At 30.4% G+C, this 57,671-nt stretch carries 64 protein-coding genes and 2 tRNA genes (2 of these 66 only partly in view); 47 read left to right on the top strand and 19 right to left on the bottom strand.

The genetic code is table 11. The features are described 5' to 3' along the window. From NOVO_03125 to NOVO_03105, 5 genes are all read left to right on the top strand, one after another. Nucleotides 1–956 carry the 3' portion of a putative Chemoreceptor glutamine deamidase CheD gene (locus tag NOVO_03125; protein AIL65014.1) on the top strand. 64 nt of this gene lie to the left of the window's left edge, so the window shows 956 of its 1,020 coding nt (coding positions 65–1,020); the start codon falls outside the window, past its left edge; it ends in the stop codon at nt 954–956. Next, nucleotides 944–1,723: a hypothetical protein gene (locus tag NOVO_03120; protein AIL65013.1), complete on the top strand. Its 780-nt coding sequence runs from the start codon at nt 944–946 to the stop codon at nt 1,721–1,723. Before NOVO_03125 ends, NOVO_03120 begins: the two co-directional genes overlap by 13 nt. Nucleotides 1,724–1,741: 18 nt before the next feature. Continuing rightward, nucleotides 1,742–2,242 carry a hypothetical protein gene (locus NOVO_03115; GenBank protein ID AIL65012.1) on the top strand — a complete coding sequence of 167 codons (501 nt, stop codon included), beginning with the start codon at nt 1,742–1,744 and terminating at the stop codon, nt 2,240–2,242. 246 nt (nt 2,243–2,488) lie between these two features. After that, nucleotides 2,489–3,538, top strand: coding sequence for a Bifunctional NMN adenylyltransferase/Nudix hydrolase (locus NOVO_03110; GenBank protein AIL65011.1), 1,050 nt, complete (start codon nt 2,489–2,491; stop codon nt 3,536–3,538). A gap of 18 nt (nt 3,539–3,556) precedes the next feature. Continuing rightward, a complete protein-coding gene (locus NOVO_03105; GenBank protein AIL65010.1) occupies nt 3,557–4,927 on the top strand; it encodes a putative nicotinate phosphoribosyltransferase in 1,371 nt (456 codons plus the stop codon). 73 nt (nt 4,928–5,000) lie between these two features. Here the strand turns inward: NOVO_03105 and NOVO_03100 are convergent, their stop codons facing one another. Continuing rightward, nucleotides 5,001–5,405 carry a hypothetical protein gene (locus NOVO_03100; GenBank protein ID AIL65009.1) on the bottom strand — a complete coding sequence of 135 codons (405 nt, stop codon included), beginning with the start codon at nt 5,403–5,405 and terminating at the stop codon, nt 5,001–5,003. Between the two features lie 149 nt (nt 5,406–5,554). Continuing rightward, on the bottom strand, nt 5,555–6,205 hold the full coding sequence (gene sodB, locus NOVO_03095) for a Superoxide dismutase [Fe] (protein ID AIL65008.1): 651 nt from the start codon (nt 6,203–6,205) through the stop codon (nt 5,555–5,557). A gap of 28 nt (nt 6,206–6,233) precedes the next feature. Here sodB and NOVO_03090 point away from each other — a divergent pair, with 28 nt between their 5' ends. Beyond that, nucleotides 6,234–7,082, top strand: coding sequence for a squalene synthase HpnD (locus NOVO_03090; protein AIL65007.1), 849 nt, complete (start codon nt 6,234–6,236; stop codon nt 7,080–7,082). 15 nt (nt 7,083–7,097) lie between these two features. Here the strand turns inward: NOVO_03090 and NOVO_03085 are convergent, their stop codons facing one another. Then, nucleotides 7,098–7,658 carry a hypothetical protein gene (locus NOVO_03085; protein ID AIL65006.1) on the bottom strand — a complete coding sequence of 187 codons (561 nt, stop codon included), beginning with the start codon at nt 7,656–7,658 and terminating at the stop codon, nt 7,098–7,100. A gap of 338 nt (nt 7,659–7,996) precedes the next feature. Next, nucleotides 7,997–10,999: a hypothetical protein gene (locus tag NOVO_03080; GenBank protein AIL65005.1), complete on the bottom strand. Its 3,003-nt coding sequence runs from the start codon at nt 10,997–10,999 to the stop codon at nt 7,997–7,999. 71 nt (nt 11,000–11,070) lie between these two features. On the opposite strand from NOVO_03080, the gene cutA reads away from it, so the two are divergent. From cutA to gltX, 6 genes are all read left to right on the top strand, one after another. Next, entirely contained in the window at nt 11,071–11,382 is a 312-nt protein-coding gene (gene cutA / locus NOVO_03075) for a Divalent-cation tolerance protein CutA (GenBank protein ID AIL65004.1), read from the top strand. A 95-nt stretch (nt 11,383–11,477) separates the two neighbouring features. Beyond that, nucleotides 11,478–11,551: transfer RNA gene (locus NOVO_03070), tRNA-Gln, on the top strand. A 114-nt stretch (nt 11,552–11,665) separates the two neighbouring features. Then, the gene (gene atpD / locus NOVO_03065) at nt 11,666–13,093 is read left to right on the top strand and encodes an ATP synthase subunit beta (GenBank protein AIL65003.1); all 1,428 of its coding nucleotides are present in this window, start codon (nt 11,666–11,668) and stop codon (nt 13,091–13,093) included. Between the two features lie 3 nt (nt 13,094–13,096). Next, the gene (atpC, locus tag NOVO_03060; protein ID AIL65002.1) at nt 13,097–13,507 is read left to right on the top strand and encodes an ATP synthase subunit epsilon; all 411 of its coding nucleotides are present in this window, start codon (nt 13,097–13,099) and stop codon (nt 13,505–13,507) included. Between the two features lie 148 nt (nt 13,508–13,655). Next, entirely contained in the window at nt 13,656–14,213 is a 558-nt protein-coding gene (locus NOVO_03055; protein AIL65001.1) for a hypothetical protein, read from the top strand. A gap of 46 nt (nt 14,214–14,259) precedes the next feature. Next, nucleotides 14,260–15,666, top strand: coding sequence for a Glutamate--tRNA ligase (gene gltX, locus NOVO_03050; GenBank protein AIL65000.1), 1,407 nt, complete (start codon nt 14,260–14,262; stop codon nt 15,664–15,666). 73 nt (nt 15,667–15,739) lie between these two features. Here the strand turns inward: gltX and thyX are convergent, their stop codons facing one another. Beyond that, nucleotides 15,740–16,669: a Thymidylate synthase thyX gene (thyX, locus tag NOVO_03045; protein AIL64999.1), complete on the bottom strand. Its 930-nt coding sequence runs from the start codon at nt 16,667–16,669 to the stop codon at nt 15,740–15,742. A 305-nt stretch (nt 16,670–16,974) separates the two neighbouring features. Between thyX and lpxD the strand changes: the two genes are divergently transcribed. From lpxD to NOVO_03010, 7 genes are all read left to right on the top strand, one after another. Continuing rightward, complete coding sequence (lpxD, locus tag NOVO_03040; protein AIL64998.1) at nt 16,975–18,066, top strand: UDP-3-O-acylglucosamine N-acyltransferase; 1,092 nt, start codon at nt 16,975–16,977, stop codon at nt 18,064–18,066. After that, complete coding sequence (gene fabZ, locus NOVO_03035; protein AIL64997.1) at nt 18,059–18,508, top strand: 3-hydroxyacyl-[acyl-carrier-protein] dehydratase FabZ; 450 nt, start codon at nt 18,059–18,061, stop codon at nt 18,506–18,508. Before lpxD ends, fabZ begins: the two co-directional genes overlap by 8 nt. Next, the gene (gene lpxA, locus NOVO_03030; GenBank protein AIL64996.1) at nt 18,505–19,302 is read left to right on the top strand and encodes an Acyl-[acyl-carrier-protein]--UDP-N- acetylglucosamine O-acyltransferase; all 798 of its coding nucleotides are present in this window, start codon (nt 18,505–18,507) and stop codon (nt 19,300–19,302) included. Before fabZ ends, lpxA begins: the two co-directional genes overlap by 4 nt. A gap of 1 nt (nt 19,303) precedes the next feature. Then, nucleotides 19,304–20,116: a hypothetical protein gene (locus NOVO_03025; protein ID AIL64995.1), complete on the top strand. Its 813-nt coding sequence runs from the start codon at nt 19,304–19,306 to the stop codon at nt 20,114–20,116. A 346-nt stretch (nt 20,117–20,462) separates the two neighbouring features. Further along, complete coding sequence (locus tag NOVO_03020) at nt 20,463–21,035, top strand: hypothetical protein (GenBank protein ID AIL64994.1); 573 nt, start codon at nt 20,463–20,465, stop codon at nt 21,033–21,035. A 152-nt stretch (nt 21,036–21,187) separates the two neighbouring features. Continuing rightward, a complete protein-coding gene (locus NOVO_03015) occupies nt 21,188–21,553 on the top strand; it encodes a hypothetical protein (protein AIL64993.1) in 366 nt (121 codons plus the stop codon). 511 nt (nt 21,554–22,064) lie between these two features. After that, nucleotides 22,065–22,259 carry a hypothetical protein gene (locus NOVO_03010; GenBank protein AIL64992.1) on the top strand — a complete coding sequence of 65 codons (195 nt, stop codon included), beginning with the start codon at nt 22,065–22,067 and terminating at the stop codon, nt 22,257–22,259. Here NOVO_03010 and mnhC1 read toward each other — a convergent pair whose 3' ends face one another. Genes mnhC1 through mlaA form a run of 7 tightly spaced genes read right to left on the bottom strand, consistent with a single transcriptional unit; the run spans nt 22,260 to nt 25,510 of the window. Further along, a complete protein-coding gene (gene mnhC1, locus NOVO_03005) occupies nt 22,260–22,598 on the bottom strand; it encodes an Mrp complex subunit C1 (protein ID AIL64991.1) in 339 nt (112 codons plus the stop codon). A gap of 3 nt (nt 22,599–22,601) precedes the next feature. Continuing rightward, nucleotides 22,602–23,021 (bottom strand): putative monovalent cation/H+ antiporter subunit B, encoded by a 420-nt coding sequence (locus NOVO_03000; protein AIL64990.1) that lies wholly within the window; start codon nt 23,019–23,021, stop codon nt 22,602–22,604. Continuing rightward, the gene (gene mnhA1, locus NOVO_02995) at nt 23,011–23,583 is read right to left on the bottom strand and encodes an Mnh complex subunit A1 (protein ID AIL64989.1); all 573 of its coding nucleotides are present in this window, start codon (nt 23,581–23,583) and stop codon (nt 23,011–23,013) included. The genes NOVO_03000 and mnhA1 overlap by 11 nt, the downstream gene beginning before the upstream one ends. Next, complete coding sequence (locus NOVO_02990) at nt 23,573–23,863, bottom strand: putative monovalent cation/H+ antiporter subunit G (GenBank protein AIL64988.1); 291 nt, start codon at nt 23,861–23,863, stop codon at nt 23,573–23,575. Before NOVO_02990 ends, mnhA1 begins: the two co-directional genes overlap by 11 nt. Before the next feature lie 2 nt (nt 23,864–23,865). Beyond that, complete coding sequence (locus tag NOVO_02985) at nt 23,866–24,135, bottom strand: putative monovalent cation/H+ antiporter subunit F (protein ID AIL64987.1); 270 nt, start codon at nt 24,133–24,135, stop codon at nt 23,866–23,868. Between the two features lie 5 nt (nt 24,136–24,140). Further along, nucleotides 24,141–24,755 (bottom strand): putative phospholipid-binding protein mlaC precursor, encoded by a 615-nt coding sequence (gene mlaC, locus NOVO_02980; GenBank protein AIL64986.1) that lies wholly within the window; start codon nt 24,753–24,755, stop codon nt 24,141–24,143. After that, entirely contained in the window at nt 24,752–25,510 is a 759-nt protein-coding gene (gene mlaA / locus NOVO_02975) for a putative phospholipid-binding lipoprotein mlaA precursor (GenBank protein AIL64985.1), read from the bottom strand. The genes mlaC and mlaA overlap by 4 nt, the downstream gene beginning before the upstream one ends. Before the next feature lie 163 nt (nt 25,511–25,673). Between mlaA and NOVO_02970 the strand changes: the two genes are divergently transcribed. Both NOVO_02970 and sugE read left to right on the top strand, forming a co-directional pair. Next, nucleotides 25,674–25,749, top strand: a tRNA-Phe gene (locus NOVO_02970). Between the two features lie 133 nt (nt 25,750–25,882). Beyond that, a complete protein-coding gene (gene sugE / locus NOVO_02965) occupies nt 25,883–26,203 on the top strand; it encodes a Quaternary ammonium compound-resistance protein sugE (protein ID AIL64984.1) in 321 nt (106 codons plus the stop codon). A gap of 86 nt (nt 26,204–26,289) precedes the next feature. On the opposite strand, the gene coq7 is transcribed toward sugE, so the two are convergent. After that, complete coding sequence (coq7, locus tag NOVO_02960; GenBank protein AIL64983.1) at nt 26,290–26,838, bottom strand: 2-nonaprenyl-3-methyl-6-methoxy-1,4-benzoquinol hydroxylase; 549 nt, start codon at nt 26,836–26,838, stop codon at nt 26,290–26,292. Then, nucleotides 26,831–27,334 carry a Disulfide bond formation protein B gene (locus NOVO_02955; protein AIL64982.1) on the bottom strand — a complete coding sequence of 168 codons (504 nt, stop codon included), beginning with the start codon at nt 27,332–27,334 and terminating at the stop codon, nt 26,831–26,833. Before NOVO_02955 ends, coq7 begins: the two co-directional genes overlap by 8 nt. Before the next feature lie 75 nt (nt 27,335–27,409). On the opposite strand from NOVO_02955, the gene lysS reads away from it, so the two are divergent. Continuing rightward, a complete protein-coding gene (gene lysS, locus NOVO_02950) occupies nt 27,410–28,969 on the top strand; it encodes a Lysine--tRNA ligase (protein AIL64981.1) in 1,560 nt (519 codons plus the stop codon). 43 nt (nt 28,970–29,012) lie between these two features. Here lysS and NOVO_02945 read toward each other — a convergent pair whose 3' ends face one another. Then, nucleotides 29,013–29,633 carry a hypothetical protein gene (locus NOVO_02945; protein AIL64980.1) on the bottom strand — a complete coding sequence of 207 codons (621 nt, stop codon included), beginning with the start codon at nt 29,631–29,633 and terminating at the stop codon, nt 29,013–29,015. Nucleotides 29,634–29,751: 118 nt separating this feature from the next. Between NOVO_02945 and rpsU the strand changes: the two genes are divergently transcribed. The 8 genes from rpsU (at nt 29,752) to ispDF (ending at nt 34,363) form a co-directional block, all read left to right on the top strand. Continuing rightward, nucleotides 29,752–29,967, top strand: a complete 216-nt coding sequence (gene rpsU / locus NOVO_02940; protein AIL64979.1) for a Ribosomal protein S21 — start codon at nt 29,752–29,754, stop codon at nt 29,965–29,967. Between the two features lie 139 nt (nt 29,968–30,106). Further along, nucleotides 30,107–30,727 carry a stringent starvation protein A gene (locus tag NOVO_02935; protein ID AIL64978.1) on the top strand — a complete coding sequence of 207 codons (621 nt, stop codon included), beginning with the start codon at nt 30,107–30,109 and terminating at the stop codon, nt 30,725–30,727. A gap of 176 nt (nt 30,728–30,903) precedes the next feature. Next, nucleotides 30,904–31,188 (top strand): Putative F0F1-ATPase subunit (ATPase_gene1), encoded by a 285-nt coding sequence (locus tag NOVO_02930; GenBank protein ID AIL64977.1) that lies wholly within the window; start codon nt 30,904–30,906, stop codon nt 31,186–31,188. Between the two features lie 2 nt (nt 31,189–31,190). Next, entirely contained in the window at nt 31,191–31,928 is a 738-nt protein-coding gene (gene atpB / locus NOVO_02925; protein ID AIL64976.1) for an ATP synthase subunit a, read from the top strand. A 27-nt stretch (nt 31,929–31,955) separates the two neighbouring features. Next, entirely contained in the window at nt 31,956–32,186 is a 231-nt protein-coding gene (locus tag NOVO_02920) for an ATP synthase subunit c (GenBank protein AIL64975.1), read from the top strand. A gap of 7 nt (nt 32,187–32,193) precedes the next feature. Next, on the top strand, nt 32,194–32,682 hold the full coding sequence (atpF_2, locus tag NOVO_02915; GenBank protein AIL64974.1) for an ATP synthase subunit b 2: 489 nt from the start codon (nt 32,194–32,196) through the stop codon (nt 32,680–32,682). Continuing rightward, a complete protein-coding gene (gene atpF, locus NOVO_02910; protein AIL64973.1) occupies nt 32,679–33,176 on the top strand; it encodes an ATP synthase subunit b precursor in 498 nt (165 codons plus the stop codon). Before atpF_2 ends, atpF begins: the two co-directional genes overlap by 4 nt. Before the next feature lie 5 nt (nt 33,177–33,181). Then, the gene (gene ispDF / locus NOVO_02905; protein AIL64972.1) at nt 33,182–34,363 is read left to right on the top strand and encodes a Bifunctional enzyme IspD/IspF; all 1,182 of its coding nucleotides are present in this window, start codon (nt 33,182–33,184) and stop codon (nt 34,361–34,363) included. Between the two features lie 366 nt (nt 34,364–34,729). On the opposite strand, the gene trpD is transcribed toward ispDF, so the two are convergent. Continuing rightward, a complete protein-coding gene (trpD, locus tag NOVO_02900; protein AIL64971.1) occupies nt 34,730–35,773 on the bottom strand; it encodes an Anthranilate synthase component II in 1,044 nt (347 codons plus the stop codon). Between the two features lie 227 nt (nt 35,774–36,000). Here trpD and atpH point away from each other — a divergent pair, with 227 nt between their 5' ends. From atpH to NOVO_02865, 7 genes are all read left to right on the top strand, one after another. Continuing rightward, the gene (gene atpH / locus NOVO_02895; protein AIL64970.1) at nt 36,001–36,564 is read left to right on the top strand and encodes an ATP synthase subunit delta; all 564 of its coding nucleotides are present in this window, start codon (nt 36,001–36,003) and stop codon (nt 36,562–36,564) included. Nucleotides 36,565–36,586: 22 nt separating this feature from the next. Beyond that, on the top strand, nt 36,587–38,116 hold the full coding sequence (atpA, locus tag NOVO_02890) for an ATP synthase subunit alpha (GenBank protein ID AIL64969.1): 1,530 nt from the start codon (nt 36,587–36,589) through the stop codon (nt 38,114–38,116). A gap of 31 nt (nt 38,117–38,147) precedes the next feature. Next, nucleotides 38,148–39,035, top strand: a complete 888-nt coding sequence (gene atpG / locus NOVO_02885) for an ATP synthase gamma subunit (protein AIL64968.1) — start codon at nt 38,148–38,150, stop codon at nt 39,033–39,035. A 333-nt stretch (nt 39,036–39,368) separates the two neighbouring features. Continuing rightward, on the top strand, nt 39,369–41,831 hold the full coding sequence (gene valS / locus NOVO_02880; GenBank protein AIL64967.1) for a Valine--tRNA ligase: 2,463 nt from the start codon (nt 39,369–39,371) through the stop codon (nt 41,829–41,831). Between the two features lie 9 nt (nt 41,832–41,840). Then, complete coding sequence (eamA, locus tag NOVO_02875; protein ID AIL64966.1) at nt 41,841–42,710, top strand: putative amino-acid metabolite efflux pump; 870 nt, start codon at nt 41,841–41,843, stop codon at nt 42,708–42,710. A 336-nt stretch (nt 42,711–43,046) separates the two neighbouring features. Next, complete coding sequence (locus tag NOVO_02870; protein ID AIL64965.1) at nt 43,047–43,439, top strand: Transposase; 393 nt, start codon at nt 43,047–43,049, stop codon at nt 43,437–43,439. 152 nt (nt 43,440–43,591) lie between these two features. After that, on the top strand, nt 43,592–43,900 hold the full coding sequence (locus tag NOVO_02865) for a hypothetical protein (protein ID AIL64964.1): 309 nt from the start codon (nt 43,592–43,594) through the stop codon (nt 43,898–43,900). A 4-nt stretch (nt 43,901–43,904) separates the two neighbouring features. Here the strand turns inward: NOVO_02865 and NOVO_02860 are convergent, their stop codons facing one another. The 3 genes from NOVO_02860 to rpmG form a co-directional block, all read right to left on the bottom strand. Continuing rightward, nucleotides 43,905–44,264: a hypothetical protein gene (locus NOVO_02860; GenBank protein ID AIL64963.1), complete on the bottom strand. Its 360-nt coding sequence runs from the start codon at nt 44,262–44,264 to the stop codon at nt 43,905–43,907. A gap of 565 nt (nt 44,265–44,829) precedes the next feature. Then, nucleotides 44,830–45,081, bottom strand: a complete 252-nt coding sequence (gene rpsP, locus NOVO_02855; GenBank protein ID AIL64962.1) for a Ribosomal protein S16 — start codon at nt 45,079–45,081, stop codon at nt 44,830–44,832. Nucleotides 45,082–45,095: 14 nt separating this feature from the next. Then, a complete protein-coding gene (rpmG, locus tag NOVO_02850) occupies nt 45,096–45,266 on the bottom strand; it encodes a Ribosomal protein L33 (protein ID AIL64961.1) in 171 nt (56 codons plus the stop codon). Between the two features lie 120 nt (nt 45,267–45,386). On the opposite strand from rpmG, the gene gtaB reads away from it, so the two are divergent. The 10 genes from gtaB to NOVO_02800 all read left to right on the top strand — a co-directional run. Further along, on the top strand, nt 45,387–46,280 hold the full coding sequence (gene gtaB, locus NOVO_02845; GenBank protein AIL64960.1) for a UTP--glucose-1-phosphate uridylyltransferase: 894 nt from the start codon (nt 45,387–45,389) through the stop codon (nt 46,278–46,280). Beyond that, nucleotides 46,273–47,562: a UDP-glucose 6-dehydrogenase ywqF gene (ywqF, locus tag NOVO_02840; GenBank protein AIL64959.1), complete on the top strand. Its 1,290-nt coding sequence runs from the start codon at nt 46,273–46,275 to the stop codon at nt 47,560–47,562. Before gtaB ends, ywqF begins: the two co-directional genes overlap by 8 nt. 283 nt (nt 47,563–47,845) lie before the next feature. Further along, nucleotides 47,846–48,238, top strand: coding sequence for a Transposase (locus NOVO_02835; GenBank protein AIL64958.1), 393 nt, complete (start codon nt 47,846–47,848; stop codon nt 48,236–48,238). Nucleotides 48,239–48,390: 152 nt separating this feature from the next. Next, nucleotides 48,391–48,699 carry a hypothetical protein gene (locus NOVO_02830; protein ID AIL64957.1) on the top strand — a complete coding sequence of 103 codons (309 nt, stop codon included), beginning with the start codon at nt 48,391–48,393 and terminating at the stop codon, nt 48,697–48,699. 165 nt (nt 48,700–48,864) lie between these two features. Next, a complete protein-coding gene (locus NOVO_02825; GenBank protein AIL64956.1) occupies nt 48,865–50,331 on the top strand; it encodes a hypothetical protein in 1,467 nt (488 codons plus the stop codon). A 114-nt stretch (nt 50,332–50,445) separates the two neighbouring features. After that, complete coding sequence (locus NOVO_02820) at nt 50,446–51,648, top strand: hypothetical protein (protein ID AIL64955.1); 1,203 nt, start codon at nt 50,446–50,448, stop codon at nt 51,646–51,648. Between the two features lie 323 nt (nt 51,649–51,971). Then, nucleotides 51,972–54,896, top strand: coding sequence for a hypothetical protein (locus tag NOVO_02815; protein ID AIL64954.1), 2,925 nt, complete (start codon nt 51,972–51,974; stop codon nt 54,894–54,896). 184 nt (nt 54,897–55,080) lie between these two features. Then, entirely contained in the window at nt 55,081–55,581 is a 501-nt protein-coding gene (nusB, locus tag NOVO_02810; protein ID AIL64953.1) for a N utilization substance protein B, read from the top strand. 33 nt (nt 55,582–55,614) lie between these two features. Beyond that, nucleotides 55,615–56,784 carry an Oxygen-independent coproporphyrinogen-III oxidase gene (gene hemN / locus NOVO_02805; protein ID AIL64952.1) on the top strand — a complete coding sequence of 390 codons (1,170 nt, stop codon included), beginning with the start codon at nt 55,615–55,617 and terminating at the stop codon, nt 56,782–56,784. A 479-nt stretch (nt 56,785–57,263) separates the two neighbouring features. Continuing rightward, nucleotides 57,264–57,671: the 5' portion of a hypothetical protein gene (locus NOVO_02800; protein ID AIL64951.1), read on the top strand. 453 nt of this gene lie beyond the right edge of the window; only the first 408 of its 861 coding nucleotides appear in the window; the start codon lies at nt 57,264–57,266; its stop codon lies off the right edge, out of view.

Below are 57,671 nucleotides of genomic sequence, written 5' to 3'. Positions count from 1 at the left end.
CAAGCTTTCCTGAATATAATGCTTATAGGGTAATAAATTATTTTGTTACGCCTGAAGCGCAAGAGTTAAATTTCCAAGGAATAGAATTATTTCGAAAAGGTAAATATAAAGATGCAAAAGAGATATTTAGTCAATCTTTTGAAGCAAATAGAGTTTATTCACAAGAAGATAATATTTTTATATCAAATTATAATACTAATATTGGACAAGTTTATTTGGCAGAAGGGGACTATGTAAATGCTGCAGAATGTTTCAATAAAAATACTAATATTTATTTACAAAATGGTTTATATGAAGAAGTAGAAAATAATTATCATTATATAGCATTTATTAATCAACACTTAGGTGTGTTGCCTACTTTTATAGAAACACAAAAAAATATGTTACAATCTAGTGGCCATGAAGAGCAGTTACAAGCTTGTTTAGCTTTGGGAGCAGCAGAAAAACTAAGTGGCAACGATATAGAGGCTATAGAACATTATTCTAAGGCTTATAGTTTAAGACAGGGACAGATAGACTATGAAGCACATAGGGTTGAGCAGCATGAAGTTGGGTTTTCGGCTGAAGAAAAAATAGGCACGGATAATATTCAGCAGTGTGTAGTTATAATTTTACGTGATCCTATTTCAAAAAAAACTGCATTGGCACATTTTGATAGATATACAGATCCAAATTCCATTTCAGAGGTAATTGCAAAATTTTCTCAAGATACGCAGCTTGATGCCTATTTAATAGGAGGACGTGATAGAGGAGGTGAAAATAAAATTATTTCCGATACCAATATTCAAAAAGTAACTCAACAATTAAAACAGTATAATAATATTAATATTAAATCTGCTGATATAGGTGATAAAGGTTCTCCTTCTGCTATAGTATTTGATCCTAAGACAGGTCATTTATCACATGCTGTTCCAGGAAAAATGATCCAACTACACCGATACGTATGGCATCTATAGGGATTTCTAATGGCATAAATGCTGAAGGCCTCTCACCACTTAATTTTGCTTTTGATTTTACCGAGTCTAAAACTATTGGCACGCGCAATTTAAGTGAAATACAGCAAGAATCTATAGTCAAGTCTTATATAAATTTTAATAGAAATCCTATGCGTGGAGCTTCAAATATGTGGCAAGCTAATATAATTGCTGAACCCCACTACAAGGCAGTGAGTGCAATGATTAGCCAAAATCCATGGTTGAAGGAAGTAATTGTAAAGGATATCAAAAATGAAGTACATTATTTAATGGAAAATAAATTGCGAGGTGTGGATTATAATGATAATAAGCGTTTAGTGTTTGAAAAGCAGCTAGCTAATATAATGGAAAGAGAATTTAAAGAAGGAAATATTAATATTAGCGATATAAAGAGCAATATTCAGAAAAACATTAACCAATACACGAGTTTTAAAACTATTGGTCAGCAAATTCTGAATCCTAAAAATTGGAAAAATCTTATAAAATCTATATTTACCGGTAAAAAACATATAAGTATTGATATTATAGGCATAAGTAGTGTGCATACTGATACAAATAATATTTCAAGTCATAGTAATGAATCTAAATTGGTCAGCGATTTAAGTGTGGATGATAAAACAAAATTGGATAGAGCTCTAAAAAATGCTAATATAGTAAAAAATGTAGATTATAAACATTATCAAAATCAACAGGAAGGATTAGATAATAAAGTGCCTCAAAAAAAGCAAACTACTATGGTGAGAGAATAATAAAAATTAGGAGGTTATATGGTTGAGGAAGAAGTTAAAGTGAATGAATATAAAGTCAAAGAACAAAAGGATGGGCACATATTAACTACGAGGAATTTAGGTGCAGATATAGCATTTACTTGTTTTTCATCTAAATTAAAAAAAGTTGCTATGGCCCGAAACATTAACGCTGCTCAAATCGAAGAATTATTTAATGAGTTAAATATTAAAAAATTATCTGATAAAAGCCTTATCAAAATACACATTATAGGAGGAGATACTTCAGAGTCTTCAAAGAAATATGTTGAGAATCTTATTAATCAATTAGATAAAATAGATAATGGTAGAGGTATAATTGATATTATAGGTAAAGACGTAAATGAGAGTAAACATCCAGATTCAATTAAAATAGATTGCTATCATGGAGGTGTGAATCCTCATAATCCAGAAATTTGGAAAGAAGGTAGGCTTACATTTGAAGAGATGGTAATATCAAAGCGACAAAACTCAAAAAATAAAGATCAATGTAATATTATATAATTTTTTTATTATAGTATAATAAAAATACTCTAGAAATGGTATTATGCATTGACTAATGATTTAATAAGAGTTATACCAATTTCCATTGAAACTTCCACGTTGTTGTACAGCGGAATTCAGATTCTATAATATACTATCGTATGCTTTACCACTTGTACTCCTAGTGGCTAATTTTAAATGAAAAACGATATTAGTCTTGATATCTAGTATCTTTTTAAAGTAATAGAGTATAGGTAAGATTTTCAAATGCATAAAATCTATTATGATTTTTTGGTGTTTATTGGTAGATTTCAGCCATTTCACAATGGTCATCGGGAAATAATATCTCGTGCTCTTAAGCTTGCAAATAATGTAATCATTCTATGTGGTTCTGCTAAGCAGCCTCGTTCTATAAGAAACCCATGGCTGGCTCAAGAACGTGAGATAATGATTAGGAGCTCTTTCTCTGATTTAGACAATCAGAGAATTTTAATATCGCCTTTAGCTGATAATCTATATAATGATGCTTTATGGATAAATGATATAAAAAACACTGTAACAAGATTAACATATAAGCATTATAATAAATTTGATAATACACCTAGGATAGGCCTTATTGGCCATTCTAAAGATCAAACTTCTTATTACTTAAATTTATTTTCTGAATGGTGTTCGGAAAATGTTGAAAATTATCATAATATTAATGCTACTTCAATTAGAGAGCAATTATTTTCATCCCCTTCAAATATCGATGATATAAAGCAATTAGTACCAGAAAGTGTCTATAATTATTTACGGTCTTTTGTTAGGTCTAAAGATTTTATTCTATTAAGAGAAGAGTATAATTTTATTAAGGAGTATAAGGAATCTTGGAGATTAGCTCCTTATGCTCCAATTTTGGTAACTGTAGATGCACTAGTTGTACACTCAAATAAAGTATTATTAGTAAAGCGTAGTTCATCTCCTGGTAAGGGATTATGGGCATTACCAGGAGGATTTGTTGAGCAGAATGAGAATTTATTTGATGCTTGTGTTAGAGAATTAATTGAAGAAACAAAAGTATCAGTAAGTTTATCTGTGCTCAAAAATTCGCTTATAACTGGTAAGGTGTTTGATGATCCTAATCGTTCTCTTCGCGTTAGAACAATGACGCATGTTTTTTATATAAAATTACAAGATAGTATGGCTTTACCCATAGTTCAAGGTAGTGATGATGCGGAGGAAGCTATTTGGAGAAAACTAGATAATATATCATCTACGGATATGGCTGAAGATCATTATTTTATAATCCAAAATCTATTAAATGAAAATAAATAAAATTGTTAGACTCAAAATATGAATATAATTTTAAATACAGATTCTTATAAATTTTCTCATTATATTCAATATCCTACTAATACAACTTATGTTTCTGCTTACATAGAAGCTAGAGGTAAGACCTTTGATCAGATTTTATTTTTTGGAGTGCAAATGTTTTTAAAAGAATATTTGTCTAAACCACTCACTCTAAGTGATATAAAAGAAGCTAAAGATATAGTACAAGCTCATGGGTTACCTTTTTATGAGGAAGGATTTCATTATATACTGGAAAAACATAATGGCTATTTACCGATAAAAATAGAAGCCTTAGCTGAAGGTGCTATTGTGCCTATGGGTAATGTATTGGTACAAGTGGAAAATACAGATCCAGCATGTTACTGGCTTACTAGCTTTATTGAAACTTCTTTATTACGAGCAGTATGGTATCCATCGTTAGTTGCAACTGTTTCTTGGCATGCAAAACAGATAATTAAGGAATTTTTAAAGAATACTAGTGATAATCAGGAAAGCTTAAGATTTAAATTACATGATTTTGGGGCACGTGGAGTAAGTTCCATGGAATCTGCTGGTCTTGGGGGAGTAGCACATTTAGTGAATTTTTATGGAACTGATACAGTTACTTCATTGTTATATGCTAAAAAATATTATGACGAGCAAATGGCAGGCTACTCTATTCCAGTTGCAGAACATTCTACTATTACTTCTTGGGGTAAAGAAAATGAAACGTTAGCATATAAAAATATGTTAGATAAATTTGGAGGAGCAGGTAGAATCGTAGCGGTGGTTAGTGATTCTTATGACATTTGGCATGCTATAGATTGTATATGGGGTGAAAATCTTAAAGAAGAAATAAAAAATAATGGAGGAACGCTAGTAATAAGACCAGATAGTGGAGATCCAGTCAAGGTAGTTACACAAGTGATTACAAAACTTATGGATAAATTTGAATATTTTACAAATACTAAGGGTTATAAAATATTACCTAATTATTTACGTGTTATACAAGGAGATGGTATTTCATTGCAAACTATAAAGTTAATTTTAGAGAATATGCAATTGAATGGATTAAGTGCAGATAATATTACTTTTGGTATGGGAGGAAACCTGCTGCAGAAAGTAAGTCGTGATATGATAGAAATGGTGATGAAAGCTTCTGCCATATTCCAGGATGGTAGATGGAAAGATGTTTATAAAGAGCCCAAAACTGATTATAGTAAGAGATCAAAGAAGGGAAGATTAGCTTTAATTCGTGAAAATGGTAGGTATCAAACTATTCGTTTGGATGAACTTGGTAATAAAGAAAATCTTTTAATGCCAATTTTTCAAAATGGTCATATACTAAAAGAATGGAATTTTCAGGAAATTAGAGTAAAAGCTGGATTTTAAGTTCTTAAAATAATTAAACGTTAATAAGTTAAGGTAAAACTTACTACTAGCATAATTATTAATAATTTATCATCTAATTTTTATTAATCCTTTTACATATTTTTATTATTATAGTTATTATAGCTATTATTATTTTGTACAATGTAACACTAAATAAGAATATACCTGCTAATTCCCACTGGGCAAATTGCCCGCAACCTTGACCTTTTTGCCTTGCCATGCTACATTCTCTATCAAATATAGGCTGCCCTATAAAAACATTATTACGTACAATAATAACATACAGGTATACCCATTCTAAGTAGAGAGTTTTAGATATTTTTAAATATTTATTATCATATGATGTATTCTTTAAGTTTATTAAATGTAAAATAAAACAAATTAAGGAAAGAGTATCAAGTGCTATTATGAATAAGGCACTACCTACATATAAATAATTTAATTGCTCAAATGTCGTTTTACTCTCCAATCTATACATCGTAATTTATATAAGTTAATATAATATTAAACTAGTAATAAAAAAGGATAATTAAAAAGTATATAGAGAGTTTATAATCGATTATTTCTTCAATTAAATTTATCTAAAGCAACATTTAATACAAAATATTGCTTTAGATTAATCAGTATTTATTTTTGAGAATTTAAAAAATTTTCTTCAACAAATTCCCAGTTGACTAATTTCTCTAAGAAAGTAGTAATGTAATCCGGTCTACGATTTTGATAATCTAGGTAATATGCATGTTCCCATACATCGCATGTAAGCAAAGCTACTTGGTTATGGATTAAAGGAAGGTCTGCGTTACCGGTTTTAGTAATTTTTAATTGATTACCTTCTAATACTAGCCATGACCAACCACTGCCAAATTGAGTAGTTCCAGCGTTTTTAAATTCTTCTTTGAATTTATCAAAGCTACCAAAGTCTTCGTTAATTTTATCAAGCAAAGTTGGTGAAGGCATGCCTCCCCCACTAGCTTTCATAGAATGCCAGTAGAAAGTATGGTTCCAGACTTGGGCAGCGTTATTAAAAATTCCAGATTTACTTGTATCTTTAGCTGTAGATAATATGATTTCTTCTAATGATTTACTACTTAGTTCAGAGTCTTTAATAAGATTATTAAGATTGGTAACATACGTATTATGATGCTTACCATGATGGAAATTTAAAGTATTAAAAGTTATATAAGGTTCAAGGGCATTGTTATTATAAGGTAAATTTGGTAAAACAAAGGGATATGTTGTTTGATTTGCATATTTATTGCTATATTTCAATGTAGTCATAATTATTCTCCTTATTAGAGGTGTATTCATGGTTAATATAAGTCTTTCCTATCCAGCTGTGCAAGTAAAAAATTTTGATAACGATCGTTATTTATGCAGTCTTTTTACTCCTTCTTCTCAAATGCGTGAGCAACTGTTTATCATATATGCTTTTAATATAGAATTAAATTTTATTAAACATAGAGTCAATGATGAAATGTTAGCTATGATTAGATTGGAGTGGTGGCGTGAAACTATTGAAGATATCTATTTAAATAAAATCAGAGAGCATCCTATAGTGAAGCCACTGGCAGAAGTAATTAATCAGCTTTCTTTAGATAAGGAAATTTTGATTAATAGAATTAACGCAGAAGAATATAGTTTAGGAATAAATAGTCTGCGTACTATGGATAATCTTTATCAATATATTGAATTTAGTAGTTTACCTATATTTAAAATATCTTTAGATATTTTAGGAAATACAAACCATAAGATTAAAAATATCATTAAAGATTTAGCAATAGTTTGGTCGATTATAGATATTATTAAATCTATAAAACCCCATATGTTGGCTAAAAATATTCTTATTCCCGAGGAAGTGATGAATAAACATGGTATTGCGCAATATATGATATTAGAGCCAATATATAAAGAAAATGTTAAAACTTTAATTGCTGAATTAGTAGAGATAGCTAGTATCCATTTAAAGCAAGTATATAGTGTTCAAAACTTAGTATCTCGTGAATTATATGCAGTATTTTTGATGGCTACTTTGAGTCAATCTTTTATAAAACGTATAAAGCATATAAAATACAATATTTTTGACTATACTCCCCAAGTGAATAGGCTAAAAACACAATTAATTTTATTAATGAGAGTATTAATAAAAGAATTTTGAATGGCAAGTGAATATTTATATGGAAGATCTTAACTGTATTTTGTTGGAAGAATTAATTTTTTTCATAAAACTATTTTTAGATTTATAAATATGATGAGTTAATATCTGTTGTGTATTCATGATAGTTGGCTTGTAGGGTGGGTAGATATTAAAATAAGATAAAGAGCGGATAGGAGTTAAGGTTTTGTTAAAGGTATCTTTTAATGCTGTATATAAAGAATTTTGTTTAAATGTTATATATAAAATTCTTTTTAATAGAGTGACTTCTGTATCCTGTAGGTAATCTATAAACATGTTAGGTTGTAATATGATTAATCGATTTAAGAGTTCATAAGATTTGTACTGTATTACAAATTTTATAATATACGTAAAACAAATATGATTAAAATCAGAATTATATTTTTGTTTTTCATTATCATATATAGCAATAGTAAGACCTCTAGGAAAAGCAAGAGCAGTATTGATTTGCATTGTAGATATAAAAGATATTAAATCAGTTATATTATTTTGCTTGACTATATTTTCTAATAAAGAGGAGTATGTTAACAATATTTGGGATAGCTTATAATGTGTCATATGAACATCCATTATCCAATATATGTTGAAAACAGTTGAACTTACATACGTCGTTTACTCTTCGCTTACCTATTTATTGGTAGGCTTTACTCTTATTTGTCTTGCATAAATAATCAACTGTTTTCACGATCACTATGAATATTTTAGCGTAAATATATTAAATATTATTTAATTTTTAAATGTATAAAATACTTGTAAGAAAAATTCACTATATTTTGATTTTCAATAGGGACATATAGCTTGTTAACTTGCTATTTGGGACGTTGTCGTTCCCTTGTCTTTGTACTAATTCAACTCATCTCTTCTAGCCCAAATAACCAGTTAATTTGCTATAGTGTTTATGGTGCTAATAAAGAAGATTTAAATTTTTCTAAGAAAGATTCAATAGAATTGATATCTAGGCTTTGTACTAAGTTAGAAATATCTATAGGGTTATTTTCTCCCATAATAAATTCAAAAGTGCTATATAATTTACTTGAAGGAGAAATATAGTTTTTGAAAGTATAATATACAGTGTCTGCATTACTTTGTTTTTGTGTGGTGGTATAACATAAAAGTAGGTGCAATAAATTTTCTTCATCTCTACTAGAAAAATTAGGGATGGATTTATCTAGCTTTGCAATTGTTAAATGCTCTAATTTTTCACAATTTCTTTGTAACCATAATATACGAGTTTTAAGGTGGTAAGCTTCATCACTATTATCATTATTTAATAAATCTAAGGCTTGTTCTAATTTCTTATTTTCAATAAATGCTTGTGCTTTAAGGTAGTTACGTTGTGTCTGTAGTAATGGAGAAATATTGGGATGATAAGTTTTGTTTAATATTTCTATGACTTTTGTAGGTTTTTTATCAAGCAAATAAATTAAGGCAAGTTTAGCTCCTACTCTTGCTCTATCTTCTCCGGTAAGCCTATAAGATACTGCATGATTAAGCAAAGCTTCAGCCTTTTCAAGTAAATCAAGTTGTACTAACATATAGGCAATATTTTGTGTAATATCATCTCCCAATTTACCAATAGGTAGTAAGTTATAAAATTCAAAAAATAACGATACTGCTTGGAAAGGAGGCATATTATTTGCAAGTCCATTTTTTTGAAATAGGGAAACAAATAATTTACTCATTTGAGATTTAATAAAGAATATATCAGGACTTCTAGGGAAAGCTTTAACTAATTCATCCCATACTCTTAATGTTTGAGCATAATTATGATTTTTTTCATATAATTCTGCTAAGTAACGTAATAGTCTATTATCTAGCTTATTACCACGCCATACATTTCTTAATTTATCTAACCTGGAAATTGCTTCATCCAAGGTCAGTTTATCTGATTCATAAAGTAATTTAGTAGTAGAAAAGGTGGCTTTTGCTCTATTTAGTCTATCACCTAAATTATTTGTTAAACTAGACCAAATTTTAAGAGCTTTTTTATCATTTCCTGACTTATGTGCATATAGTCCTGAATAAAATTGCATACTATTATAACATTTTTGTGTTTCGGGGTTAGTATTCAATTTTAAATTAGAAAAATAATCTAAAATTTGTTTAATATGATCTAACCTATTGGCAATAAAGCTTGCTCTAATATCAAGGAAAGCTAGCTTACATATTAGTGTAATAGGGTAGGTTTTTAAAAAACTATCTTTATAGTGTAGAAAATCATATAAAGGATTGGGTATGCCAAGAGATAGCATTATAGTATTTTGCCAGAATTGTATTTCATCTTGATATTCTGTAGGTATTTCTTCTAAAGGTATGTTGTCTAGGAGAATTTTAGCTTCTATTTCTTTCTGATTTAAATAAAACGCTACTGCTTGTAATAATTTGAAATTTAAATTTTGTGTAAAATCTGGATATAAATTATCAATATATTCAGTTACACCTGCGGCTTCCTTGAAAAATTTTCTTCCTAAAAACATTTGGGCCAGTTTAAAAATTGCTTTAGGTTTTTCTAAGCCTTTTGCTTTTATGATATTTTCTTGCAAAGTTTGTCGTGTGGGTATAAAGGTGCCTGGTACAAGGTTAACCCATTCAGTAAAAGGTAATAAACTATCTGTATGGTTATTGGTAGAATGTATGCCGGCAAATTCCTGTGCTTGTGGCATTTTAGTATTAACAGATAAAATTTCTATACCTTTAGCATTATTTATTAATTGTACATGATCTGAAATTAAATCTATAGCAAAGCCTTGTATTGTAGCGAGTAAAGTAAAGTCTATAAAATGGCGTGTTTGAGGTACTTTACTATCCATGCTGTAAAAAGGAATTACAAGAATTGTATTACCTGTTATAGGCTGAGTAAACTTAATAGGTTTAGCTCCATTTACAGCGGGAAAAAAGATATTTTTCATTTCTGGATTAAAGTTTTGTAATATAAGTTGAGCGTTGGCTGATGCAATTAAGGGTTGCTGATTAAATTCTAAAATCCAATTGTATTTCTCTTTATAAAAAGCAATTTTATTAGGATCTGCATTAGTTTTAATATACAGTATGGTATTATCGGGAATATCTAATTCTTGTATATCTTGAATAAAAAAATTAGAATTTGCTTTAATTGCTTCTAAGTTAATGTTAATTTTCTGGTTAAATAATATCCATAAATATCCAGATTGATAAAAAGCTGCAGACGCTACCTCATAGTCCCATGGAAAAGTAAGTTTTCCATTAGAAGAGATATTATTATTAGCAATATTCGGGGAATCTGACTTTTTATCAGAAATATTAGGATTTTGAATAAGTAATGTATCTGTGGTTTTAGCCAAAGTTTTTGTGGTTTCTAAAGTAGTATCAACAGAATTTTTGGTATCCGATTTATCTGATAATAATTGTGTTTTGGTATTAATATTTGTACGTGTAGTAGATAGTTTATTTTTAGGTTTTTCTTGAGGCTTTTCTTTAGATTTAGTTAAGGGAGTAGGTTTTGTTTGTGTTTTGGCTGTTGCTGTAGAGGTTTTATTATCTTGCTTTATTAATTCAATACCAACAGATTTATCGCCAAAAAATTTACGTATAGTATAATTGCTATTATTGAGAGCTAGAATAATAGTATTACCTTCTTTGTTCGCAGTGGCACCTATAATAAAATCTTTTGTGTTATTGAGGAGAGAAGAAAAGTTAGGTACAAAGTTCCTATTAAATTTTATATGGACAGATGAACCTTTTAAAGTAGCACTGAATCCTACTGGTTGTTTACAAAAAAATATAATACGAGAGTGTTTTGGTGAGCTATTAGCTTCTATTTTTAATTGTTCTAAAGCTTTACTTTCTTGAGAATAAAGTAATAATATAATTATTAGAAAAAAAAATCTCATTATTAATAATAAATCAAATTGAAAATACATCCTATACTAAATATAATGATACTATAACAATATACGATTATAAAGCAATCTCTATTCAATGGCAAACTATTATGTCTTGTACAATTATATATACTACATTTCAAAATAGAGATGAGGCTATTACTATAGCGAAAACATTGGTAGAAGAAAAATTAGTAGCATGTGCTAATGTTATAGATAAAGCAATATCTATATATAGATGGAATGATCAAGTTGAAGAAAGCGTAGAAACGGTGCTTGTTAGTAAAACAACAAAGGTAAAGCTAGAAGAAACTATATCAAAAATTAAGCAATTGCATAAATATGAATGTCCATGTATAGTAACCTTTGATATAACGGGTGGTGATATTGATTATATAAACTGGATAAAAAATTCAGTTTAGCTAAATATAAAAGTTGAATAATATTTATCTATAGTGTATTTATACAGTTCTAGCGCCTAATTATTTTAGAGTGCTTTCTTGTAAATACGAATTATTGGGGCGTGGCCAAGTGGTAAGGCACCGGTTTTTGGTACCGGTATCAGAGGTTCGAATCCTTTCGCCCCAGCCACTTGTATATATTTCATTATATATTTAGGGTTTTTCAAGAATAAGGCATATTATTCGTTACTTTTAAAGTACATAAAGTGTAGAATTTTAATATTGGTAGTTAAGGTAAAAAAGAATGGTGAAAAATAAAGGGAAAATTACTCAAATTATTTCAGCTATAGTAGATATACAATTTGAGCATGGAGAATTGCCTGCTATTCTTAATGCGCTAGAATGTTTATATGAAGATAGAAAATTAGTATTAGAAGTTGCGCAGCATCTCGGTGAAAATACGGTTCGGGCCATAGCACTAGACTCTACTGATGGGTTGGTTAGAGGTATAGAGGTTGTAGATACAGGTCATCCAGTTTCTGTGCCTGTTGGGCCTGAGACTTTAGGTAGAATTATGAATGTAATTGGAGCTCCTATAGATAATCGTGGAGAGATTAAAGCTAAGGATTTTGCCCCTATTCATGCTAAAGCTCCAGATTTTACAGAACAATCTACGCGCAAAGAAATATTAGTTACGGGAATTAAGGTTATAGATTTGCTTGCACCTTATGCTAAAGGTGGTAAAGTAGGCTTATTTGGTGGTGCTGGTGTAGGTAAGACAGTGTTAATTATGGAATTAATTAATAATATTGTTAAAGCGCATGGTGGTTATTCTGTTTTTGCTGGGGTTGGGGAGCGTACTCGTGAAGGAAATGACTTATACAAAGAAATGATCGAATCAGGGGTAATTAATCTTGAAAATCCTTCTGAATCTAAGGTAGCATTAGTTTATGGACAAATGAATGAGCCTCCTGGAGCTAGAGCGCGTATTGCCTTGACGGGTTTAACGTTAGCTGAATATTTTCGTGATCAAGCTGGGCAAGATGTATTGTTCTTTGTTGACAATGTATTCCGTTTTACCCAGGCTGGTTCTGAGGTTTCGGCTTTACTTGGGCGGATACCTTCTGCTGTTGGATATCAACCTACGTTAGCTACAGATATGGGTGCAATGCAAGAACGTATTACATCAACTAAAAAAGGTTCTATTACTTCTGTACAAGCTATTTATGTACCTGCCGATGACTTAACTGATCCTGCGCCTGCAACAAGTTTTACCCATCTTGATGCAACTACCGTATTGAGTAGGCGTATAGCAGAACTAGGTATATATCCTGCTGTTGATCCTTTGGATAGTACGTCTCAATTATTAGATCCTCGTGTGGTTGGAGAAAAGCATTATAAGATAGCCAGAGAGGTACAAAAAGTATTGCAAACCTATAAATCATTACAAGACATAATTGCCATATTAGGTATGGATGAATTATCGGAAGAAGATAAACTTGTTGTGGCTCGTGCTAGAAAGATTGAGAGGTTTTTATCTCAGCCTTTCCACGTAGCAGAAGTATTTACAGGTGCACCAGGTAAGTTTGTGCCCTTAGAAGAAACAATTAGTGGTTTTACGGATTTGGTAGAAGGTAAGTATGACCATTTACCTGAAGCTGCATTCTATATGGTTGGATCTATGGAAGAAGCAGTAGAGAAGGCTCGTAAAATGGCAACAGAGGCTGTATAATATATGTCAGATAAGAAGTTAAATTTAGAAATAATTACTCCTGAGGGGAAAATATTCTCACATGAAGTTGATATGGCTGTAATACCAGGAACAGAAGGGGATTTAGGAATATTGCCTGGCCATATATCTCTTATATCTACAGTGAGGCCTGGGTTGTTAATCACTTATCATGGGGATAATATAAGTAATAATATTTTTATATCAGAAGGATTTGCAGAAATATACAATGATCATTGTGTAGTATTAGTTGAAAATGCCGTGGATACAGATAAGTTAGACAAGAGTGATATAATAAATCACGTTAATGATCTAAATAAGGCTATAGCAATTAGTGAGTCTGATGAAGAGATTTTGGAGTTAAAGGCAAAGGTTTCTGTATTTCAAGCAATATTAGAAAGGGTGAATTTACATTAAAATAGCTCTAAAACAAATATTAAAACCTTATTATTTCAAGTATGGTACATATATTATAGCATATTTATATTTTGGTAATGAATAAGAATTTGTTGTAATTAAGGGTATAAATTTAATTTTAGTATATTAATAGTAATTGAGGAGTATAATGAATTTACCTCTAATGCCTAAAGCTACTGCTGTATGGCTTATTGAAAATACAGCTTTAACATTTGAGCAAATAGCTGAATTTTGTAATATGCATATTTTGGAAATTAAGACTATAGCAGATGGTGAGGTAGCACAGAATATCATAGGTTGGAATCCTATATTAGAAGGTCAATTAACGTTAGAAGAAATAAGACGTTGTGAGCAAGATGAAAATGCTCGTTTAAAATTAATAGTAAGAGATCAGTATCTAAAAGGTAGTAAAAAGAAAACACCGCGTTATATACCAGTTGCAAGGAGACAAGATAAACCGGATGCTATTGCTTGGTTTTTAAAAAATTGTCCTGAAATGCAGGATTCACAAATATGTAAATTAATTGGTACTACCAAAAGTACAATTTCGTCAATACGTAACAAAGAGCATTGGAATATTAGTAATATTAAACCTCGTGATCCTGTATTACTTGGATTATGTACTCAAATTGAATTAAATAAAGCAATTGAACATGCAAAATTGGATGCAAGTATACAAAAAGATAAACAGAATAATAACGTCTAAAGTTTTATACTTACTTTCAATGCAAAAGAGATTTTAGGGAGAATGAATGGTAGTTACTAGATTTGCTCCATCTCCTACTGGTTTTTTACATATAGGTGGGGCTAGGACTGCATTATTTAATTATCTTTTTGCCAAGCATAATAATGGTAAGTTTTTATTACGTATTGAAGATACTGATCAAGAGCGTAATTCCAAACAAGCTATAGAGGCAATACTAGAAGGATTATCGTGGCTTGGATTGTCTTGGGATGGAGATGTAATTTATCAATCTTCTCGTATTAATCGTCATTTAGAAGTAGCGCATACCCTAATTGCAGAAGGTAAAGCGTATTATTGTTATATGACACCAGAAGAATTGAGTATATTACGTGATGAAACTGCTAAATTAGGTAAGCAATTTAGGTATGATGGTCGGTGGAGAGATCGTGATCCAAGTGAAGCACCTGAAGGTATAAATCCTGCGATTAGGCTAAAGGTAGCTAAGGAAGGTAGGATCGTTATTAATGATAAGGTACAGGGACAAATCATTACTGAAAATAGTGAGCTAGACGATATGATTCTGGTTAGATCAGATGGTACTCCTACTTATATGTTTGCTGTAGTAGTGGATGATCACGATATGGGAATTACTCATATCATACGAGGTGATGATCATTTAACTAATGCATCGCGTCAAGAAGTTTTATATCAGGCTTTAGGATGGAATTCCCCCACTTTTGCGCATATTCCCCTTATACATGGTCCTGATGGTAGTAAATTATCTAAGCGTCATGGAGCATTAGGTGTAGAAGCTTATCGTGACATGGGGTATATACCAGAAGCCTTAAGAAATTATTTATTACGTCTTGGATGGAGTCATGGTAATGATGAAATTATTTCTACTCTGCAAGCAATAGAGTGGTTTAATCTAGAATCTATAGGTCAGTCTCCTGCTAGGCTTGATCTTAAAAAGTTAGATAATATTAATGCTCATTATCTAAAGAATAGTGAAAATATTAAGCTTATAGAATTTATTCAAGCATCTTTAGAAGAAAAATTAGGATATGCATTAAATTGTGACAAGATATCTACGTTAGAACTTGCTATGAATGGATTAAAAATTAGAGCAAAAAATCTTAATGAACTTGCTGATAATGCGTTTTTTTATGTTGCAGACTTGCCGCTACAGTATTCTGAAAAAGCAGCACAAATTATGACTGAAGATGCTAAAATTTTATTAAATCAATTAACAGGAATGTTACAAAATATAGATCTGTGGGCAGAAGAGAATTTGCATAATGTTATTAAAGATTACGCAAGCAATTTGAATATTAAATTAGGCGATATAGCGCAGATTATAAGAGTTGCACTAACTGGTTCTACTACATCGCCAAGTGTTTTTGAAATTATGTCTATCTTAGGTAAGGCTGCATCCTTAGAAAGGTTGCAGCTGGCTATAAAGCAAAAATTATAGTAAAAACATTCGAATTAGCGCGTTACTCTTCGCTCTATTTATCCTACATCAATGAAAACTGGGTTCACTGTGCCTAATTAAGTTCTAGTAACTGCATTAATTCATTCCATTCGCGTTTGCTCATATTACTAGTTTCTTGAGTAGGCTTTTCACCTTTTAACATTGCTTTTATAGTATTGAGGCCAGAACAAGAAACGTTTACTCCATGTACGTTATATTCCATAAATGCTTCATATGTAATAGGCACCCAATCTTTAACTAGGTTTAAGATAGCCACAGCATAGGCTCTAATTTCATATTGAGCGTGGTTATCTGCGCGTAATGATAAAAAATGTAATAAATTATATAAATCAATTTTCCAGTACCATTCTGTATAAAAATTGAGATTTAGGTTCATGCGTGCTAATTCTCGTGACAGTCCGACTTTATCTGGATCAATAATATTACCTTGTTCATCTTCATTCAGTAATTCTTGATAATGCGCATAACACATTTCTGCATCAGTTTTTAATATATTTAAAATATATTGAGTTTGTTCTGGAGTTAATTTATCATCACTTCTTCCTTGCTTATTAGTAGTAGATTGAGGAGCAATATTTTCTGGAGAGGGAAGATAAAACTCTTTTGATAAAATAGAATAGCGAGCTGAATATTCATTAACATTTGCTGTACGATGTCTAATCCATTGGCGTGCTATAAAAATAGGTAGTTTAATGTGGAATTTTATTTCGCACATTTCAAAAGGGCTGGTATGTTTATGCCTCATTAAATAACGTATAAGCCCTGTATCTTCATTGATTTTTTTAGTACCTTTTCCATAAGAAATACGAGCAGCTTGAGTTATTGCAGCATCGTTGCCCATGTAATCTATTACTCTAATAAAACCATGATCTAAGACAGGTAGAGTTTGGTATAAAATTTTTTCTAAAGATGCTGAAGTGGCACGAATTGTTGAATTTATTTCTGTTTCAAAAAGATCATGTGTTTTAGGAGCCATAGTCATATAATTTTTATTCCTTTCTTAATTATCTTCTACTAATATAGAACAAGAAGAATTTATATCCAATCAAATTTTATAGTAATGTATAAAAATTTTCGTACAAATAATGACATCAAAACAAATATTAATTAAATATAGTAGAATATATTGAAGATTCGTTATATAGTGTGCTCAATAGTAAGTTGATTTGAATCAGTACGCAGTTAGCTCAAGGCTCTCCTACTATTTGTAGGCTTCGCTTATAGCGTCTAGTCCTAAATTTACTTAATTTACTATATATAATGATGAAAAGTTAAAAAAGGAAAGCTATGGTAGATCCTATTTTTTTTGATAATTGTGGACCATTTTCGTTAGGTGAAATTGAGAGAATATCAGGAGCAAAAGTATATAATGAATCAAATAAGAAGATAGATATGGCTCAATTAATAGGTGGCGTTGCACCTTTAGAATTAGCTGATTCTACACATATTACTGTTTTAAATAATACTAAATATCTAAATATATTATCATATAGCAAAGCTGCTGCGTGTTTTATAGAAAGAAAATATATCAATCATGCTCCAAAAGATATGATATTATTATGTTCTGATAATCCATATAAATCTTATGCTCTTACCTCAGCTGCTTTTTATCCAAATCAAGTTAAGAGTTATAATAATACCTCGCCACTGTTTGAATTCAAACAGAGTGCAGATTATTATAGAGCATCTTCTGCCCAAATTGATAATACTGCAATTATAGGAATTAACACTCGTATTGAGCACGGTGTCGTAGTTGGTAGCAATGTTGTGATTGGTGATAATTGTACTATAGGTGCAAATACTGTCATTGGAAGAGGAGTAACCATTGGTAATAATTGTAGTATAGGTCCGCTTACAACTATTTTATATGCTATAATAGGTGATGATGTGATAATACATACAGGAGTTAGGATTGGTCAAGATGGTTTTGGTTTTGCAAGTGATAAGTTAGGGCATTATAAAATTCCACAATTAGGTAGGGTTATTATAGGAGATCATGTAGAAATAGGTTCTAATAGCTGTATAGATAGAGGGTCGGGTCATGATACTGTGATAGGAAATCATTGTATGATTGATAATTTAGTACAAATTGGGCATAATGTAGAGCTTGGCAAAGGGTGTGTGATAGTAGCACAAGTAGGGATAGCAGGTAGTACTAAATTAGGGGATTTTGTGCTGGTAGGAGGACAGGTAGGTATTTCTGGGCACCTTAATATAGGAGCTATGTCGCAAATAGCGGCTCAAAGTGGAGTGATTCGAGATGTAGAACAAGGGACAATAGTTGGAGGATATCCGGCAATACCTATTAAGCAATGGCATCGCCAAACAAGTATTTTAAGAAAATTAATTAAATTACAAGAGAGTAAACAAAATGCCTAATAAGATCATTAATATTGAGCAAATATTGAAAATGATACCGCATCGATATCCTTTTTTGCTTATTGATAAGGTAATTGAGTTAGTGCCAGACCAATATGCATTAGGTATAAAAAATGTTACCTTTAATGAACCACATTTTCTTGGTCATTTTCCTGAGAAACCAATTATGCCTGGAGTATTAATTATAGAAGCTATGGCCCAGACCTCAGCTGTTTTGGTAGTAGATACTTTAGGTGATGAAGCTGAAAATAAACTTGTATATTTTATGTCAATTGAAGAAGCAAGATTTCGTAAAACGGTAGTGCCAGGCGATACCATGTATATACGTGTTACAAAAGATCGTAATCGTGGAAAAGTGTGGCGATTTAATGCAGAAGCAATGGTTGAAGATTCAAAGGTTGCAGAAGCTACGTTTACAGCAATGATTATGGATAGAGAATGAGTAATAATATACATCCTACTGCGATTATTTATCCAGGTGCTGAACTTGCAAATAACGTATATGTAGGGCCTTATTCTATAGTAGGCAAGAATGTCAAATTAGGAGAAAATGTTGTACTGAAATCACATGTAGTGATAGAAGGACATACTGAGATTGGTGATAATACAGAAATTTTCCCTTTTGCGTCAATAGGACATATACCGCAGGATAAAAAATATAAAGGTGAAACATCTCGAGTTATTATAGGTTCAAATAATATTATACGTGAACATGTAACTATTAATCCTGGGACAGTAGGGGGAATAATGAAAACGGTTATTGGGAATAACTGTTTATTAATGGTGTCTTGTCATGTAGCGCATGATTGCATTATAGGTGATAATGTAATTTTGGTTAATAATGTGACGCTTGGCGGTCATGTAGTAATAGGTGATTATGCAATACTGGGGGGACTTAGTGCAGTTCACCAATTTGTAAGGATAGGTGCGCATGCTATGATTGGAGGTATGGCATCTATTGAAAGTGATGTTATACCCTATGGTATTGCATTAAACGAAAGAGCATATTTATCTGGTATAAATATTGTTGGTCTTAGAAGACGTAATTATGATAATGAAACTATCTCATCTATTCAAAATGTATATGAAGAATTATTTCTGCACAAAGATAGCAGTACATTTGCTAATAAATTGAAGATAGCAGCTGAGAAATATAAAGATAATGCTAATGTGATGGTTATGATAGATTTTCTTTTACAAAATACGGCACGTTCTATATGTAAACCAAAATTATAATATGGAAAAGATAGGTATAATAGCTGGTGGTGGTACATTGCCTAAAGAAATTTTAAGGTATTTGCAGGCTAATAATCGTAAATTTTTTGTAGTGGCGCTTAAAGGTGAGGCTGAGTTAGAATTATCTGATGAAATAGAACATACATGGCAAGATATAGGCAAAGTAGGTCAGATTTTAAATATTCTTAAAGATGCTAAGGTAAATAAAATAGTTTTAGTAGGAAAGATAAAGCGTCCGGCATTATCCATGTTTAAGCTTGATAGTGTAGGAATGAAATTGGTAGCAAGACTTGCTAAAGCTAAAATTTATGGTGATGATGCGTTGTTACGTGTAATTACTACCTTTTTAGAGGAAGAAAATTTTTCAGTTATTGCACCTAATACATTATTACCTGAATTAGTTACTCCTAAGGGTTTGGTAGGTAGTATTGCTCCAACAGATCAGGATTTAGAAGATATTGAGGTAGGTATAAATGTTTTGCGCACAATGGAAGTCTTAGATATTGGTCAAGCGGTAATAGTAGAAAATAATTTAATTTTAGGTGTAGAGGCTGTAGAAGGTACTGACGCTCTTATTCAGCGATGTAAAGATTTAAAACGTGAAGAAGGGCGCGCCGGTATATTAGTAAAGATGAAAAAATCTATTCAGGATCAGCGGGTAGACCTTCCAACTATTGGTCCAAATACAGTCCAATTAATATATGATGCTAATATGGCGGGAATAGCTTTAGAAGCGGGTAATTCATTGATTGCAAACCTTGAAGCTACAAAAATTCTTGCTAAGAGATTGGGTATATTTATTATAGGTGTTTGAAAATTTTTTACTTTTGCTGCATTACCAGATAGATTATTTGTTATACTTGTTCCCTCATACATATTCTAAGTTAGAATATAAATTCAGAAATATAATATTTAAAAAATTGGATCGATTATTTATCGATAAGCTTATTTAATTTTAATTATAGCTTTTTAATTTGTTATTTGGGATGTTGTCGTTCCTCATCTTATGTACTATTTGTACAATTCAACTCGTCTCCCATAGCCTAAACTAAGAAGTTAATTTGCTATAATAATATTAATATCAGTATAATAAGAGTTATTGTAATTTAATAATTTGTAATATATATTATTACTCACGTTTATTTTAATATGAGCTAAATATGAGATCTTTTGATAAGCGCTATAATAAGGCAGAAAATAAACCTTCATTCAAAGAACAGAACAAATATGGTGGTATAGAGCATTATAATTCCATCAATATTTGCCAACATTTAAAGAAATATAGAGATCATTCTCCTGATCGTGAGTTTTACAATATACTTAGAAGAGCTAATCAATTACTAGATAGCAACGAACAACCAAAGGATACTATTCTATTTAATGCTAGAGGGTTAAGTAATTTGCTTTACGAAATCAGCAATATCTATAAGCGTAATAGAGGTATAAAGCCAGAGTTATTTAAAATTTTGCTTGAAGAAGGTTTACTTAATAACTGGCATATTTCAGCGTGTGAACAATTATATGAATTTAATAGCCAAAATTTAGCTAATTCTCTTTATGCATTTTTATTAATGGATCGTAATACATTACGTATTCCAAATGAGTTAATTCAAGGTATAAATAATAACCTTATGAATAATGAAAATAGTACGTATCATCAATTATATACTATATATTATCAGCTTTCAGATAAACAGAAAATTTATTATCTAAGGAAACGCAAAACTTTATAATAAACTTAAATTTTAAAAAAGATCTACAAATATCGCAGTTAGAACTAAAAGTAAAAGAAGCATTATTACTTTCAGAGGAAAAAATTTATCATAATTACTGGATTAAAGAGGTTGCAACTGATGTAGATTTTTATTTACCAAAAAGAAATTTAGTGGCCCAAATAGATGGGCCGTCTCATTATTATGTAAACTCAGATCGTGAAAATGCTTCTACTCAATTGAATAGCTTTTTAATAAAAAAGCAAAATTATAATTTACTAAGATTAAATTATCTTGACATTGATAATAAAAATTTAAGAGAATTAACAGAATATATATTAAAAAACATACAAATATTCTCTACTACGCAGGAAAATATTGATGCTTCATCATCTGCGAATAAGGAAATAAAACCTGAATCTCCTTCTACTACGAGAAAGTATGAGTCTATTAATAAAAATGATGAATCACATCATTCCTGGAGCAAAAGAATAAGAAAGGAAAAAGAAATCTTAGAGAAAGGTTATGGTATTGGATAGTGCTGTCTCTTGATTACTTTTGTATTTTCACCTTTTTGAATGATGAGTTGGATACTCAGCCATATGGAGTAATATAAAATTTTCCATATTTTTTGATTAAAAAATAAAAATTTTTGAAAAAATTAAAAAAAGGTACTTCCATAGCTTAAAAATTATATATACCATGAAGAGTATCAGTAATCGTTTAAAGAATAGGCCAGATTTTGAAAGGGAAGTTATAAGGGCGGAGAAGTTAAAAAAATAATTATGACTGTAGCCAAAAATGCAGTAATAATTTAATACTTTAACACTACTCGCTAAGTAATTTCTTATAAACGAAGGTTCTAGAATCTTTAAATGTAATAAGCTGGCAAAAATATTTAGACGATTATTGATACTTTAAGTTTAAATATTAAATATAAAAAAAGAAAAAATAAGAGAATAAAGTGATAAAATACAGTAGAAAGAAATTTTAATTACATCTAGACATGGTAATAATTATCCATTATGTTCATGGATAAAGGATATAATTATGGCAATATTACCGTTATTGGTGTTTATATTTATGATTAGTACGCTTGTTGTATTAGTTATAGGTCTTATATTCATGGCGCTTGGAAATGAACTTAATGAGAAATATGGTAATAAGCTTATGACTCTTAGAGTGACATTACAAACTATAACATTATGTCTACTTGCTGTGTATTTTTTATCTCATAATACCTAATTATAAAGGTAAATCTTCTTCTTCTATGGTTTGGTAAGTTTCCTTGATTCTGATTATTAGTGCAAGTGCTACTGATAAGGTTGCTAAACCCACTACAATTGCAGTGAGCATTAGAACTTGAGGTAATGGATTAACGTATGTTTCAGGACATATATCATAGTTTAAGCATTTTAGTACAGGTATTTGACCTTCTTTAACTTTACCTATAGTCAGGAAAAACAATAATATGGAAGTTTGGATTATACCAAGTGCCATAATCTTTTTGATGAGATTAGAATTTATTACTATTCCACATATGCCAAAAACAAATAGTATTATAACAATATAATAGTAAAACATATTTTAATACCGCCTTCTAATTAAGCTCAAAAATATTAATAATATGGAGGAAAAAACAGTTATACCTATACCTAGTTCTATGAGCATAATACCTAATTTCTCACTGGCCAATTTATCGGTAATTAAGACAGAATAAGTCAAAAAATTTTTATTGAATAATATAGGTATTATACCAACTATAATGTACATTAGAATACCGCTAACAAGATAAATCTTTAAAGTAAAAGATGATATAATTTTATACATAGCTTGGTTACCAAATACCATTGTGTATAATATAAATGCTGAAGCAAAGATTATTCCTGCTTGAAATCCTCCTCCTGGAGAAAACTCTCCATTAAATTGAATATAGAGAGCGAGTAACATAATAAATGGTAATAAAAGTTTTGTAATAACTTTTAAAATTATATTATTAATTTGCATTAGTATTGTTCTTATTATTTAATATAGTTAGCACACAAATTGCAGCAGTAAATATTACTATTGTTTCTCCTAAAGTGTCATATCCTCTATAACTTGCTAAAATTGAAGTCACAATTTCCGGAATTCCAATTTCTATGCCCGAAGATTGAATATAGTGCTTAGTAATTGGGCTTTGAGAAAGTATAATATGCTCACCATAGTCAGGAAAATATAATGTTAAATATGATAATATACCAACTAACATTATACCTAAAACAATACTAAATATCAGTCTTAAAGTAAAGCCTTGGTTTTTAGGTGATGAATTATTTATGTTAATATGAGTTAAAGAGGTTAAAAGTATTATCGTACTAACACAAGCTCCAACAGATGCTTCTGTAATTGCTACATCAGGTGCGTCCAGTAATATATAAATTACTGTCATAATTAAGCTAAAAGCTGATAATATAATAATACAGGTTAGTATGTTTTTATTATAAATAATAAAAAAAGCACTAAATAGGGCAAAAACTAATAATATAATTTCAAGAGGGGTAATAATAGTAGTAATGTTAAACATCATTCTCATCTTCAGAAGATAATAAGGCTGATTTTGCTAATATATGGCAAGCAGTAGGGTTAGTAATTAATAATATTATAATAAGTAAAAATAGTTTAAAACTAAAGATAGTTAGACCATTTTGCATAATTAATCCTACTATAACTAACGGTCCTCCACAACTATCGCCTATTCCTGCTGCATGTAACCTGCTAAGAAAATCAGGAAATCTCATGCAACCAATAGTGCTTGAAAATATAAATACGCCTCCTATTAAAATAAAAATCCAGCCTATTAATGCCATAATTATTCTTTAAGCTGCTTTTGTTTAAAATATCTTAAAAATCCTATTGTTGCTATAAAATTTATAAAAGCATAAATTAAAGCAATATCTAGAAAAGTTTCTTGTACTTTAAGAGAAGCAATTAATGTAATTAATATAATGACATAGTTAGTAAGACAATTCATTGACATAATTTTATCAAATATTGAGGAGTTATTAAAAATACTAATTAACATTAAGGTTATGCTAGTTAAAATAAGTAAAGTAATTATTACATAAAAGATGTTATACATAGTAATTATTTAATACCTAGATTATTTTTTAATTGTGCGAATAAAGCTTCAATTTGATTATTGCCATTTGTGATTATTGAGCTAAAATCTGACTTAGTTGTAACTATTAGACTCACGCCTTCTGCTATTATATCAAATACCATAAATTGATTATTATTGCCTCTTATCATATAATTTACAGCAATAGATTGGCCATTAGGCCTAGAAATAACAGTGTATACTATGTATTCATTGTCATTACGTTTATTGACATTAGTGATTTTAAAACTTTCTTGAGTATATTGCTTAAATTTCGGTACGTAACTATTAATTAAATATTGCTTATATAAAGTTCGATATTCAGTAAGTTGTTTATCATCAAGACTACGTAAATATTTGCCAAGTACAAAATCTCCCATCCATGTTATATCAACAGTATTTATAAATAATTGTTTTAAAACTTCTTCTTTTTCCTTAGGAGTGGAATGGGTATTTTGTATAATAGCAAGAGTTTTATTGCCAATATTATTAACAAAATCCCGGACTTGTTGCTCGGTTCCAGTTTCTTGAGCTAAAGCTATATTATAAGATATAATAAAAAATGATAATAAGATTATCATAAAATTTTTAGAGCATTTCATATCTTGTTCTCCTTAACATCATTATTATACTGTAAAATATTTTTACCTTGTAAAAGATTTTGTATATAGAAGCTACGTGTCATTATATAAGGATCTAAGGCAGTTTTATTAATATGTTCTATAAGACTCATATTATTATTCGTGGTATCTAAGATTCTTATAGCATATCTTCCAATAACTTGATAATCATTAAAAAAATAGTTGAGAGGATCAAGAATAATATCTAACACCAAGCCAAAAGCCCCACGTGCTGTTGAAGGTCCTACTATAGGTATCATCACATATGGTCCAGGGTTACCATTATAGTGAGCAAAAGTTAAATCAAAATTTGCAGGTTTATTAGGTAATCCAAGCTCACTTGCTATATCAAATAGACCGCCAATACCTAAGGTACAATTAATGGTAAAACGCCAAAAATTTTGCATGGCAGATTTAAAGTTACCTTGAAGAGCGCTATTAACTACTCTAAGTGGATGAGATAAATTATTAGTAAAATCAGTTACTCGATTTTGTCCCCATTTTGGTGTAATAGTTTGATATATTCTTGTAATAGGCTTTAGAAAATATTTATATAATGATATATTGAAACTATAAGATCTTCTGTTAAATTTTTCAAAAGGGTCCTTTATGGTTTGAATAGTATCATCGTAATTAATATTATAAATATCTTGATTTTGATTAGAAGATATATCAATTCCCCAAGCTTCAAAATGTGTAAATAAATTTATAGCAAGTAAAAATAATATTAATCTCATTTCATGCTCTGTAATTTTATATTATAGTCGTTGAATATATAAATATAATTTATTTTATCAATAATATAAATTATATAATTTAATATTAAGCTAAAACGTATAAAAATATCACTTTATTGTTGCAATTTATGAAAATTAGTAATATGTCTATCAGAATTATTAAGGCTGGATAGCTCAGTTGGTAGAGCAATGGACTGAAAATCCATGTGTCCCTGGTTCAATTCCTGGTCCAGCCACCATTTATATATTAAAATTTATCTGCAAAAAATAAATCCTATATTTTAAGGTAAATGAGGAAATATCCAGAAATTTACCTTATGTGCATGTAATATTTTTGTAATATATAGATAACTTAATTATCTGGGAGATAATATGCTACTAGATTGGATTTATCTAATTATGGCTGGACTAACAGAAATAGTATTTGCTATCTGTTTAAAAGCTTCTCAAGGATTTACGCGTCCGTTGCCTACTACGTTATTTGTGGTTTCTGCAGTTTTAAGTTTGTACTTAATGAATAAATCTATGAATTCTATATCGCTAGGCACAGTATATGCAGTGTGGACTGGTATAGGTGCTGCTGGTGTAGTTATCACAGGAGCTATTTTATTTAAAGATCCTTTATCACTGCCTCGTATTGTATTTATTAGTTTATTATTAATATCAATTATAGGCCTAAAATTCAGTGAGTAGAGATCAGAAATACCATATTTTTTGTTGATAGATATAATGAATTCGTAGAAAGCTATAATATTGATTTAGATATTTGTATAAAATTCTTAAAAGCGTTTAGCAAGAAAAATAGCTGCACGACATCCTTGTTGTATTATAAAATTTAGAGAAGTATATAAGGGTGAGAGGGTTGCTCCCTGCTCTAAAGCTGTATTTTTGTGTTCGAGTTCATCATCACGGAATTTAGTAATTTTTTGTTTAAGTTCAGCATTCTGATTGGTTAATAAGTTTATTTGCTTATTATAATGTTCTGTAATCACTGTTTCTACGGCGCTAGTACATGCCATAGCAGCTTTATCACCTATTAAAGCAGTGATAGCTCCTAGAGCAAATCCAGCGGCATGCCAAAATGGATGTAATATAGAAGGTCTTATTCTGTGTTTTATTAATTCTTGTTCAAAGAAGGTGAGATGTTCGAGTTCTTGTTCTTTCATATGTTTAATTAAGAGAGCAGAAGGATGATTTTTAAGTATGGCTAACTGGCCTTCATATATACGTTTTGCACCATACTCTCCAGCATGGTTAACTCGAATTATGGAATGTAGTAACTCTTGTTCTTTATGGTCACCTGGTAATGGATTTTTTATATTATTCATATTTAGTTTTCCTTAATGCTACATACGATAGATACACTAAAATAATAGATAGAATAGAATTCCAGCCTGTCATAGAGATACCTATAAATCTGAAGGAAACTTCACTACAAGAGGGGCGTTGGTTTTGTAAAATTTGATTGCGTAATTCTTCGATAGTTAAAGTTTGATTAGAAATAGAAGGAGCGCTATTACAGCTACTTGTACCTTCGAATATATGATATTCTACTCCTACATGATATAAAGATAAAATAGTGCTACTAATAAAAGTTAATAAGCACAATACAAGCGTTATTTTTTTTAATTTGTTAATACCCAAGCCTATGATTGAAAAAATTATTGTAAGTATATATGGTATGCGTTCGTATATGCATAATATGCATGGCTTTAGACCAAACACATATTCAGAAATTAAAGCTGTTGAGATAGCTACAACACTTGCTATAAAAATAAATATTAGTATATTACGATGATTAAGAATATTTATTATTGGTATCATATAAAAAAGCCAAACAAGGAATTAATACAAAATTAACATATAGACTACTATAAAAATTAAAATAGGGCAAGAAAGATGAATGATGAACAAATTGGAGTATTAGCAAATAAAGCGTGGCCATTTTTAGAAGCTGAAAAAATTTGGCAGAAAATCGGGAAAAAACTACCTCACAAAGGTTACGTTTTATTTGAGACAGGATATGGTCCATCTGGGTTGCCACATATTGGGACATTTGGTGAGGTGGTACGTACTGCGATGGTACGGCATGCATTTGAAGAATTATATAATCTACCAACACGACTGATAGCTTTTTCTGATGATATGGATGGTTTAAGAAAAATTCCAGATAATTTACCTAACAAAGAGATTATTCAAGAATATCTAGGCAAATCTTTAACTAGTATTCCTGATCCTTTTGGTACTCATAAAAGTTTTGGACATCATATGAATGCACGTCTTTGTAGTTTTTTAGATCAATTTGGTTTTGATTATGAATTAAAAAGTGCTACAGAGTGTTATAAAAGTGGATTTTTTGATCAAGCACTGTTTGTCATATTACATCATTATGAAGAGATTATGGAAGTGATGCTACCTACGCTTGGTGAGGAAAGGCAATCAACTTATAGTCCATTTTTACCTATATGTTCTAAAACAGGTGTGGTGCTGCAAGTACCTTTAACTGCGTGGGATAAAGAAGCAGGGACTATAACATATGAAGATATTGATGGATCTAAGGTTACAATAGCTGTGACTGGTGGAAGTTGTAAATTGCAATGGAAGGTTGATTGGGCAATGCGTTGGTTTGCGCAGGAAGTAGATTTTGAGATGCATGGTAAGGATTTGATTTCATCAGCTGAGTTATCTTCTCGTATTTGTCATATTGTAGGAAAACAGGAACCTGTACTATATAAATATGAGTTATTTCTTGATGAAACTGGGCAAAAAATTTCGAAATCAAAAGGTAATGGTCTTACTATAGAGCAATGGTTGCGTTATGCTCCTGAAGAGAGTTTGTCGCTTTTTATGTATAATGCTCCTGGTAAGGCTAAGAGATTATACTTTGATATTATACCTAAAACTGTAGATGATTATATTACTTATAATAATAAATATACTACAGAAGATTTAACTAGTCCTTTATGGCATATCCATAAAGGTGTTGTTCCTAAATATGAATTATATGGATTAAATTTTAGCTTATTACTAAATTTGGCTAGTGTTTGTAATCCTGAAGATAAAAGAGTGTTATGGGGATTTATCGCAAAATATGCAAATAATGCTAATCCAGAAGATGCGCCATTTTTAGATAAGTTAGTAGGTTATGCTATTAAGTATTATGAAGATTTTATTTTGCCAAATAAAAGCTTTAGAGTTGCTAGCAAGGAAGAGAAAGAGCGCTTAAAAGAAATTAAAGGTATGTTGCAAACAGTTACAAATGAGGTAACGGCTGAAGAATTACAAAATAATATATATACTATTGGCAAGAATAGTGGAATAGAATTAAAGGATTTTTTCAAAATGCTTTATGAAGTATTGTTAGGGCAATCTCAAGGGCCTCGTTTAGGATCATTTATTAAATTATATGGGATTAAAAGTACAATTAAGCTTATAGAGACTATGATAGAAAGAAATTAGAGATTGGTATGGGGTTAAATAGATTATTATAAGAAATTATTTATTAATTTAATAGGCGTAAAAACGGTATATTTTGAATTTTATTTTTAAGAGAGTGTTTAAAAGTACCAATTTTTAAGGCGTCATTAATGCGCCTTTCTAAAAACTCCATGGTTTCTATTTGGTTTTCTGAAAAATCATTGACCCAGTGTAAGAGAGTGCTACTATATACTCCTGATAATATTAATCTTTTAGTATAGTAATTAAAATCTGTGGATTGATCTTTGCATACAAACCAAATATTGTCTACGGTACGCCATAAGGTTTTCAGGCTATATAAGGTATTTTGAGGTAAAGTACAAAAATATATCATTTTTGCTATTGCAGGTCTATGTATTAAGTTTTGGTTTAAACGGGCTTGTATAATAGTATAAATTCTACTGGATATTTTCATAGAATGTAGATTTGTTACCTCTAAATCCTTTAGCATATTTTTATCTATATGAATAATAAAATAATTAAGAATATCATATATATTATTAGGAAATAATAGCGAAACATAAGGTGTACTCCAATTCAGAGCCTCTGCTGCATGCTTGATACTAATTTCATTCCAGCCGCTAAAAGGGACCTGTTTTAACATTTCTAACAAAAAATTTTTTTTATTTTGTTCTATATTGTCCATATTTTATTTTTTCATTTAAGAAAAGTTTGCTTTTTCAAAATAATAACTTTATAAGTATCAATTAAAATTAGTATAATGAATATACAATAAAGTCAATGGCATCTCGAATAGAAAGGAGGTGAGTACCCTGGTTCAAGTAACAGTCCGTGATGGAATGAGTAGTGTGGATCAAGCATTACGTGCTTTGAAGAAAAAAATGCAGAGAGAAGGCATATTTAGAGAAATGAAGATGAAACGTCATTATGAAAAGCCTTCTGAAGTAAGAGTGCGTAAAAGTGCTGAATCTATGCGTAGAAGACGTAAATTAGAGCGTAAGCGCAATTCAGAAATGTAATTTTATATTACTAAGTTTTAATATATAAGGCTAATATTAATAAAATATTAGCCTTATATTGTTTGTAGTTCGTGCTGTAATTATATATATGTATGCTTTGTATCATTTTTCTTTATGTCCATTTTCTAGGCTAATTAGGATGGTCCTAAATGAAAAAGGTGTAGAATTTGAGTTAATTCAAGAAGAATTTTGGAAGCAAAGAAAAGAGTTTATTAGACTAAATCCTGCTTCTGAAGTTCCTGTATTAATTGATAAATCAAATAAATTTCATATTGCAGACGTTATGGCTATTTACGAGTATCTCGAAGAGAAGCATACCAATAAGTCTTTATTAGGCAGTACCTTAGAGATGCGTGCTGAAGTACGTAGAGTTACAAATTGGTTTAATAATAAATTTTATCATGAAGTCAGTCGTTATATTATTAATGAACGTATAATTGCTTATTATGCACGTAAATCAGCGCCTAATTCTCAGGCTATTAGAGCGGCTAAAATAAATATACATTATCATTTAGAGTATATAAATTTTTTACTGAAGCAACGTAGGTGGTTGGCGTCAGAATATATAACAATTGCTGATTTTGCTGCATCTGTGCAGTTATCGGTGCTTGACTACTTAGGAGATGTTCCTTGGGAGCAATATATTAATGTCAAAAATTGGTATTCTGTATTAAAATCCCGCCCTAGCTTTCGCTCATTTTTGCAAGATAAAATTACTGGTTTTGAGCCTTCTCTTCATTACAAAAATTTAGATTTTTAGTAAAAATCACAAATAATGTAATTTAATTGATTATCCATGTATATGGATGAGTTTTCATTATATGCAATAATGTACTTGACATAGAACGACAAGATAGTTAATTTGCTTTTGTTTGTATTAGTTGTGATAAATTTTTAGAATGTAAGTTCAATGCATTAAAGTGTGGGTTATATATAATGGATGAATTACCTTCTTTTAAAGAGTTATCGGACAAGATAAGTAGAATACGTAAAGTACAAAATGATAAAAAGAATATCAAAAGTGAAAGCAATGAAACCAAAGTTTTTAATATTTGTATAGAGTTCATTGTAATAATAGGAGTAGGTTCTTTTTTAGGGTATAGCTTAGATAAATATTTTAACACGATGCCTATTTTGTTAATTATAGGTTTTTTATTAGGTGCAGTTGCTGGTATGATAAATATAGTAAAATTGGCAAAAAAGTTGGGAGACAAGGAGTAAATATGTCTGAAGGTATGCATAGTCCTCTAAGCCAATTTGAAATTAAATCTTTATTACCCTTACATATTAGTGGTTTTGATTTGAGTTTTACTAATGCTTCTTTGTTTATGTTAACAGCAGTCGTTATGTCTTTTATGATATTGACATTACCAATAAGAAGTATGAGCGTAGTTCCAGGAAGGTGGCAAAGTATTGCAGAAATTTTATATTATATGGTCTTTAATACTATTAAAGAAGTTACAGGTAAAGAGGGATTAAAGTACTTTCCTCTAGTGTTTACTTTATTTATGTTTGTATTAATGTGTAATTTATTAGGTATGATGCCATATAGTTTTACTGCGACAAGTCATATAATAGTGACGTTTGCTTTAGCAATAATAGTCTTCTTTGCTGTAACTATTATAGGTTTTATTAGGCATGGTTGGCATTTTTTATCGCTATTTGCGCCTTCAGGGATGAGTATATTTATAGTTCCGTTTTTTGTGGTTATTGAATTGCTTACTTATTTAGCACGTCCTATTACACTTTCTATTAGGCTTGCTGCTAATATGATGGCAGGGCATATCTTGTTAAAAGTGTTAGCAGGATTTGTTATTATGATGGGAGCTGTCTGGGGTTTTATCCCTGTACCATTTATAGTGGTGTTTACAGGAGTAGAAATTTTTGTTGCTATACTGCAAGCGTATATTTTTACTATACTTACTTGCGTTTATTTGAATGATGCAGTTAATTTGCATTAAAATTAATAATTAATTGGAGGATGTATTATGGATGCACAAAGTTTAAAGTTTATAGCTATAGGATGTATGGCTTTAGCAATGTTAGGTGCTGCGCTTGGAATAGGTAATATTTTTTCAGCAGCAGTAAATGCTATTGCACGTAATCCAGAAGCGGAGAATAAAATATTTAAATATGCTTTTATTGGAGCTGGTCTTGCTGAAGCTATGGGTTTGTTTGCTTTAATTTTGGCATTTATTTTAATATTCTTTAAAGCATAAATAGAATATGCCGCAGTTAGATCCTAGTAGTTATTTATCTCAGATTTTTTGGCTTGTGGTAACCTTTATATTATTATATGGGTTATTACATTATATAACTGTTCCAATGATGCAAAAGTTATTGCAGAAACGGCAGGATGTTATAGCAGATAATTTAAAGAAAGCTGAAGAATTAAAGAAAAAAGCTGAATTAATTGAAGAGCAATATAATATATCTATTAAAGAGGCTCATCTTCATTCGGCTAATTTAATTCAGGAAGCTAATAATAAAATTAATAATGAAATGGTTTTACGGTTGCAAGAATTAGATTCAGTTATAAAAGAATATTCACATGTAGCAGAAGAAAGAATGGTAATTCTTAAGCAAGAACTTGCCAAAAATCTTGCTATACAAGCAGAATCATTAACCTCTCTTTTGATTGAGAAGATGGTGGGCTCTAAGCCTGATGTTCAAGAATTACGGCAGATTATTAGTAATATGAAAGGGCATTCATGATAGGAACTCCTGAATTTTGGGTAGCATTTTCATTTGTAGTGTTTGTGATATTAATGATCAAGCCTGCCAAAAATATTCTTTTGACAAAATTGGATGAACGTGCTTTAGAGATAAAAAGAGAGATCAATGAAACTGAAGAATTAAAATTTCAAGCTGAGTTATTATTATCTCAATGTAAAACTAAACAGATGAGTTTGGCATCTGAGCTAGAAAAAATTAATAAATGGGCAGAAGAAGAGGCAGAAGCATTAATTATTGAGAGTCGTAAGAAGTTAGATGAAGAATTATCTAGAAAGAAAAAGCTTGCTGAACAAAAACTTAGTATAGCAGAGAATGAGTTAATAAAAAATTCTTATTCTAATATGTTTACAATAGTCATTAAATCTGTACAGAAATATTTAGAAAATAATCTAAATAATATAGAAATTCAAAATAGTATTTTTGAATCGAGTATTAATTCGTTAAGGAACCAAATGCATTTGGTAAATAAATAGTTCTAATGGCTCAATATTCTGGTGTTGTAGCAATATTACTAACAGCAGGGGTAGGTAATAGACTTGCGTCGTGCATGCCTAAACAATATATAAAAATAGGCAACGTTACTTTACTAGCACATAATATATTATTATTAGAAAAAAGTAATGTAATTAGTGCGATACAGGTAGTAATACATCAAGATCATATTGATTTATATAAACAGGAAATATTAAATTTGCCTTTACAATCTACCAAATTATTACCGGTAGTAATTGGAGGAAATACTAGGCAAGAGTCCTCAAGACTAGGTTTACAAGCTATACAAGATATAAAACCTAAATATGTAATTATTCATGACACTGCACGTCCTTTCTATGATGAGAATTTATTAAATAAGTTGATTGAAGAATTAAAAGATAATAAAGCTGTTATACCTGTATGTAGTATTTATGATACTATAAAGGGAATTGATAGAGAAATAGTAGCTCAAACATTAAAGAGAGATAATATTTATTTAGCACAAACGCCTCAAGCATTTGATTATAGTAGCATAATGATAGCACATCAAAAATGCCAAAATATATCTTGTACTGATGATGCTGAAGTATGTGAAAACGCAGATATCAAAGTAAAAACCATTCTTTCTTCTAGATTTAATTTTAAAATAACAGATGCGCATGATTTAGAAATGGCAAAAATTTTTATGCATAAGCAATATGAAACACGTGTAGGAATAGGATTTGATGTTCACAAATTTGAGAATCAATTGAGTACAAATGGTCAAATTTTTTTAGGAGGAGTGGAAATTCCGCATAACTATAGAATTATAGCACATTCTGATGGAGATGTGGTTTTACACGCGTTATGTGACGCTTTATTAGGATCTATAGGTGCTGGTGATATAGGTGTGCATTTCCCACCTACTGACGATCAATGGAAGGATGTCAGATCTGTCAGGTTTATAGAACATACACTAGAAATGTTACGACATAAGAATGCTACTATTATTAATGTTGACATAATTATTATAGGAGAGACTCCCAAAATTAATCCTTATAGATTAGCAATGCAAAACAAATTAAGTGAAATTTTATCTATTTCTATTGATAGAATTAATATTAAGGCAACAACTACCGAAAAAATGGGATTTACAGGGCGTAATGAAGGGATTGCAGCTCAAGTAATAATAAGTATTAATATATAAGTAATAAAAATTAAGTTATAAAACATAGATATTAAGAAATTAAATTGATTTATGGATATAAATTAATTAACATTTAATTTTTTTAGTTCATACTAATAAAATGTATTTATAACATTATTAATAATAACTATGGATGATAAAGAATCTTTTGTAAGTCTTAATATACCAGTAATTAATATTGCTGAAAATAATGAAAGCAAAAATATATAATATATACCAATGAAAAAGATTATGTAATAGTTGAAGCTTTAACAGCGCATGAGGCTCTAGAAAAGCAAAATATTATTTCACCGTATAAAATTGTCATACCAAATGATAAAAATAAATTTATTATGGATAGTTATAAAAAAGAGCTATAGATATAATTTATATACTAGAAATAGCAATAAGATTTTGCAAAGATTTATATGCTTGTCCGCTGTCTAAAGAATTAGAGGCAAGTAAAATACCATCTTTGATGTTTGATACTTCACCGACGATGAATAAGGCTGCTGCAGCATTTAAGAGGACTATGTCGCGATAAGTATTTTTCTGTCCTTGTAATAATTCTAATAATTTTTTAGCATTGAAAAACATATCTCCGCCCTTAATTTCATCTAAATTTTCCATTATTGGTAATTGATATTCTTCAGGAGTAATAGTAAAGGATTTTGTATTTTTATTTGTTATTTCAATTACATAAGCCTCTCCTGTTAAAGTTAAACTTGCTAGTACATTATGGCTTGATACAATCCATGCTTTGTTATATTCCATATGTTGCATGATCATAGCTAGTTTTTCTGCTATTTCTTTTGAATGTACTCCAATTAAACAATATTTGGGTTTTGCTGGATTACACAAAGGAATAATAAAGTCAAATATAGTGTGTATATCTAATTCATTAACTAAAGATAATATTTCTCGTAAATATGTATGGTATTTACTAATTAACATAAAGCATATGTTTGCTTCTAGCAGTGATTGGGCAGATTTTTTTGGATGTGCATTAATATTCACGCCCAAAATAGGTAATATATCAGACGCACGTATTATAGATGAAGGAATATTATAATTGTCTAATTGTGTAATTATATTGCTGCCGTGTTTTGCAACAGGTATGCCACATCCTGCTACAACAAAGGCGACGGCAGTATATATATTAAGAAAATTATTTGTATGGGGACCTATATTGCAGATATCTATAGTATTATTTGGAGCGAGGATAAAATTAGATTTAGTTCTAAATACATTAATCGCACCTAAAATCTCATCTATGTTAGCGCCTTTTGTTTCTAATGCAACTATAAACGCAACAATTTGTGAAGGTAAGGCGCCACCTGCTAAAATAATTTGGAAAGCTCGTGTGGCTTCTTCTAAAGTTAAGGTTTCTCTTTGTACAGCTTTATTAATATATTTTAATATTTCACTCATGCACCTAATTATATAAAAATATTATGTAACGATTTTAAGCCTTATTACTATAATAATCAATAGTTGAAATATATAATAGTATTTTAATTAATAAAACCTTCCTACAAAAAATGATTGAACATTATATTAATATTACAGTTAGGTGTTGAATTTACCTTGCGGATTTTAATAAATTATGTTAAGTTGGCGCCGACTTTTGGAATACTTTATTTAATTGAGGCATATTTGTGTCAGCATATAGTTATAATGAATTAGTTAGGCGTTATGTCAAATCATTAATAGGTTTAGCTAATAAATCTATTAATGAAGAAGACATTAAAAAGGACTTTAATAATTTATTAAAATTATTTAAGGCAGATTATAAATTATTAAAAATAATAAAATCTCCTGTCGTGCAATGTAATCAATTAATACATTTAATAGAAGAAATATGTAATCAATACAGTTGTAATAATCTGACAAAAAAGTTTTGTATATTACTTGCTAAAAATAGAAGATTGTTTCTGCTTCCAGCGATTATAGAGAAATTTAATCAGCTTATGTTGGATAAGTGTGGCGAAGTATCAATAAAAGTTACTGTAGCTCATTCGTTTCTTGAACAACATGTAGAGTCACTTAAGATAGCATTTGAAAAAGTGTTTACTAAAAAAGTTAATATAATACTGACAATTGATCCAAAAATTTTGGGTGGTGTAGTGGTGCAGTTGGGGTCCAAGATGTTAGATGGATCTTTAAGAAACAAGATAGCTAGATTAAAATCTATCGGTATGGATGCTATTTATACAAATTAATTAGGATGTTTGGAGTTTTTATATGGAAATGTATAGTTCTGAGATTTCAGAAATTTTAACAAAGCAAATCGAAGGTTTTGATAATCAGGCTGAGTTCAAAGAAATAGGACAAGTAATTTCTGTAGGTGATGGGATTGCAAAAGTATACGGTCTTGATATGGTTCAAGCTAGTGAAATGGTAGAATTTGAAGGTGGTATCAAAGGTATGGTACTGAACCTTGAAACGGATAATGTTGGTATAGTAATTTTTGGTGAAGATCGCTTGATTAAAGAAGGAGATATAGTAAAGCGTACTGGAGAAATTGTTCAAGTTCCAACGGGCAGAGGATTGTTAGGTAGAGTAGTAGATGCTTTAGGTAATCCAATAGATGGTAAGGGGCCTTTAAAGGATGTAACATACACTAATGTAGAAGTTAAAGCTCCGGGCGTAATTACGCGCAAGTCTGTGCATGAGCCTGTGCAAACTGGTATTAAATCTATTGATGCTTTAATTCCTATAGGAAGAGGGCAAAGAGAATTAATTATTGGTGATAGACAAACTGGTAAAACAGCTGTTGCTATTGATACTATACTTAACCAAAAGCCAGCCCATAAAGAAAATGATGAAACGAAAAAATTATATTGTGTATATGTAGCAATTGGTCAAAAGAGATCTAGTGTTGCTCAAGTGATGAAGACTTTAGAAGAAAATGGGGCTTTAGAATATAGTATAATAGTAGCTGCTACAGCTTCTGATCCTGCACCTTTACAGTTTTTGGCTCCATATACAGGTTGTGCTATGGGTGAATATTTTCGTGATAATGGTAAGCACGCTCTTATTGTATATGATGATTTGAGTAAGCATGCTGTAGCATATCGCCAGATGTCTTTATTATTAAGAAGACCCCCTGGAAGAGAAGCGTATCCTGGTGATGTATTTTATTTACATTCAAGATTACTGGAACGTGCTGCTAAAATGTCTGATGAAAATGGTGCGGGCTCTTTAACTGCTTTACCTATTATCGAAACTCAGGGTGGTGATGTTTCTGCTTATATTCCTACTAACGTAATTTCTATTACAGATGGACAAATTTATTTAGATACAGAATTGTTTTATAAAGGTGTAAGACCAGCAGTAGATGTAGGATTATCTGTAAGCCGCGTTGGTTCTGCGGCACAGATTAAGGCTATGAAACAAGTTGCTGGTTCAATTAAACTTGATCTTGCTCAATTTAGGGAAATGGAAGCATTTGCACAATTTGGTTCAGATTTAGATGCAACTACTCAACGCTTAATTGCACGTGGTCAAAGATTAACTGAATTGTTAAAGCAAGCACAATACTCTCCACTTGTTGTAGAAGAGCAAGTAGTTGTAATTTATGCTGGGGTGAAGGGTTATTTAGATAAAATATCAATAAAAGATATATTTAGGTTTGAGAAAGCTTTATTGACAGGTATGCGTGCTCATCATCAAGATATACTTATATCTATTCGTAGTGAAGAAAAACTTACAATAGAGAATGAAAATAAATTAAAAGTAGTATTAGAAGAATTTATAAAGAATTTTTCTTAAAAATATTATCAAAATATAGGTTTTCTGCAGAATGGCTAATAACATTAAAGATTTAAAGCTTAGAATTAAAAGTGTTAAATCAACACAAAAGATTACTAGAGCTATGAAAATGGTAGCGGCGGCAAAATTAAGAAGATCTCGCGAAAAACTGGAAATAGCTTTGCCTTATATTACAAAAATGCAAGAAACTATTTTGGATTTATCACAAGCTTCTAATTTTGAGAATAATGCTCCTAAATTATTAGTTGGGACTAGTGAAGAAAAAATTTATTTAGTGATAGTGGTAACGTCTGATCGTGGATTATGTGGGGCATTCAATAGCTCAATTATCAGAGCTACTAAAAAATATATTCAAGAATTAAGAGATCAAGGCAAAGATTATAAGATTTTTTGTATAGGCAAAAAAGGGTATGAAAGCTTAAAGATTGACTACTCTAAAAATATTATTGGCCATACGCTTACCTCGAGTAAAAAAGAGGTTAATTATTCTGATTCAGAACGTATTGCTAATAAAATATTAGCAGCTTTTTCTGCAAGTGAATTTGATGTATGTGTGGTGTTATATAATAAGTTTAAGAATGCTATATCTCAAATAGCAACTATGCAACAATTAATACCTCTTGCTGAGCATGATAGTGGTAATGATTATTCAACAAATAGCCATAAATTATTTGAATATGAGCCTAGTGAAGAAGCAATATTAAATACTCTATTGCCTAAAAATGTCAAAGTGCAATTATATCGAGCATTGCTTGAAAATGCAGCAAGTGAACAAGGTGCACGTATGACTGCTATGGACAATGCTACTACTAATGCTGGAGAAATGATCAAAAACTTAACTTTATTATATAATAGAACAAGGCAGGCAGCTATTACGAAAGAGTTAATAGAAATTATTTCTGGTGCAGAAGCATTATAGTGAGAATAGGCTGCTGTGGAGCTTGTGCGGGTAGAGTGAGCCTACTCTGAGTAAGTAATGACTCTGTACTTAAATTCAAATATTTTTACTATAGTAAATTGATTTGAACTTGCTATAACTCAAAGCTCTCCTACTATTTGTAGGTGTCGCTTGTCGCTCCTAGCCCCAAATACAATTTAATTTACTATATTAATAATTTCCCAAAACGTTAGATTCTGTGCGTCTAATTTGGTACAGATCCTAGACATCAAATTTATGCTCGCTATTGACACTGATGTGCTTTTCATTTAAAACTGAGGACTACACAAATCTTAATATTTTTTAGAGAAAATAATGGAATCTTCATCTAAGCGGTTATCACCTCGCTATAATATAGTAGAAATGGAAGAAAAATGGCGATCTAATTGGGAGCAAACATCATTATATAAATGGGATGAACATGCAGCGCGAGAAGAGAATTTTGTAATTGATACACCTCCTCCAACCGTGTCTGGTATGTTACATATGGGGCATGTATTTAGTTATACGCAAACAGATTTTATTGCTAGATATATGCGTATGATAGGTAAAAATGTATTTTATCCTATGGGATTCGATGATAATGGATTGCCTACAGAAAGATTAGTAGAAAAGCTTAAGAAAGTACGGGCAATTGATTTACCACGTAACGAATTTATAGAAATATGTAAAGAAATTGTATTAGAGGCAGAGAAGGAGTTCCATTTATTATTTAAATCTTTGGCACTCAGTGTTGATTGGTCATTGGAGTATCAAACTATCAGTAATCATTCGCGTAAAATATCTCAACTATCGTTTCTGGATTTAATTCAAAAATCCAGAGCTTATAGACAATTACAGCCTTGTCTATGGGACCCAGTTGATAGAACTGCATTAGCACAAGCAGATCTTGTAGATAAAGAACTATCGAGCCATATGAATGAAATTTATTTTACTACAGAAGATGGAGAAGAATTAATTATAGCTACTACAAGACCAGAATTATTGCCAGCATGTGTAGCTGTATTTTATCATCCTGAAGATATGCGTTATAAGCATTTGCAGGGCAAGCATGCTGTGACCCCTTTATTTGAAATGAAGGTACCAATAATAGCTGATAACAAAGTAATACCAGAAAAAGGTACGGGTTTAGTGATGTGTTGTACTTTTGGTGATATATCAGATATAGAGTGGTGGAAAATATATAAATTACCAGAGCGTGTTATTATAGATCACAGTGGAAGATTAACTAATTTAGACAATATAAAATTTGCTGATAGGCTTATAGGATTAACTATTAAAGAAGCTCGTAAAGTAATGGTAGAGTTATTACAAGAGTATGGAAAATTTAAAACACAAATAGAAATTGTACATTCAGTAAAATGTGCTGAACGTTCAGGAATGCCTATTGAAATACTATTGACGCCACAATGGTTTATAAAGATTTTAGATATAAAAGAAAAATTATTAGAGCGTTCAGGAGAATGTAACTGGTATCCTGGATATATGAAAACACGTTTGGATAATTGGATTAAAGGTTTAAATTGGGACTGGTGTATAAGTCGCGGTCGATATTTTGGAGTCCCTTTTCCGGTGTGGTATTCAAAACGTGTGGGAGAAGAAGGAAAAGTTATAGTGGCTGATTCGGAATCTTTGCCTGTAGATCCATTAATAGATTTACCAAAAGGATATGCACGGGATGAAGTAGAGGCAGAACAAGATGTAATGGATACATGGGTTACCAGTGCTTTATCGCCACAACTTAATAGCTATGCTATAAATGATGAATTTGCAATAGACCTAACAAGGCATAGCAAACTATTTCCTGCTGACCTCCGGCCTCAAGCGCATGAAATTATACGTAGTTGGGCTTTTTATACTATTGTTAAAGCAGAATTACATGCAGAAACTGTGCCTTGGAAAAACTTAATGATTAGTGGTTGGTGTTTAGCTGCTGATAAGACTAAAATGTCTAAATCAAAGGGTAATATAGTAACTCCAGCTAAACTTATAGTAGAGCAGGGAGTTGACGTAATACGTTATTGGGCTTCTACATCAAAATTGGGTGCAGATACTGCATATTCAGATGATATATTTGCTATAGGGAAAAAATTAATTAATAAAATATGGAATGCCTCCAATTTTGTTTCGTTGCACATTCATGACCTAGATAAATGTAATAAAGAACTAATTACTGAGACTATAGATTTATGGATTATAAGTCGTTTATATAAAACTATTGAGCGAGCTTCTTTAGAATTCAATAAATTTGAATATAGTGATGCTCGTGCAGCTATAGAAGAGTTTTTTTGGAAAGATTTTTGCGATAACTACTTAGAATTAGTAAAAGTAAGAGCTTATAATAAGGATATTAGCGCAATTAATAGCTTATATCTTTGTTTAAGTACTATATTGAAGCTGTTTGCACCTTTTTTACCGCATGTTACTGAAGAAATTTATAATAATTTATTTCAAGAAACTTCGATACATATACGTGGTAGTTGGCCACAACTAGCAGAATATATATATAACGAAGAAGCGGAACAAATTGGCATAGCTTGTATAGGAATACTTAATGTTGTACGGAAAGTAAAAGCTGAACAAAACTTATCATTAAAAGCTACTATAGAACAACTTAATATAACTATTAATAATCATAATACTATTAAGTTAATTGCAGTATTAGATGATTTAAAGAATGTTACTAATGCTAAGGAAGTAAATATATTGTCAGAAATTACTGATCACTGCATTATCACAGAAGATGCATTGTATAAAGTACAAATTTTAAATGAATGAATATTAAATATGCGTTATATAGATATAATGAAAGCCTTGTTAGTTGCAGTTTTATGGGGAGGGAGTTTTGTTGCAGCTAAATTAGTATTAGAGTATTTTCCTCCTATATTTTCTATGGTTATTAGATCTATAATAGTTATTTCAATATTATTGTCCTTTGTAGGGTTACCTAATATTTCTTTAAAAAAAGTATTGTGTATGTCCTTTAGTTATAACATAGGGCATATGGTATTGCTTTATTTAGGTATAAAGTTAGGGCTTCCAGTATCTGCTGCAGTTATAGCTACCCAAATGCAGGTACCTATCACTAGTATTCTTAGCATAATTATACTGAAAGAAAAGATGCATTTAAAGCAAGTAATAGGTATGCTGATATCGTTTATAGGAATAGTTATAATAGTAGGGCATCCTAGTATAATGGATAAAATATTTCCTTTTATGATTGTTATTATAGCTGCCTTCTTTTTTGCTTTATTTAATATACAAATAAAGCAAGTAGGTAATTTGAATATTCTTTCCTATATATTATGGTCTTCTATATTAATATTGCCACAACTTATGATATTATCGTATATATCAGAGCCAATAAGCTGGTCGTCAATTTTTATTGCAGATGTTAAGCTTTGGTTATCTATAGCATATATCTCAATGGTTAATATAATAGCATTTTTATTATGGATTTCTTTATTAAAAATTTATCCAGTGAGTCTTGTAATGCCCTTTGCTTTATGTATACCAGTGTTTGCAATTTTAGGCTCAGCATTAATTTTATCAGAGTACATATCTTGGCATCTTATAATAGGTGGTACAATTACTCTTATAGGAGTAGCTATTATTACTATAAAATTTACTAATCTAACTCGTTACCAATCTACATGAATTATTAGAGAGCTATTTTTTCAAAGATTATCATCAACGCTAGTGTGAAGGGTTATCATCTAGTTATATGAGTGTTGGATTTGGTAGTTTTAAGTAGTTTTACTTTATCAGGAGGAGCTTTATCTATTGGGGGAATATCAAATTTTTTATTTTTTAATACATTTTTGTACATATTTTTAGCATTGTTATCAGCATTTTTATTTGATAATTGTGGTGATTTTTGACTCAAATTAGCTTGTGAAAATGTGTATAATTTTTGAGTTATAGTAAATTAAGTTGATAAAGACATGATATATGATATATTAAAAAGCTCATAAACCCAAAACAGTAGAAGCAATGGCATATTCCTTAGATTTACGTAAAAAAGTAATTCACTATGTTAATAAAGGTTATACCAGAGAAGAAGCTGCAAGAATTTTTGGCATAGGTGAAAGAACAATTTATAGATGGTTATCGAGATCGAAATCCGGGAATTTAGCAGCCACACGAGCAGCTAAGCCATGGAAGAAGCTTGATCCAATCAAATTATTAAACGAGGTGTCTAAAAACAGCAATTGGCTATTATCTGATTTTGCAAAGGTTTTTAATGTGTCTACAGCTGCTATCTGTTTGGCATTCAAGACTTTGGGGATCACACGAAAAAAAAGACCACACTCTATCGTGAACGGGATGAAGCAAAACGGCAATTATTTTTGGCAGCTATCGCAAACTATAAAGCGGAAGATATAGTTTATATTGATGAGAGTGGAATTGATAGCTATTTGTACTATTCTTGGGGATACAGTCTCAGAGGAAGTAAAGTTTATGGTGATATCTCAGGTAAAAAACATGATTGAGAAAGCTTTATTGCAGGTAAGGTTGGGAAGAAAATTATTGCGCCAATGTGTTTCAAGGGCACATGTAATACAGAAGTTTTTAACGAGTGGGTTAGTCAGTGTTTGGTGCCCGAACTAAGATTTGGTCAAGTTGTAATACTTGATAATGCAACGTTCCATAAGTCAGCTAGAACTAGGAATTTAATAGAAGATATAGGCTGTAAACTTTTATTCTTACCACCTTACTCTCCTGATCTCAACCCAATTGAAAAATATTGGGCTCATTTAAAAGCTAAAATCAAACCTATCATTACTAATTTTAATAACCTTAGCGATGCTATTGATTATGGCTTCTCTATGCCATTCTCAACTTAATTGACTATACATATGCACCGCCGAACATTGCAGCAAGTGCAACAGGAATACCAACAGTTGGCGTGGTGAGAGCCACAGCTAAGCCTAAAATCGCTCCTGCTACAGAAGAAATTTTATTACTTTTAGAAAGATTATCTTGATTATTTCTGAGCTTTTCAGCTAATTTTGTAGCCAATGTTTCCGACATTACAAAACCAGTTGCTGCTAAAAAGGGTACCATAAATATAGCGCCTGGTCCAAATGAAAAACCAACTATACCAGCGCTAATAGCACCTATAACACGAAATGCAGTTGTCATTTGTTTAGTGCTAAAAGGAATATTATTTTTAAAAGTTTGTTCTGTGTTTTTTCCTTCTACAAGCATGCTATTAATAATATATTGGTTAATAATTACATAAAAGTACTATGTTACTTTATATAAGTTAATTTTTAATTAAAATATTTTATATAATTATGTTGATTTTAATTCGTCTTATAGGGAGGTTAATTGTTAGGATAATGTATATAGTAAAAAACATTTGAATTTGCGTACGGCGTCGATCAATGCTCACCTTAACAATTAGTAGGCTTTGTTCCTCATTCCTTGTATCAAACTTAAACTGTTTTTACTATAGTTGACGAAGATCAATGCTCTGAAGATATAATTAGCAGATGCATCACTCTTTGCTAATCTAACCAAAAGTAGGTTTAGCTCGTCCTTCCTATCTGCTAAGGAAGCTGAAAAACTATAGTGATGATCCTTATAATAATGCAAAAAAAAGCATTCGTGAATATATGCTTATTCGTCGCTCATAGAGAAACAAAAGGGTTAAAGTATTTATGTTGGGACAGGATACAAAAATATAAATTATTTAATAAAAAAAAGGCTATAAACCTTTGGCTAATAACCTTTTATATATGCAAAAAAACAAAATTATACAGCTGTTTTCTTAAAGAACACCAGCTGCTTTCATTAATTTTTCTACACGTTCACTTGGTTTAGCACCAACACCTAACCAATACTTTATACGATCAGCTTTAAGAACTACCCTGTTAGGGTGATCATTGGCTAATAAAGGTTCGTATGTGCCTAATTTTTCTATAAAATTACCATCGCGAGGAGCTTGAGAATTAGCGACAACTACCTTATACATAGGTCTTTTTTTTCTCCCAGCTCGCGCTAAACGTATTCTTGTTGCCATAAATCAATTCCAAATTAAGATTTTAATCTTTCTTCTTTAAATTCAACATGCTTCCTAATTTTAGGATCATATTTTTTAAAGGAGAGCTTTTTAGTAAGTTTTTTGGGGTTTTTCTTTTTTACATAGAAGAAACCAGTACCAGCTGTACTTACCAATTTTATTAGAATAATGTTCTTTTTTGCCATTTTAAATATTTATTTTAATGATATCAATAATTTCTATTTACTACTAGTAAAGATCCTGCTTAAACTACACTTTCATAAAATTAAGTCAAGTATAAAATTAATAAAATTAGGAATATAATTATGAATAATTCCAAAATTCGTAAAGCTATTTTTCCCGTAGGTGGACTAGGTACAAGGTTTTTGCCGGTTACAAAAGCTATGCCCAAAGAAATGTTGCCTGTGGCCAATAAACCTTTAATACAATATGCATTTGAAGAAGCAATCAATGCAGGTATAGAACAATTTATTTTTATTACTGGCCGTAATAAAAATGTGCTTAACAACCATTTTGATCATTCATATGAATTGCAGAATATATTAAATGAACAGGATAAGGAAAAAGAATTGTCTTTAACATGTGATTGGATGCTTGAAGCTGGGCACATTGCATTCGTTAGGCAGCAGGCTCCTTTAGGGCTTGGACATGCTATTTGGTGTGCAAGACATTTTATCGATAATGAACCATTTGCAGTATTACTTGCAGATGAAATGTTGATGGTAGAAGGAGGTTTTTTAAAACAAATGTGTAACTTTTATCAAAAGTTAGGCGATAATATTATCGCCGTAACTGATATAGATCCAAATACGGCATCAAGTTATGGTATAGTTTCTCCTGAATATGACGATGGTACGATAATAAAAATACAGAATATGATTGAAAAACCTAAAATGGGAGAAGCACCATCTAACATAGCAATTACAGGGAGATATATATTACAGCCAGAAATATTTAATTATTTAGAGCATGCTATTAAAGGCGTAGGAGGAGAAATACAATTAACAGATTCTATGCAAAAACTGCTTACCAAACAATCATTTTATGGATTACGATTTAAAGGAGCAAGATTTGATTGTGGTAATCAACTTGGTTATTTAGAAGGGAATATTGCATATGCATTGCAAGATATTTCTAAGCGTCCGGCTATATTAGCTATGTTAAATAAATATATAAATCAAGGTATAAAAAATGATTAAGATAGGAATATTAGGTACAGGATATGTAGGATTAGTAACAGGTGTAGGCTTAGCAGAGCTAGGCTTAAGTGTGGTATGTATAGACCATGATGAAGAGAAAATTCAAAAGCTCTTGAAAGGTGAGATGCCTATTTATGAGCCAGGCCTTGAGGAGTTAGCAGTAAAAAACTTTCAGGCTGGGAGATTATTCTTTACTACTAAATTATCTGAAGTAATTGAAGGAATCGAAGTATTATTTATAGCAGTAGGTACACCTGCAGGCACTGATGGAATGCCTGATTTATGCTATATTGAGCAAGTGATAGAAGAATTAAAATCTATTTTAACTAAAGATATTATATTAGTAATAAAATCTACTGTACCAGTGGGTACTAATACTAATATACGTCAGCAATTACAGACTAGCTCCTATAAATGCCATTTAGTTTCTAATCCAGAATTTTTACGAGAGGGCTATGCTATACATGACTTTATGTATCCATCACGTATAGTGATAGGAACGGTATCAGAGGAAGCACGTAAATTTATGCTCAATATATATAGTTATTTTAGTAACCATAATATACCTATTGTTTGTACCACTCCTGAAACTGCTGAGTTAAGTAAATATGCCTCAAATAGTTTTCTTGCCACTAAAATTGCATTTATTAACGAAATGGCAAATTTATGTGAAGAGTTGGGTGCAGATGTCCAGGAAGTAGCCCATATTATGGGATTAGACGAACGTATAGGTAGTCAGTTTTTACAGGCTGGACCAGGGTTTGGCGGCTCATGTTTTCCTAAAGATATAATGGCGCTAAATACAATGGGTAAAAAATTGTCTTTAGATAATCATATTATTGAATCAGTAATAAAATCTAATAATATGCGTAAAAAATATTTATCTAAAAAAATTATCGATATTGCATCAAATAAAAAAATTGCGTGTCTTGGCTTAACTTTTAAAGCAGGCACGGATGATATACGTGATAGTTCTGCAATTGATATTATTAAAGAACTTTTATCATATAATTTAAAACTTAACTTATATGATCCAGAAGGTATGGATAATGCAAAAAAATTTATAAATAACTTGAATGTTTTTTGGGCAGATAGTGCTATGCAAGCCATCAGTAATGCTGAAGTAATAGTTATTTTCACAGAATGGGCAGAATTCAAAAACATCGATTTTAAGTCTTTATCAAATCGTAAAGTTAAGCCTATTATTATAGATCTACGTAATTTACTTGATCACGTAGAGCTTATAACATTAGGTTTTGAATATTATGGAGTAGGAAAATAATATGGAAATTTAATATATCGCAAAGGCAATTTAAATTTTACTATATTGCTTAGATACTAATTGGCGCTATGCATATCTTGCTTCTTATAGCATTTTGAAAGGCTTTGACTATATTTCTTGATTTGAATATATGCATAACTCTTCGCTAACCTAACATTCGCTTATCATTCCTCTCTGCTAAGGAAGCTGAAAAAATTATATATGTTTGTTATAGTAAATTAAGTTGATAAAGACATGATATATGATATATTAAAAAGCTCATAAACCCAAAACAGTAGAAGCAATGGCATATTCCTTAGATTTACGTAAAAAAGTAATTCACTATGTTAATAAAGGTTATACCAGAGAAGAAGCTGCAAGAATTTTTGGCATAGGTGAAAGAACAATTTATAGATGGTTATCGAGATCGAAATCCGGGAATTTAGCAGCCACACGAGCAGCTAAGCCATGGAAGAAGCTTGATCCAATCAAATTATTAAACGAGGTGTCTAAAAACAGCAATTGGCTATTATCTGATTTTGCAAAGGTTTTTAATGTGTCTACAGCTGCTATCTGTTTGGCATTCAAGACTTTGGGGATCACACGAAAAAAAAGACCACACTCTATCGTGAACGGGATGAAGCAAAACGGCAATTATTTTTGGCAGCTATCGCAAACTATAAAGCGGAAGATATAGTTTATATTGATGAGAGTGGAATTGATAGCTATTTGTACTATTCTTGGGGATACAGTCTCAGAGGAAGTAAAGTTTATGGTGATATCTCAGGTAAAAAACATGATTGAGAAAGCTTTATTGCAGGTAAGGTTGGGAAGAAAATTATTGCGCCAATGTGTTTCAAGGGCACATGTAATACAGAAGTTTTTAACGAGTGGGTTAGTCAGTGTTTGGTGCCCGAACTAAGATTTGGTCAAGTTGTAATACTTGATAATGCAACGTTCCATAAGTCAGCTAGAACTAGGAATTTAATAGAAGATATAGGCTGTAAACTTTTATTCTTACCACCTTACTCTCCTGATCTCAACCCAATTGAAAAATATTGGGCTCATTTAAAAGCTAAAATCAAACCTATCATTACTAATTTTAATAACCTTAGCGATGCTATTGATTATGGCTTCTCTATGCCATTCTCAACTTAATTGACTATAGATAAATTGATAATTAACATTAAAAAGTTAAATAATATAGAAAAAAATTTAATTTTGTAAACGCTTGTAGCACTTAATATTTAACTTGTTATTAATATGCCTATAATACTATTTATTAATATAGTTAATAAATATGTTTTTATTTGAGGATATATTATGGCAGTCAAATATGAGAATAAAAAATTGATTAGTCTAAGTGACAAAGCAATTGATATTGCACAAAAATATACAAATATTTTACATAAATATAACATAGGTAAAATCAGTTCTAATAAAGTGGAAGAAATACTTAAAAAAAGAGATGACGCTATTTTGTCGCTAGAGACACCGTTAGTAATTGGAATAGCTCGAGATAGCGTGATAAATTGGAAGAAATGGATAGATACTTATGCTCATATATTAAAACATAGTCCATCTTCAGAACAAACGACAAAAAACCAAACAGATTTTGTTCAGCGATTACAAGACCGTAATAAGGAATTTGTCCAATTGCACGATAATATTAAAAATAAATTTTTTCAACGCTCTTTTGATTTTTACAGAACAAGGCCTGGTAAAGATAAAAATCAAAAAGAACAAAAACTGAATGAAATTGTATCACATATTGCTGTTTCAATTACAGAAAAAGCATATAGTATAAGCCCTAATTTAGGTAGCATAGATAAATTATTTGATGAAACTACCCAAAAAAATATCGATACCTTATTACATAAAGAGTTCGATAGACATAGCTCAAGAGGTGCTATAATTAAAAAAATAGAAGCCATTATAAAAGAACGTGCTGTTGAATATAGAAAAGAAAATTTAAAATCGTCTATTAATATAATATCATCCCAATATCAAAAATCACCTACTTCTACGATTCAGACAGATAAAAAGCAAGTAAGTGATGAACATATAGCGCTTCAAAATAATGTTAAGCATAGAGAAGTTCCTGCTTCTAGTTTTAGAGAAAATAATGAAAATAAAAGTATGACTATGCAGAATAAGGAATATTCTGGGATCAAACCTATTCGACCTGCACCGCCTCTACCAACTATAAGTAAGAATAGTAGCATTGCTGAAAAAAGAGCGTCTCAGTCTTCGGTAAGTTCATTACAACGTCCAACTACTCCCCCACCACCTCCTCCAGGAGTTATAAATGCATTAAGTTCTGGTAAGGTACCACCTGCTCCCCCACCACCTTTGCAACAGCAAACAAGCTCAAGTCGTGCTAATTTGTTGGACGAAATTCACAAAGGTAAAACCCTTAAGAAAGTAGATCAAATAAGTGGAGATGCAAATTGGGGTAAAAAAGAAGATATCGGTTCTCAAACTAGTTCTCCTAAGACAAAAGAAGCGCCGCAAGGAATTATGGGAGCTATAGCAAAAGCAATCGATACAAGAAGAAGAGAAATGGGTTATAATGAACATAATTCAAATATTACAGAAGTAGAGCAGGCTGACTGGGAGAACGATAAAGCTAGCTTGCAATCTTCAGGGTATGGATCTCGAAAGAGCTCCACTTCAGATATTCCCGAAGAAATACAGAAAAGAGCAAGCAATATAGTGAGTGATATTAAAAAAATTAAATCACCGCCAGAGCAAGAGCGGCCAAAAAATGAGAAGGGACCATCAAGGTAATGATTAAAATTTAATAAGGTAGAAATAAGGTATGTGTAGTAAATTAAGTTGTATTAGGTACAGCGTCTACTATACATGCCTATATTTTTTATTCCAAAATAATTTGGAGGAGATATGGTTAGTGATAAACGTCTTATAAAGTTGCTAAAGAGAGCAAAGAAAATCTCCCAGCTATATATTGAATTATTACAAAAGTCAGGTTCAAAAATCGAGAATAATTCTCGAAAGATAGACTTGCTAAAATCTAAAAGAAATAAGGCCATATCTAATTTAGAAATTCCTTTTATCCTTGCTATTTCGAATCAAGATAATCAATCAAGAGATTGGCGTGAGTTACTATCTAATAATGCAGAATTTTTTACAGAGAATGCAACTAAGTATTCTAAAAAAAGTAAGAGTGATTTTATCGATAGAATTTTAGTGCATAGTAATGAGTTACGTGCATTTAAAGAAAATTTAAAAGAGAAGTTATTTGTTAAGGGCGCGCATGGTAAAAATCAACTAGCATATGATGATAAAAAAATAGATGATCTTATCAAATTAATAACTAATTCTGTTGCTGAAAAAATATTGAAAATAGATAAGACGAAAGGTAATCTTGATAGGTTTATTGATATGGTAACTATAGAAAAAGTTAATAATTGCTTAGTAATGGAACTTGAGAAGCATAATTCTCAAAATAATATTATGTATAAAATAAATAATATTATACAAAAACGTTATAAAGAATATAAGCGCGCATATACAAATGCGCCTGATTTGGTAGATGTCCATAAAGAAAAACAAAATATAGAAACTGATTTAAGATCAAACATTCAAAAAACTAAATCAATGCCTGTATTAAAAGATATAGAGCAAGGTATTACTGAGTTAGATAAAGTTAAAAAGAATAAGATAGTTAAAGCTAGAGATAAGGCTCTGCCTTCTGTCGTAGAAGAAAATAAAAAATCTGCAACAGCAACGATAAAAAGGCCTAAATCACTACTTGCATTAAAAAATGCCGAACAAGATTCTGCTGATCCAGATAAAGTTAAAAAGAATAAGACAGTTAAAGCTAGAGGTAAAGCTATGTCTTCTGCAGTAGAAGAAAATAAAAAATCTGCAACAGCAATGATAAAAAGGCCTAAAATAAAACCAAGCAGTAAATTATCTTATCCTAAAAAACGGGGGTTCTTAGAAGATTTCATAGCAGACTTACAAAATGATAAAAGGCATCAAGTGAAGCAATCATCTGATATTATACCAGCTAGGGTTAAAAAAGAGGTAAAAGAAGTAAAAACAGTGGACAACCAAAATAAAAGAATACGCAGCAAATAGAATATTCATCTAAATAAGCCTGTATCTAGATGAATAAATTATTTAATTTCATGTTTGATTAAAAATAAATATGAAATTTCTTTATTGAGGATTACTCTCCACGATTTTAATATAATATTTGCACTCCTATACAAAAATAATTAATGTTTATATTATAAAATACGATATTAATTAATATGAATTTTTTTAATACAAGATTTAGATAGTTATTTGTGAAGCGATAGTTTAAATAAAAGGTTTTAGTTGTAATATATTTAAACTATACTCTAATTTATATGATATAAATAATTAAAAATATTTTAAGTGTAGAAAAGGTTTTGGTTGTGAAAAATATATGTAAGAAGTTAATGATATCAATATTAATCTTCCTAGCTATGTTTTCACTTCTTGCTTCATTTTTATTATTTAAACTTTATAAAGAACCGGTATCTTTAGTGTGGGTGAAAAATTATATTACTAATAAGTTACACGATAATCATATTAATGTACAAATATCAGATATAAGTCTTATCTTAGATAAAGCTCAGAAAATACTGACGTTAAAAATTACGGATATGAATATCTCAGATTTAGATAATAAAAAATTTATAGTTAATATGCCTACTATACAATTGGACTTTGGTACTAAATCAGATATAGCTTGGTTCTTTAGGAAAGTAAATGTTATTTCCCCTCGGCTATACGTTGATATTACAAAAGCTAATATATATTCTCTTTTTAAAAAACAAAATTATAATGCTTCTAGCTATAATATTTTATTATTCAAATTTTTTACTGAGCTGTTAGTTCAAAATGGCAAAATTGAATTTGCTAATGAAAATCGTATTATGAGTGTTAATGCAAGCTTTCTTAATCAATCTCTAGATAATATATTTAAGATGTTAGCTGAGATCCATATTGATAATGCAGTATTAAAATCAAATATATCTATCCATGACAATGATACTACTGAATATAATCTGCAAGGTGCTAATATACCTTTATCATTAATCACCAAGATTATGAATGGCTATGATAATTTTAATGATACCCAAATATTATTAAAATCTTTAAATATTCAAAGTACTATATCACCCAGTAAAGCAATTGATATAGAAAATGCAGATTTACAGTTTAGTAATGGTGGCTCTGTGCATATCAGAAAGGATATGAATTCTAAAAAAAATTCTGAGCTCAAAATTACTATAGCTAATTTCCCTATTGAATATTTAAAACATTTGTGGCCCGATTGGATAGGTAGCCAAGCCAAACAATGGACAGTATCACATCTATTTTCTGGCACAATAATGCGAGGTACTTTATGGATTGATTTATGTTCCTTCCAAAAGAAATGTGCAAAAAATATAATACCTAAAGGACAATATAAGCCCAAAATGCCTTTAGGGATGTTGCGTATAGAAAATGTAGATTTAACATATTTAGAAGGATATACTCCTATAGAGAAAATTTATGGAACAATTTCACTTGATGAGCAGGGTGTATTAGTGAATGGTATGAGCGGTATAATAGGTCAGTCTTCTTTAAGTAAAACGCTAGTACGGATTCCATATGCTATAGAAAATACTAATAATATTACAATAAAAGGGCAAGTGGAAGGTCCTATTATAGATTTAATTTCTTTTATTCCTGAAGATAATATTGATAAAGCTGCTAAAGATAATATTAACCTCAAAGAGGTTAAAGGTAGCGCTTTTACTGATGTAAATATAAAAATACCTATGCAAGATGATATAAGTTTTCAAGATATAATTTTTAATATTAATTCAAAATTAACTGATATAAGTTTAGAGAAATTACCTAATAATGCATATCTAGATAATGGACAATTAACAGTTATATTTAATGGTAAAAAAGCAGAACTATTAGGACAAGCTAAACTTGATAAAAATCCCATTGAGATTAATTGGGTAGGATATATAGAACCCAATTCAGAATACGATACTATCCTCAAAGTAAAAACGGAGATTCATGCTGAAAATGCCCAAAATTTTACAATATTTGATGAAGAGGTAATTAAAGCAGGTAAGATAATAGTTAATACTAATATAACAGCTAAGAATAATAAATCTAATCTTGACATAGAGATAGATTTAAAAAATGCCGAATTTACAGTGGCTGCAATAGGATTTAAAAAAGATCTTGGAGATCCAGTAACAGGTGTAATTAATGCTTATATTGAAAATGAAAATACTATAACTGTAAAGAAATTCTTAATTAAAGGAAAAAATATATTAATTAATGGTCAAGGTGAAATTGATAAGGCGTTATTGTTACCGAATAAATTATATTTTGATCAAATAAGATTTTTAAATAATGATTTCATGGCTGAATATACGAATTCTAATCATGTAGTAGTATTAAATATCAAAGGTAGATCATTAGATTTAAACCAAATAGATTTTGATAAAATTGCACAAGATAAGAATAGGGGTGAATTTAATGCTATGAATACTCGTATAAAATTGGATCAGGTATATATGAAGAATGATGTTCTATTTCATAATGTAGATGCCTCACTAGAATGTAATATGGATAATTGTAAAGCAGGTTATTTTTTTGCTAAAATGGGAAAAGATAGTTACAATTATTTAAAAATTAGATTAACGCCTAAAAGTTTTGCAGAATCTATTTTAACCCTTGAAGCAGATAATGCATCCTTAGTATTAAATGCTTTTAATATATACCAGAATATTAAAAATGGTATATTGCTTGCGTACCATACTAAGCACTATGATAAACAAAATACAAACTCTATATTTAAGGGTAAAATATTAATGCAAGACTTTATTGCTATCAAAACTCCAGTGTTAGCAAAATTGCTTACTTTCAGTTCATTGCCTGGCATAGTAAGGCTACTCGGTGATAACCATATACCATTTAAGGAGCTTACTAGTGATTTGCAGTTTAAAGAAAACGTACTCAGAATTTATAATGGGAATGTAATTGGTAGTGAATTAGGATTAACAATGGAAGGTTATGTTGATTTAGCTAATAAAAAAATTAATGTAGAAGGCACAATAGTACCAGAATTTTATTCCTTAAATCGTACGTTAGCTTCATTACCCTTAATAGGACAAATTATAACTGGTAGTAAGAAAAGTAAAGGAGTTTTCGCTGCTAATTATAGTATTACAGGAAATTTAAGTAACGTAAAGACTTCTCTTAATCCAATATCTTTATTTACTCCAGGCTTTTTAAGAGGCATTTTCAACGTATTCAAGCACAATAAACTTCATCCCCAACCCTAGGGGGCTATGTGTACACAAAATTTTTTAATAGAGTGATTGACCATACTCACGATTTATAATAAAACTGCTTTTTCACCATAATCATTATATTAATAAAAATATTATTAATATTGTTATTAGATATACAAATTTTAGACATACTTTTACATGCGATGAAATTAGAACATAATAAAATCAGGTTTATATGAATGAACAGAAGTCTATTAAGCTTTCGTTGGCTAATACTCGTAAAATGATGGCAAGGCTTGCTGCAGTACAAGCTGTGTATGCGTACGAAATTAATAATGTGGACAATTTGCATTTAATGCAACTATTGAATAATTATTTTGATAAAGAATTTAGAGAAAATGAGTTAAATATTCAAGGTGAAGATTTAATACCCGACAAAGAATTTTTTACAGTATTAATGAATAACACAATAAAAGAACAAGAGTTATTAGATGATATAATAACACAATATTTAACAGAAAGTCGTAGGTTAAATCAATTAAGCCTGGTATTAAAATGTATTTTAAGAGTAGCGATTTGTGAACTGAAGTTTATGTCCGAAACTCCACAAAAGGTAGTAATTAATGAATATACAAATATTGCACATGCATTTTATGAAGATATTGAAGCAGGATTTGTTAATGGTATATTAGATAAAATTATAATAGATATGGAAGAGCACAATACTTCTATATAAATAGAAATTTACTATAATATTGTTAAGAAGTTTATGAAAGATAGGTTAGTGTTGAATGCGAATGAAAAATCTGAGCTTGCTGTATATATTCATTGGCCATTTTGTGTATCTAAGTGTCCATATTGTGATTTCAACAGTCATGTTAGAGATAGTATAGAACATGAAGAGTGGTTAAAGGCCTATTTAGCAGAAATAGAATATTTTACTGAAATATTACATAACTCCAGGATCAAAACAATTTTTTTCGGTGGGGGTACTCCATCATTAATGCCTCCAGTAATTGTGTCTAAAATTCTTGATAAGTTAGTGAAATTTGCATCTTGCAACGAAGAAGTAGAAATCACCTTAGAAGCAAATCCTTCATCAGTTGACAGGAAAAACTTTTATGATTTTAAGCAAGCTGGGGTTAATAGGTTATCACTTGGTGTACAAGCTTTAAATGATCAGGATTTATTATTTCTAGGGCGTAAACATACCATGAAAGATGCGTTAAGCGCCATTGATTTGACTTCACAAATTTTTAGTAATTTTTCATTTGATTTAATTTATGCAAGACCAGAGCAAACTCTAGAGAATTGGCAAATAGAGTTGGAAATAGCCCTTACTATGGCAAGTAACCATTTATCTTTATATCAATTAACTATAGAAAAAGGTACAGCTTTTTATAATCAGTATAAAAATAAACAATTTATTATGCCAGATGATGATTATGCTGCAGATATGTATCAATTAACTAGGGACTTAGCAGGTGCTAGTGGATTTATGCCTTATGAAATTTCTAACTACGCACTCTCTGGAAAAGAATGTGAACATAACTTAATGTATTGGCGCTATCAAAATTATTTGGGTATAGGCCCAGGCGCCCATAGTAGAATTAATGGTAAAGCTATTATGATGACCCATAGCCCAGAAAATTGGCTAAATCAGGTATTAGAACAGGGTCATGGTATACAAAGCCTTGCTGAATTAACAATCTTAGAGCAGCTAGATGAAATGTTGTTAATGGGATTACGATTATATGAAGGAATAAAATTAAGAGAATTCCAAGATAGATTTAGTAAAAATATTAGCCAATTGTTAAACCAAAACATTTTAGATTATTTATGTGATGAACATTTATTACATATTGATCAAACTCATATACGTGCTACCTCTAAGGGATTGTTATTGCTTGATCGTATTATTCCATTATTAAAGCGGTGATATAGTTTTCATAATTTTATGTAGAGCTATTGTCTATCCATAATTTAAATTATGGTATCTTAATTTGAATTAGCATAGCAGCTAGCTCATCGCAAGCAGTACTAAGATGTATAAAACATTTGAATTTGCCTGCGGCGTCGATCAATGCTCACTTAGCAATTAGTAGGCTTTACTCCTCATTCCTTATATCAAACTTCAACTGTTTTTCTATATATGTTGCTCCTTGATCCTATCTTCTAAGAAAGCTGAAAATATTATACTTCCTTAATGTAATATATTGGTTTTGCTTTATTTTAATCACCTTTTATAACATTTTTACTGACATACAGCATCACGCCTTATATTTAATTATTAATATATTAAATATTATAGAAATTATTAAAGGTTAATATATATTTAGAGATATATTGACAATTATTAATAAAAAGAGTATTAATTTAACATTAAGAATTAATAAATATATATACATTAGGTTAAATATGGTTAAAGATCTTATATCAAAAATACCATTTAAAGGCATAGCTAAGACTTTCATATTTGGTACTCAGTTGCAATTACCGTGGCAGCCAGTTCTTCAGTCAGTAGAAATGGGTTTAGTGGAATCATTAGGTGGAACAGGAGCATTTTTAGCATCTTCTGCTATATGTTTAACTGCTATTCATGTAACTACAGAAGTAGTAGTAGAAGGAAGCATATTTATTGGGCAGAAGGTAGTTGAAGGAGTGAAAAGTTTTTCTACCTCTTTAGTTAAGAATGAAAATGAGGCTAATCCAGTAATAGAACCTATTATAAACATGGAACATGATTATCCTATCATAGAAATAGGAATTGAGGCAGAGGGGCAGAGAAAGAATTTAGAACATGCATCTCTTAAAACTAGCGATCTG

It is taken from the genome of Rickettsiales bacterium Ac37b, from assembly GCA_000746585.2.
GTDB lineage: Bacteria > Pseudomonadota > Alphaproteobacteria > Rickettsiales > Arcanibacteraceae > Ac37b.
Note: the sequence above shows the minus strand (reverse complement) of the source record. Positions and strands in the feature narration are given on the sequence as shown.

What these genes read in the sequence shown, in the direction of transcription:
- atpF (AIL64973.1), top strand. Translation starts at nt 32,679, where the DNA reads ATGATAGGAACTCCTGAATTTTGGGTAGCATTTTCATTTGTAGTGTTT.
- lpxA (AIL64996.1), top strand. Translation starts at nt 18,505, where the DNA reads ATGAGTAATAATATACATCCTACTGCGATTATTTATCCAGGTGCTGAA.
- NOVO_03025 (AIL64995.1), top strand. Translation starts at nt 19,304, where the DNA reads ATGGAAAAGATAGGTATAATAGCTGGTGGTGGTACATTGCCTAAAGAA.
- NOVO_03090 (AIL65007.1), top strand. Translation starts at nt 6,234, where the DNA reads ATGGTTAATATAAGTCTTTCCTATCCAGCTGTGCAAGTAAAAAATTTT.
- valS (AIL64967.1), top strand. Translation starts at nt 39,369, where the DNA reads ATGGAATCTTCATCTAAGCGGTTATCACCTCGCTATAATATAGTAGAA.
- eamA (AIL64966.1), top strand. Translation starts at nt 41,841, where the DNA reads ATGCGTTATATAGATATAATGAAAGCCTTGTTAGTTGCAGTTTTATGG.
- NOVO_02955 (AIL64982.1), bottom strand. Translation starts at nt 27,334, where the DNA reads ATGATACCAATAATAAATATTCTTAATCATCGTAATATACTAATATTT.
- atpF_2 (AIL64974.1), top strand. Translation starts at nt 32,194, where the DNA reads ATGCCGCAGTTAGATCCTAGTAGTTATTTATCTCAGATTTTTTGGCTT.
- NOVO_03100 (AIL65009.1), bottom strand. Translation starts at nt 5,405, where the DNA reads ATGTATAGATTGGAGAGTAAAACGACATTTGAGCAATTAAATTATTTA.
- atpD (AIL65003.1), top strand. Translation starts at nt 11,666, where the DNA reads ATGGTGAAAAATAAAGGGAAAATTACTCAAATTATTTCAGCTATAGTA.
- sodB (AIL65008.1), bottom strand. Translation starts at nt 6,205, where the DNA reads ATGACTACATTGAAATATAGCAATAAATATGCAAATCAAACAACATAT.
- fabZ (AIL64997.1), top strand. Translation starts at nt 18,059, where the DNA reads ATGCCTAATAAGATCATTAATATTGAGCAAATATTGAAAATGATACCG.
- NOVO_03055 (AIL65001.1), top strand. Translation starts at nt 13,656, where the DNA reads ATGAATTTACCTCTAATGCCTAAAGCTACTGCTGTATGGCTTATTGAA.
- atpB (AIL64976.1), top strand. Translation starts at nt 31,191, where the DNA reads ATGTCTGAAGGTATGCATAGTCCTCTAAGCCAATTTGAAATTAAATCT.
- gltX (AIL65000.1), top strand. Translation starts at nt 14,260, where the DNA reads ATGGTAGTTACTAGATTTGCTCCATCTCCTACTGGTTTTTTACATATA.
- NOVO_03120 (AIL65013.1), top strand. Translation starts at nt 944, where the DNA reads ATGGCATCTATAGGGATTTCTAATGGCATAAATGCTGAAGGCCTCTCA.
- ispDF (AIL64972.1), top strand. Translation starts at nt 33,182, where the DNA reads ATGGCTCAATATTCTGGTGTTGTAGCAATATTACTAACAGCAGGGGTA.
- mlaA (AIL64985.1), bottom strand. Translation starts at nt 25,510, where the DNA reads ATGAGATTAATATTATTTTTACTTGCTATAAATTTATTTACACATTTT.
- gtaB (AIL64960.1), top strand. Translation starts at nt 45,387, where the DNA reads ATGAATAATTCCAAAATTCGTAAAGCTATTTTTCCCGTAGGTGGACTA.
- NOVO_02945 (AIL64980.1), bottom strand. Translation starts at nt 29,633, where the DNA reads ATGGACAATATAGAACAAAATAAAAAAAATTTTTTGTTAGAAATGTTA.
- atpC (AIL65002.1), top strand. Translation starts at nt 13,097, where the DNA reads ATGTCAGATAAGAAGTTAAATTTAGAAATAATTACTCCTGAGGGGAAA.
- NOVO_02835 (AIL64958.1), top strand. Translation starts at nt 47,846, where the DNA reads ATGGCATATTCCTTAGATTTACGTAAAAAAGTAATTCACTATGTTAAT.
- NOVO_03105 (AIL65010.1), top strand. Translation starts at nt 3,557, where the DNA reads ATGAATATAATTTTAAATACAGATTCTTATAAATTTTCTCATTATATT.
- mnhA1 (AIL64989.1), bottom strand. Translation starts at nt 23,583, where the DNA reads ATGATGTTTAACATTACTACTATTATTACCCCTCTTGAAATTATATTA.
- trpD (AIL64971.1), bottom strand. Translation starts at nt 35,773, where the DNA reads ATGAGTGAAATATTAAAATATATTAATAAAGCTGTACAAAGAGAAACC.
- NOVO_03080 (AIL65005.1), bottom strand. Translation starts at nt 10,999, where the DNA reads ATGTATTTTCAATTTGATTTATTATTAATAATGAGATTTTTTTTTCTA.
- cutA (AIL65004.1), top strand. Translation starts at nt 11,071, where the DNA reads ATGTCTTGTACAATTATATATACTACATTTCAAAATAGAGATGAGGCT.
- NOVO_03010 (AIL64992.1), top strand. Translation starts at nt 22,065, where the DNA reads ATGGCAATATTACCGTTATTGGTGTTTATATTTATGATTAGTACGCTT.
- NOVO_03000 (AIL64990.1), bottom strand. Translation starts at nt 23,021, where the DNA reads ATGCAAATTAATAATATAATTTTAAAAGTTATTACAAAACTTTTATTA.
- NOVO_03115 (AIL65012.1), top strand. Translation starts at nt 1,742, where the DNA reads ATGGTTGAGGAAGAAGTTAAAGTGAATGAATATAAAGTCAAAGAACAA.
- atpA (AIL64969.1), top strand. Translation starts at nt 36,587, where the DNA reads ATGGAAATGTATAGTTCTGAGATTTCAGAAATTTTAACAAAGCAAATC.
- thyX (AIL64999.1), bottom strand. Translation starts at nt 16,669, where the DNA reads ATGACTATGGCTCCTAAAACACATGATCTTTTTGAAACAGAAATAAAT.
- coq7 (AIL64983.1), bottom strand. Translation starts at nt 26,838, where the DNA reads ATGAATAATATAAAAAATCCATTACCAGGTGACCATAAAGAACAAGAG.
- sugE (AIL64984.1), top strand. Translation starts at nt 25,883, where the DNA reads ATGCTACTAGATTGGATTTATCTAATTATGGCTGGACTAACAGAAATA.
- NOVO_02820 (AIL64955.1), top strand. Translation starts at nt 50,446, where the DNA reads ATGGTTAGTGATAAACGTCTTATAAAGTTGCTAAAGAGAGCAAAGAAA.
- atpG (AIL64968.1), top strand. Translation starts at nt 38,148, where the DNA reads ATGGCTAATAACATTAAAGATTTAAAGCTTAGAATTAAAAGTGTTAAA.
- ywqF (AIL64959.1), top strand. Translation starts at nt 46,273, where the DNA reads ATGATTAAGATAGGAATATTAGGTACAGGATATGTAGGATTAGTAACA.
- lpxD (AIL64998.1), top strand. Translation starts at nt 16,975, where the DNA reads ATGGTAGATCCTATTTTTTTTGATAATTGTGGACCATTTTCGTTAGGT.
- NOVO_02920 (AIL64975.1), top strand. Translation starts at nt 31,956, where the DNA reads ATGGATGCACAAAGTTTAAAGTTTATAGCTATAGGATGTATGGCTTTA.
- NOVO_03020 (AIL64994.1), top strand. Translation starts at nt 20,463, where the DNA reads ATGAGATCTTTTGATAAGCGCTATAATAAGGCAGAAAATAAACCTTCA.
- hemN (AIL64952.1), top strand. Translation starts at nt 55,615, where the DNA reads ATGAAAGATAGGTTAGTGTTGAATGCGAATGAAAAATCTGAGCTTGCT.
- NOVO_02865 (AIL64964.1), top strand. Translation starts at nt 43,592, where the DNA reads ATGTGTTTCAAGGGCACATGTAATACAGAAGTTTTTAACGAGTGGGTT.
- NOVO_02830 (AIL64957.1), top strand. Translation starts at nt 48,391, where the DNA reads ATGTGTTTCAAGGGCACATGTAATACAGAAGTTTTTAACGAGTGGGTT.
- NOVO_02990 (AIL64988.1), bottom strand. Translation starts at nt 23,863, where the DNA reads ATGGCATTAATAGGCTGGATTTTTATTTTAATAGGAGGCGTATTTATA.
- nusB (AIL64953.1), top strand. Translation starts at nt 55,081, where the DNA reads ATGAATGAACAGAAGTCTATTAAGCTTTCGTTGGCTAATACTCGTAAA.
- lysS (AIL64981.1), top strand. Translation starts at nt 27,410, where the DNA reads ATGAATGATGAACAAATTGGAGTATTAGCAAATAAAGCGTGGCCATTT.
- NOVO_02935 (AIL64978.1), top strand. Translation starts at nt 30,107, where the DNA reads ATGGTCCTAAATGAAAAAGGTGTAGAATTTGAGTTAATTCAAGAAGAA.
- rpsP (AIL64962.1), bottom strand. Translation starts at nt 45,081, where the DNA reads ATGGCAACAAGAATACGTTTAGCGCGAGCTGGGAGAAAAAAAAGACCT.
- NOVO_03085 (AIL65006.1), bottom strand. Translation starts at nt 7,658, where the DNA reads ATGACACATTATAAGCTATCCCAAATATTGTTAACATACTCCTCTTTA.
- mlaC (AIL64986.1), bottom strand. Translation starts at nt 24,755, where the DNA reads ATGAAATGCTCTAAAAATTTTATGATAATCTTATTATCATTTTTTATT.
- NOVO_03110 (AIL65011.1), top strand. Translation starts at nt 2,489, where the DNA reads ATGCATAAAATCTATTATGATTTTTTGGTGTTTATTGGTAGATTTCAG.
- NOVO_02985 (AIL64987.1), bottom strand. Translation starts at nt 24,135, where the DNA reads ATGTATAACATCTTTTATGTAATAATTACTTTACTTATTTTAACTAGC.
- NOVO_02870 (AIL64965.1), top strand. Translation starts at nt 43,047, where the DNA reads ATGGCATATTCCTTAGATTTACGTAAAAAAGTAATTCACTATGTTAAT.
- NOVO_02860 (AIL64963.1), bottom strand. Translation starts at nt 44,264, where the DNA reads ATGCTTGTAGAAGGAAAAAACACAGAACAAACTTTTAAAAATAATATT.
- NOVO_02825 (AIL64956.1), top strand. Translation starts at nt 48,865, where the DNA reads ATGGCAGTCAAATATGAGAATAAAAAATTGATTAGTCTAAGTGACAAA.
- NOVO_02930 (AIL64977.1), top strand. Translation starts at nt 30,904, where the DNA reads ATGGATGAATTACCTTCTTTTAAAGAGTTATCGGACAAGATAAGTAGA.
- rpmG (AIL64961.1), bottom strand. Translation starts at nt 45,266, where the DNA reads ATGGCAAAAAAGAACATTATTCTAATAAAATTGGTAAGTACAGCTGGT.
- mnhC1 (AIL64991.1), bottom strand. Translation starts at nt 22,598, where the DNA reads ATGTTTTACTATTATATTGTTATAATACTATTTGTTTTTGGCATATGT.